Here is a 50084-nt window from a genome sequence, read left to right as displayed (position 1 = left end):
GGACGCGCCCCGGGATGGTCCCCGGCGGCCGCGACCGCGGTGCCGGCCCGACCGGCGCGAACCGCCGCAGCGGCGGCCGGCCGCGCAGCAGCGGCGCCGGGTCGACGTAGCCGAAGCGGTCGCCGGCCGGGCGCACGCCGAGCGCCACCACCGGACCGGTCGCGCGACCGAGCACCGTTCCGGCGACCGTCCGGCCGCTGCGGGCCCGGCCGTCCGCGCGGACGCCGCCGAGCGTCACCGTCCAGCCACCGCAGCGGAGCGCGACCGTCGGCCCGCGCGGGGTCCGGCCGGCGAAGCGGACGACGCCGGCGCAGGGCGCCCGCAGCGGCTGACCGCGACCGGCGGCCAGCCGCAGCACGCGCCGCTGGCCGGGGGCGAACGGAGTGCGCCGGCGGTAGCGGTACGGGATCGCGACGGGGCCGGGAACGGGGCGGACGAGGGCGGGCGGCGAGTCGAGCACGGGCGCGACGCTAGGCCGCCGCGAGGGCCCCGTGGCCGATGTCGCCGAATTGGCACGAAGTTGGTGCGAAGCCGGTGCGAGCGGGCGCCGATCGGGCACGCGATTCGCCCCGCCGGACCGGCGCGGACCCGCCACCGGATAGCGTCAGTCCGGACCCCGTTCCCCCGTCCCGGAGCCTCGCCCCCGTGCCGACCACCGCCGCTCAGCTGCTCGTCCGCTGCCTCGAACGCGAGGGGGTCGAGTACGTCTTCGGGATCCCCGGCGAGGAGAACATCCACTTCGTCGACGCGCTCCGCGACTCGCCGATCCGCTACGTGCTGGTCCGGCACGAGCAGGCGGCGTCGTTCATGGCGGAGATCTACGGCCGCCTGACGCAGCGGGCCGCGGTCTGCTCGGCGACGCTCGGACCGGGCGCGATCAACCTCCAGCTCGGGGTCGCCGACGCGACCACCAACAGCACGCCGCTGGTGGCGATCTCGGCCCAGGTCGGGCGCGACCGCTCGTACAAGGAGTCGCACCAGAGCGTCGACCTGGTGCCGATGTTCGCCCCGATCACCAAGTGGTCGGCGCTGGTCCCGACCCCGGAGTCGCTGCCGGAGATCGTCCGCAAGGCGTTCAAGACCGCCCAGACCGAGCGGCCGGGCGCGGTCTACCTGGCGATCCCCGAGGACATCGAGGGCGCCGAGGTGCCCGACGCGCTGGCGCCGCTGCCGATCGACCGCGTGCGGCCGAACGAGCCGACCGACGCCCAGGTCGAGCGCGCGATCGAGGTCCTGCGGACGGCCCGCAAGCCGATCCTGCTGGCCGGCCACGGCGCCGCCCGCGAGGGCGCCCAGGCCGAGCTGCTGCGCTTCGCCGAGCGGACGGGGATCCCGGTCGCGTCGACCTTCCACGGCAAGGGCGTCTTCCCCGACGACCACCCGCTGGGGCTCGGCGCGGTCGGCTTCATGCGCCACGACTACGTCAACTTCGGCTTCGACGAGGCCGACGTGATCCTGGCCGTCGGCTACGAGCTGCAGGAGTTCGACCCGGTCAAGATCAACCCCGACGGCGACGCGACGATCGTCCACGTCCACCGCTTCCCGGCCGAGGTCGACGTCCACTACCCGGTCACGGTCGGGCTGCACGGGTCGATCGCCCGCTCGCTGACGCTGCTGCTCGACGCGCTCGACGGCGAGCGCCCCGGCGACGGTGCCGGTCTCGCCGCCCCCGACGGCTGCCGCGCGTCGCAGATGCTGGCCGAGGAGCTGGAGCGCGGCCGCGCCGACGACCGCTTCCCGCTGGCCCCGCAGCGGGTCGTCGCCGACACCCGCGCGGCGCTCGACCGCGAGGACGTCGTGCTGGCCGACACCGGCGCGGTGAAGATGTGGATGGCGCGGCTCTACCCGACCTACGCGGCCAACACCTGCCTGCTCTCCAACGGCCTCTCGACGATGGGCTTCTCGCTGCCGGGGGCGATCGGGGCGAAGCTCGCGCGGCCGCAGGCGAAGGTCCTCGCCGCGACCGGCGACGGTGCCTTCCTGATGCACGCCCAGGAGCTGGAGACCGCGGTCCGCGAGCGGATCCCGCTCTGCGTGCTGGTCTGGGAGGACAACGGCTACGGCCTGATCGAGTGGAAGATGGAGCTGGAGCTGGGGCGCTCCTCCTCGGTCCGCTTCGGCAACCCGGACGTGGTCGCCTTCACCGAGAGCTTCGGCGGCCGCGGGATCCGGATCGGCGCCGCCGACGAGCTGCTGCCGGCGCTCCGCGAGGGGCTGGCCTCGGACGGCGTGACGGTGATCGCCTGCCCGGTCGACTACCGCGAGAACCTGCGGTTGACCGACCGGCTCGGCGAGCTGACCGACGCGCTCTAGCTCAGAAGTTGCAGTAGGTGTTGCGGTAGTTCAGGTTCGTGAACAGCACGGCGTTCCAGAAGGCGATCTCGGCCGGATCGGACTCCCGCTCCAGGTGTCGCTCGGCGTTGTTGATCGCGCGCTGGGCCTGCTGGCAGGCGACGCGGCCGGGACCGTCGGGGTAGGCGGACGCCGCGGCGGGCGCGATCGCGAGCAGGGCGACCGCGGCGAGCATCGAGCGCTTGAGGCGGAGGGTCATCGAAGGGGCCTTTCGGCGGAGAGCAGGGACCGGTCGATCGAACCCGATCGACCGACCGCCGACAATCCGGAGCCGCCCCCGAAGTTCCGCGGCCGACTCTAACGACCGCAGTCCCTGGAGCACGATCCGCAGCATCGGCTCGATCCGGGGATCGCTCTCGGGACCGCGGGCCCGCCGCTGGTCGGCCGCCCAGGCGATCCCGTAGACCACCCGCAGCACGTCGTCGGCGTCGACCTCCGGCCGCACGACGCCCTCGGCCCGGGCCCACTCCAGCAGCGTCCACCAGCCCTGCCGCGAGAGCGCGCAGACGGTCCCGAGCGGCGTGCTGGCGTCGTGCATCGTGGCCTTGATGCTGGCGGCGACGCCGCGGAAGGTGGCGGCGTCGGAGAGCACGTCGCGCAGGTAGGCCTCGACCGCGGCCCACGGGTCGCCGCCCTCGCGAAGGCTGGCGGCGTGGGCGATCGTGCGCTCGAACCGCTCGTGCAGCAGCGCCTCGATCAGGTCGTCGCGGGCCGGGAAGTGGCGGTAGAGCGTGCCGACGCCGACCCCGGCGCGGCGGGCGACCTCCTCCAGCGAGCCGTCGACGCCCTGCTCCGCGAAGGTGTCGCGGGCCGCCCGCAGCAGCCGCTCGCGGTTGCGGCGGGCGTCGGACCGCATCCGCCGCGTGGGCGGGGCGGAGGCGTCGGTGCGGGTCGCGGTCATGGCGTCACCGGCAGTGTCGCGCACGGTGCCGGTCGCTGTCGAACCTGCGGGTCAGCGGCGGAGGCGGACCGTCGTCGTCCGCGCCTGCGGCCGGCCGCCGCTCGCCGTGACCGTCGTCCGCAGGCTGGCGCGGAGGCTGCGGACGCGGGCCAGCCGCTTGGCGACCCGCGACGAGGGCCGCAGCCGGACCGTCACCGCGCGGCCGGCGCGGGCCGTCGCGCTGGCGCTGGCGAGGGTCGTGCGGCGCCCGAGCCCGAGCCGCCGGGCCACGCTGCGGGTGACCGTCAGCGTCAGCCGGGCGCGACCGGCGGTGGCGGCGGTCACGCGGACCCGCAGTCGCCCGCGGCGGAGGTCGCCCAGCCGCGGCCGGCCGACCAGCGCCACCTTCGGCGCGGTCGGCGTCGGCGTGGTCGGCGAGCCGGGGGTGCCCGGCCCGCCCGGCGTGCCCGGACCGCCAGGGGTCCCCGGACCGCCCGGACCGGGATCGGCGGGGCCGCCCGGCGTGGTCCGCGGGCCGCCCCAGAAGGGCGTCGAGCCGCTGGCCACGCGCCGCGGCGTCCCGCCGGCGACGTCGACGACCCAGATCCCGCCGTCCCGCTCGAAGGCGACCCGGCTGCCGTCGGCCGAGAAGACCGGATGGGTGTCGCCGGTCGCGCCCGGCGTCAGGTCCCGGATCCGCAGGTGGGTGACGGTCGAGTAGAGCGCGACCGTGCCCGCGACCGGGATCCCGTAGGCGGACGGTGCCGGACCGCGGATCGCCACGATCGTCTGGCCGTCGGGCGCGCCGTCCGGGAACGCGATCTGCGACGAGACGTCGGCCTCGGTCGCGATCGCCTGGGCGTCGGTGCAGGCGGCGCCGTTCGCCGCGGCATCGCAGATCTTCGACCGCGACCCGTCGTGGCCGCGGCGGACGACCAGCGGCTTCTCGCCCAGCCAGCCGTGGCTGGTCTGGTAGGTCGAGGAGCCGATCGACGGCGGGTAGCCGCTGGTCGGGCCGGAGTACTCGTAGGTGTACCACCCGTAGCCGCCGTACCACCACGACCAGAGCGCCTTGGTCCCGCTCGGCGAGATCGTCGGGTAGTCGTAGATCTCACCGGTGAAGAGCGGGCTCGGCGTCCCACCGGCGACCGGGGCCAGCACGATCGCCGACGGGCTCGGCGCGACCCAGGCGGCGCGGGTCCCGTCGCGGGTGATCCCGGCCACGCGCCCGGCGGCGGCCAGCTGCCGCGGCGCGGCGGTGGTGTCGGGGTCGACCGCGCAGACGCCGGCCCCGCACTGGTAGACGATCGTCGAGGCTGATGCGGCCGCGGCGGGCAGCGCGGCCAGGGCGAGCAGGATCGGGACGAGCAGGCGACGGACCACGGCGGGAGCCTCCGGGGGGACGGAACGACGACGCCCGCCGATCCTACCGCCGCGTCCGCCGTACGCGCCCCGGCGCTGGACGACCGTCGGGGGCGACGGCCGGGAAGCCCCGGCGCCGCCCCCGGAGCCCGCTCAGAAGTTGCAGTAGGTGTTGAACCAGTTCCGCTCGTTGCGGTAGGCCTGCAGCCAGTAGGCGCTATCGCTCTGCGAGGTCGCGCCGATGTAGCGGTCCAGGTAGTAGTCCTGGTACAGCTGGCTCGTCTCGCAGAGCTTGCCGTAGGGCGGGGTCGCCGACGCGGGGCTGGCGGGACCGGCCAGGCCGGCGGCGGCGACGCCAGCGGTGATCAGGAACGCGGTGAGCTTGCGACGAGCCATCGTGGGCACCTCGGGGATCGTGGTTCGGACTCCCCCACCCCACCGCCCGCCGCCCGGCCCGGCAATCGGGACCCGCCCCCGAACCTCCGAGGTCTACCCGTCGTCGCGCTCGTGCAGCGCCCGGTAGAGGTCGTTGGCGCCGGCGCCGGTCAGCTCGGCCACCACCCGCGCCGCGGTCCGCGGCCGGGCGCCGTCGGCGACCAGCCGGCGGGCGGCATCGATCGCCCGCTGTTCGTCGACCGCCGCCGCGACCCCGGCCACGACCAGCGTCACCTCGCCCTTGGTCCCGTCGGCGAAGCGCGCGGCGACCTCGGCGGCCGGCCCGCGGACGACCTCCTCGTGGAGCTTGGTCAGCTCGCGGCAGACGGCCACGACCCGCTGCGGATCCTCGTCGGCGATCGCCCGCAGGGTCGCCGCCAGCCGCCGCGGCGACTCAAAGGCGACCGTCGCGTCGGGATCGCGCAGCAGCTCCAGCGTCTCCCCCGTCCGCCGCGGCAGGAAGCCGACGAACCGCCAGCGCTCGGCGGCGATCCCGGCCGCCGCCACCGCCACCACCGGGGCGCTGGCCCCCGGCAGCACCTCGACCGGCAGCCCGGCGTCGCGGGCCGCGGCCACCAGCCGTCCGCCGGGATCGCTGACCACCGGCATCCCGGCGTCGCTGACCACGGCCACGACCTGACCCGCCCGGACGCGCTCCAGCAGCTCGGCGCCGCGGGCCGCCTCGTTGTGCTCGTGGAGGCTGACCGTCGCGGTCGCGATCGCGTGCCGCTGCAGCAGCACCCGCGTGTGGCGCGTGTCCTCGCAGGCCACCACCGCGGCGTCGCGGAGCGCGGCCAGCACCCGCGGGGTGACGTCCTCCAGGTTCCCGATCGGGGTCGCGCAGACCACCAGCCGCCCGCCCGCCGCGCTCACGCCAGCTCCTCGCGGGCGAGCACGGCGCCGCCGATCATCCCCGCCTCGGCCCCGAACCGGGCCGGCTCGACGCGGGCGCCGTTGGAGGGCGGCCGCGCCCGCCGCCGGGCCTCGTCGCGGGCCGGCGCCAGCAGCAGCTCGCCGGCGGCCGAGACCCCGCCGCCGATCAGCACCAGCTCGGGGTTGAAGATGTTCATCGCGTTGGCGATCCCGACCCCGAGCAGCGTCCCGACCCGCTGCAGCGCCTCGCGGGCGGCGCGGTCGCCGTCGCGGGCCGCCTCGGTCACGTGCTGGCCGGTGATCTGGGTGCCCTCGGCGGCCATCCGCGCCAGCAGCGAGCCCGGCCGCTGCCCGGCCAGCCGCTGGCCCTCGCGCCCGAGCGCGCTGCCCGAGGCCAGCGCCTCGAGGCAGCCGCGGTTGGTGCAGTTGCCCTGGCAGAGCGGACCGTCGAAGTCGACCACCATGTGGCCCAGCTCGGTCGCCGCCCCCGTCGCGCCGCGCAGCAGGTTGCCGGCGGCGACCACGCCGCTGCCGATCCCGGTCCCGATCGTCAGCAGGACCGCGTCGTCGCAGCCCTGGGCCGCGCCCGCCCGCCACTCGGCGAGCATCGCGCAGTTGCCGTCGTTGTCGAGCGCCACCGGCAGCTGCAGGCGATCCTGCAGCTCGTCGCGGACCGGCACCCCGTCGAGCGGCTGGTGGACGGTCGAGACCGCCACGCCGCGTCGCCGGTCGACCAGCGAGGGGATCCCGACCCCGACCGCGGTGACCGGCGCATCGGCCGTCTCCAGCAGCTCGCGGACCTCGTCGGCGACCAGCGCCAGCAGCTCCTCGGGATCGTCCGAGCGGGGCGCCAACCGGTAGGCCCGCCGCAGCACCCGCAGCCGCTCGTCGACCAGACCCGCGAGGAGCTTCGTCCCGCCCAGATCGACACCGATGACGCAGCCTGCCGGCACGCGCGGCACCATACCCCGTGATGCCGGACCCGGACGACGCCGACGAGCGGCGACCCAACGGCCCCCGCCGCCCGCGCCCGCCCCGTCCCGGCGGGTCCGGCGGCGAACCCGGCGACGGCGGCTCCGAGCGCCCGGCCTACACGGTCTACGGCACCCGCGGCCGCCGGCCGCGCGAGAGCGCCGGCCCCGATCCCGCCCGCGAGCCGGATGGCGGCGTCCCCTACACGGTCTACGAGGCGCGGCGCCGCTTCGGCCGCCAGCGCGGCGACGAGCACCAGCCGGACGAGCCGGGCGGGCCCCGCCGCCCGCGCCGCCGCGGCCGCCAGCGCTCGCTGCCGGTCCGGATCCTGCGCGGGGTCGCCTGCGCGGCGGTCGGCTGGGTGCTGCTGTCGATGGTGCTGTTCCTGATCTCGGCCCAGATCCACCAGGAGGGCGGCAACGTCGACGAGGTGCTCGGCGGCGGCGGGGCGCCGTTCACGCCCACCAACGTGCTGGTGATCGGCACCGACCAGCGGCCGAAGGGCTCGAAGGAGCCCGGCAGCGAGGGCGGGACGGCCCGCACCGACACGATCATGCTGATGCGGACCGGCGGCTTCGCCAACGCCAAGCTCTCGGTGCCGCGCGACACGATCGTGACCCTGCCCGGCCACGGCCAGGCGAAGATCAACGCCGCCTACGCCTTCGACGGCGCCCGCGGCACCGTCCGCGCGGTCGAGGGCCTGACGGGGATCGATGTCAACCACATCGCCGAGATGGACTTCCAGAACTTCCCGGGGCTGATCGACGCGATGGGCGGCATCAGCTTCTCGCCCAAGAGCTGCCTGACCGCGGTGGTCAGCGGCGGCAGCGGCAAGGACGGCCGCGCGGGCGTCACCTCGGGCACCGGCCGCTACTTCGGCGGCACCTCGTTCCGGCTCCGCAAGGGCCGCAGCTACCACCTGACCGGCCGCCAGGCGCTGGCCCTGGCCCGCGTCCGCAAGAACACCTGCGACGCCGGCCAGGACGACATCAACCGCGCCCAGCGCCAGCAGCAGATCCTCTCGGCGATGAAGAAGCGGGTGCTCTCGCCGGCCGGATTCCTGCGGCTGCCGATGATCGCCTGGAAGGCCCCGCAGGCGGTCAAGACCGACATGTCCGGCTTCTCGCTGCTGGGCGTGGCGATCGGCCAGTTCCTGCCCGGCGGCGGTTCGTCGGCGGTGCTCAAGCCGTCCGGCGTCCAGACGCTGCCGGACGGCGGTCAGGGGCTGATCGTCAACCAGTCCGACGTCGACCGGGCGCGCCGCAAGTTCGACAAGTAGCGGCGGGCTACGGCGCCTTCGGCTTCGGCTTCGGGGGCGCCTCGCCCCGCACCTTCGCCGCGGCCCGCGCGCGCGCCTGCTCGGCCTGCTTGCGCTCGCCGGCCGCCTTCGCCTTGTCGCGGTCGGCGCGCTGGGCCCGCATCTTCGCGTCGTGGGCGTCGGCGCCGGCCTCGGCCGCGCGCTCCAGCTCGCGGTTGCCCTTGACCGTCCCGACGTCGTTGCTGTAGAAGCCCGAGCCCTTGAAGTGGACGGCCGGGGCGTGCAGGACCCGCTGGACCGGCTCGCCCGTCTCCGGGTCGTGGGTCAGCGCGTCGTCGGAGAACTTCTGCAGGACCTCGAAGGTGGTCCCGTCGGGGCGGCGGTACTCGTAGATCGGCATCGCGCCCGCGCCGCCCGGCTAGTCGCTCGAGGAGCTGGAGCCCGACCCCGACGACCCCGAGGAGGAGGACGCCGCCGTGGTGCTGCCGCTCGACGAGGACGACGAGGAGCTGTCGCTCGACGAGGAGGAGCTGCCGCCGTCGCCGCTCGACGACGACGAGCCGCTGTCGGACGAGGAGGACGACGAGCCGCCACCGTCGGACGAGCCGCCACCCGCGTCGCCGACCGGGCGCTTCTTGGTCCCGTAGTCGGTGTTGTGGAAGCCCTTGCCCTTGAAGTGGATCGCCGGGGCGCTCAGCACCCGCTGGACCGGCTCGCCGCTCTCGGGATCGTGCGTCAGCGCGTCGTCCGTGAACTTCTGCAGGACCTCGAAGGTGGTCCCATCGGGGCGGCGGTACTCGTAGATGGGCATCGGACCACGGAGTATAGGACGCCCGCGAGCGTTTGGCACTCTTCCGGGGAGAGTGCCAAAACCGACGCTCGATCAGGCTTCCGCGGGGCGCGACCGGCCGGGCTGCACCTCGAGCAGGCCGCGTCCCAGCGCGGCCACCTCGATCGTCGCCTCGCGCGAGCGGCGACCGACGCCGAGCGTATTGGCGAAGCCGTGGATCAGGTCCGGCATCCGCCGCACCACGACCGGCGTCCCGGCCGCTCGCAGGGCCGCCGCGTAGGCCTCGCCCTCGTCCCGCAGCGGGTCGAAGCCGGCGGTCGCGATCACCGCCGGCGGCAGCCCCGAGAGGTCGTCGGCGCGCAGCGGCGAGAGCCGCGGATCGGTCAGGTCGACGCCCGTGCCGTCGCCGCCCAGGTAGTGGTGCTCACACCACTCCATCGACTCCCGCTCCAGGTAGAAGCCGGTCGCGAACCGCTCGCGCGAGCCGTACTCGCCGGCCCAGTCGACGGTCGGGTAGAAGAGCAGCTGGAGCGCCGGCGACGGCTCGCCCGCGCGGGTGCTCTGCTGGGCGACGATCGCCGACAGGTTGCCGCCGGCGCTGTCGCCGGCGACGCCGATCCGGTCCGGGTCCGCCCCCAGCTCGGCGGCGTGGGCGACCGCCCAGCGCCAGGCGGCGAGTGCGTCGTCGGGCGCGGCCGGCCACGGGTGCTCCGGCGCCAGCCGGTAGGCGACGGCCAGCACGACGGCGCCCATCCGCCGGCAGAGCAGCCGGCAGAGCGCGTCGTGCGAGTCGAGGTCGCCGAGCACGAAGCCGCCGCCGTGGAGGAAGACGATCAGCGGCGGCCGCTCGGCGACCGGCTGCCAGGTGCCGGCCGGGTTGCGGATCCCGCCGGGCCGGTAGAGCCGCGCGTCGAGCGGGCCGGCGGCGCCGTCGACCCTCAGCGCCTCGGCCGCGGCCACCCGCATCGGCCGGCCGGCGGCGACCAGCGCCTCGTGGCGGATCGTGTCGCGGGCGGCGGCGACGGTCTGCTCGTGCCAGGAGGGGTAGCGCATCCGCCGCCGCAGCTCGAGCATTGCCTGGGTGGCCGGGTCGAGCACCTGGTCGTCGACCCGCACCGGGCGGCCGATCCGGACCCGGCCGGGACCGCCGGTCGCGCGCAGGGCGCCGAGCGCGCGGCGCTCGAAGCGGCCGCGGGGGTCGAGCGCCGGCGGGGGCGCGGGATCGGCGGAGCGGCGTCCGGGCATGGCCATACCCTACCGACCAGTAGGGCGGTTCCGGAAACGATCGCGCCCGACGGCCCGGCCGCCGCGGCCCGGCCGGCCGTCCGCGCGGGACGAGGTCGAGGCGCGCCAGGCACTACGCTCCCGCCCATGGCCTCCGACGTCGTGACCATGGACAAGATCGTCGCCCTCTGCAAGCGGCGCGGCTTCGTGTTCCCCGCCTCGGAGATCTACGGCGGGATCGCCAACACCTACGACTACGGTCACTACGGCGTCCTGCTGAAGAACAACGTCAAGGCCGAGTGGTGGCGGGCGATGCTGCAGGATCGCGACGACATCGTCGCGCTCGACTCGGCGATCATCCAGCACCCGCGGGTCTGGCAGTCGTCGGGCCACCTGGCCGGGTTCAGCGACCCGCTGGTCCAGTGCCTGGGCAAGTGCAAGAAGCGCTACCGGCTGGACCACCTGCAGGAGGCGGCCGTCGAGGCCGGCGAGGACCCGGCCCTGGTCCGCTGCCCGACCTGCGGCGGCGAGCTGTCGGAGCCGCGCGAGTTCAACCTGATGTTCAAGACCCAGATCGGGACGGTCGAGGACACCGCGTCGACGGTCTACCTGCGTCCGGAGACGGCCCAGGGGATCTTCGTCGACTTCAAGCAGGTGCTGGCGATCAGCCGCAAGAAGCCGCCGTTCGGGATCGCCCAGATCGGCAAGTCGTTCCGCAACGAGATCACGCCCGGCAACTTCATCTTCCGGACCCTCGAGTTCGAGCAGATGGAGATGGAGTTCTTCGTCCCGCCGGCCGATTCGACCGAGTGGTACGAGCACTGGAAGCAGGCCCGCTTCGACTGGTACACCGAGCTGGGCGTGCGGCCCTCGCACCTGCGGCTGCGGCCGCACGAGGACGATGAGCTCAGCCACTACAGCTCGCGCACGGCCGACGTCGAGTACCTGTTCCCGATCGGCTGGTCGGAGCTGGAGGGCGTCGCCGACCGCGGCGACTACGACCTCAGCGCCCACGCCGCCGGGGCGAAGACGAAGATCGAGGTCTTCGACGAGACCTCGGGCGAGCGCTACGTCCCGCACGTGATCGAGCCGGCCGCCGGCTGCGACCGCGCGACGCTGGCCTTCCTCGTCGACGCCTACGACGAGGAGACGCTCGAGGGCGGCGACGTGCGGACCGTCCTGCGCCTGCACCCGCGGCTGGCGCCGGTCAAGGTCGCCGTCTTCCCGCTGGTCAAGAAGGACGGCCAGCCGGAGCTGGCCCAGCAGATCCGCGACAGCCTCCGCCGGGTCGGCCAGACCGACTACGACGAGGCAGGCGCGATCGGCAAGCGCTACCGCCGCCAGGACGAGATCGGCACCCCGTGGTGCGTGACCGTCGACCACCAGTCGCTCGAGGACCGGACGGTGACCGTTCGCGACCGCGACTCGCTGGAGCAGGTGCGGGTGGCGATCGACGACCTGCCGTCGCTGTTCGCCGGCCGGCTGGCCGAGCGCTGGGTCTCGCCGAAGGGCGAGTGAGGGCCGGCGGGGCTCACTCGCAGCCGATCCCGTCGCCGTCGCGGTCGAGCCCGAACGGGTCGTCGCCGGCGACGGTGACGGTGCCGGTGTACTCCGGCCCGTCGCCCGAGCCGCCCGCGCAGTCGTAGTCGTAGGCGCCGGGGTCGAGGCAGGCGCCCTCGTAGTTCGGGTCGCAGCCGTCGCCGCCCTCCCCCAGCCCCGCCTCGTCGAGCGGCGGCTCCGGCTCCTCCGCGACCAGGCCCTCGCAGCCGCTGCCCGGGCCGGCGGGGCCGGTCGCGTGACTGGCGCAGTAGGCGGCCGCTTGCTCGCCGTCGTAGACGTCGAGCGCCGCGACCGGGAAGCGGACGCCGACGCGGCCGGCCCCGCGGCAGGAGACGGTCGTCGTCGCCTCGCGACAGGTCAGCCACGAGGAGCGGCCGGTGACCGGGCTGTAGACCTCGATCTCGTCCCGGTCGTCGCCGCCGTCGCGGGCCCGCCAGTAGGCGAAGAAGGCGTTCTGGGCGAAGCCGCACGAGGTCGTCCGCCGCCGGACGCGGATGTTCGCGTCGCAGGCGACGTAGCGGACGCGCGGACGCGGCCGGGCGCGCCGTGGACGCCCGCGCTCGACCGCCGCTGGCTCGTCCGCCGTGGCCCCGTCCGCCGCCGTCGTCGACCGCGACGGCGACTGCTCGGCGCAGCCGCCCACCGCCAGCGCCAGCAGCGTCGCGGCGACCAGCGCCGCGACCCTCGATCCCCCCGTTCCCCCCACGATTCCCCCTCGCTCTCGTGGGAGAGTTGTAGCGGATCGCGCACATCGCTGTCTCTCGGAAGGTCTACTGGGTGCGCCCGCAGGCGTCGAGCCCGTAGGCGTGGGCCTTGGCGCTGGAACCGGCGAAGGGGTTGCCGGCGACGGCCAGCGCCGGATCGGCGCGGACCTTGGCGATCTCGCCGTCGAGCGCGTCGTAGATCTCCGCCACCGCGTCGGCGTCGTCCTTCGGCCGGTCGAGCGCGCGCAGGTCACGCAGCTGCCCCTCGATGCTCGGCAGCGCGACCTCGCGGACCAGCGCGACCAGCTGTTCGCGGGTCGGCGAGCCGCCGAGCCGGGCGATCCGCTCGCGCGCGGTCCGCTGCGACGCGGCGTCGGCCCTCTTGCAGATCGCGTTCGCCTCGCGCACGTACTCGGCCTTCGTCGGCCCGTCGTCCCCGCCGCAGCCCGCCAGCACCAGGCCCACGGCGACCGCCGGCCCGCCCCACGTCCTCGCCCGCATCGCGCGCCCCTCGAGTCGACCCCGGCCGGCCCCCGCCGGCTCCGCGCGCAGCCTAGCCGCCCGCCGGGCGACCGCCGAGGGCCGCGCACCGGCGGGCGCTGGTTCTCGGGGCGCCCGTCCCATCCCCCGCCGGTTCGCCCGCCGCTACGGTTCGACGATGCCGACCGTCGAGCACCCGCTGTTCTCGCGCCTCTGGTCGTGGGCGATGCGCCACGAGCCGCGCGACGTCGCCCGCGCCCGCGGCGAGTTGCTGGAGGGCCTGACGGGCCGGGTGCTCGAGGTCGGGGCCGGGACCGGGTCGAACTTCCCCCACTATCCCGAGACCGTCAGCGAAGTCGTCGCGGTCGAGCCCGACCGGCTGCTGCGCGAGGAGGCCGCGGTCGCCGCCGCCGCGCGCGAGACCGAGCGGCCCGGCACCCGCATCCGGGTCCTCGACGGGACCTTCGAGGCGCTGCCGGCCGAGGCCGCCGGTCCCTACGACGCGGTCGTCTGCACGCTCGTGCTCTGCTCGGTCGACGACGTGCCCGGCTCGCTGGCCGCGGCCTACTCGGCGCTGCGGCCCGGCGGCGAGCTGCGCTACTACGAGCACGTGGCCACCGATGGCTGGCTCGGCGGGCTCCAGAAGGCGGTCGACGCGACCTTCTGGCCGCGCGCCTTCGGCGGCTGCCACACCCACCGCGACACCGTCTCGGCGATCGCCCGCGCCGGCTTCGAGCGGGTCGAGCACCGCGACATCCAGGGCGCGCCCGGCTGGGCGCCGGTGCCGATCTCGCCGCTGGCGCTCGGCGTCGCCCGCCGCCCGGCCTGAGCGGGCGCGGGGGTCAACGTCACACGCCGCGCCGCCATCCCGGACCATGTGACGTCGGCCACCGCCACCGTGGGTCTTCGTCACACGCCCCGGCGGCGGAGCCGGGGCATGTGACGTTCGCCCCCGCCGCTAGGCGTTGGGCCCGTTGCGGACCAGCGCCCCGACGGCACGCTTGGCGGCCTCGACCACCGGCTCCATGTCGGCCTCGGGGTTGGAGAGGAAGCGCAGCGCCAGCCCGTGGCCGAAACCGATCACGATGTCGGCGGCGACCTCGGGCTCGGCCCGCAGCGCGATCCGGCCGTCGTCGGCCATCGTCCGCAGCCGCTCGGCGAAGGCGTCGGTCATCGCCTGCGTCATCGACGACAGCTCCTCGGCGATCTCCGGCATCCGCTGGGCCAGCGTGTAGAGCTCCAGCAGCAGCGAGACGAACGCCGGCTCGTGGCGGACGGTGGCGTAGAGCGACCGCACCCACAGCAGGCCCAGGTCCTCGGCGCTGGTGGCCCGCGCCAGCTCCTCGGACAGCGCCTGCAGCCGGACCTCGGAGTCGCGCTTGGCGACCTCGACGAGCAGCCGCTCCTTCGAGCCGAAGTAGTAGTGGAGGAGCCCGCGCGAGACCCCGGCCTCGCGGGCGACGTGGTCGAACGTCGAGCCGGCGACGCCGCGGCGCGAGACGCTGCTGCGCATCGCGTCGACGATCCGCATCGCCTTGTCGGTGGCCAGCGCCTTGGTCGCGTCCTCTGACACGCCTTCAGGATAGCTGGCTGGCTGGCCAACCGGGGTTTCGTCCAGCGGACCGGGCGCGCGTGGCGCCCGGTCCGCCGACGATCAGCTGTTGGTCGTGGCGGTGGTGGCCGCCGCGCCGGTCCCGTTCTGGGACGCGGCCGCCGGAGCCGTGGCGCCGACCGAGTAGTCCAGCTCCTCCTCGGGACCGAAGACGACGTCGAGCGCCTTCGACCGCAGCGAGGGCACGGCGACGATCGCCGCGGCCGCGCCGCCGGCGCCGAGCAGCAGCAGGCCGAGGAACCCGCCGCGCTTCTTCTTCGCCTTGGTCGGCTTGCCCTTGAGGGCCGCCTTCGCGTCCAGCAGCGCGCCAGAGGCATTGCGCAGCTCGCTGTGGACCTTCTTGTCCTGCAACAGCGCCTGCGGGTTGCCGGCGACGCGGGCGTAGGCGTTCTTCGCCGCCTCCGCCAGCTGACGCAGGTCCTCGTGCAGGTCCTGGTTCTCCAGCAGGTTGCGGACGGCCTCCTCGCGGGCGGCCACCTGCTTGCCGGCCTTCCGCGCCTGCTTGCTGGCCTTCTTCGCCTGCTTCTTCAGCTGCTTCTTGTTGCGCGCCATGGTCCTCCGTCTCGGAGTCGTCGGAATCGGCCCGCGGGCCGCGGGCCAGGTCCGTTCGCCGTACTCGACGAGCCTATCGCGCGCCCCGCGACCCCGAGCCTCGTCGGCGGGGGGCGGGGGCGAGCGCGGTCGTCAGCACCTCTTCCACGCGATCGACCCACGTAAACGCGATCCGCGAACGCAATGCCTCGGGCACGTCCTCGGCGTCGCGCTCGTTCTCGCGCGGGGCGATCACCCGCGCGACCCCGTTGCGCTGGGCGGCGAGCGCCTTCTCCTTCAGCCCGCCGATCGGCAGCACCTCGCCGGTGAGGGTGATCTCGCCGGTCATCGCCACGTCGGCCCGGACCTCGCGCCCGGAGAGCAGCGAGCTGAGCGCGGTCGCGATCGTGATCCCGGCCGACGGCCCGTCCTTCGGCGTCGCCCCGGCCGGCACGTGGACGTGCAGGTCGTGCTCGGCGAACCAGTCCTCGGGCAGGTCGGGCGCCACCAGGTCGAGGTGCCCGCGGACCCAGGTGAGGGCGGCGCGGACCGACTCGGTCATCACGTCGCCGAGCTGGCCGGTGGTGGTCAGCCGGCCCTTGCCGGGCATCGCCGCCGCCTCGACGAAGAGCACGTCGCCGCCGACCGGCGTCCAGGCCAGGCCGGTCGCGACCCCCGGGCGGCTGGTGCGCTTGCGCAGCTCCTGGTGGAAGGGCGGCCGGCCGAGCAGCTCCTCGACCCGCGCCCGTGAGACGGTCGTCCGCCGCTGGACCGGGGCCTTCGCCTTCGCCTTGCCCTTCTTGGCCTTCGGCTTCGTGCCCTCGCCCTCGCCGGCCTCGACGATCTCGCGCGCGATCTTGCGGACCACGCGGCCGATCTCGCGCTCCAGGTTGCGGACGCCGGCCTCGCGCGTGTAGTCGTCGATCAGGGTCCGCAGCGCCGGGTCGCCGAAGCTGACCCAGCTGCGCCGCAGGCCGTGGCGGTCGAGCTGCCGCGGGACCAGGTAGCGCTTGGCGATCTCCAGCTTCTCCTGGGCCGTGTAACCGGCGAGCTGGATCACCTCCATCCGGTCGCGCAGCGGGCCCGGGACGGTGTCGAGCGTGTTCGCGGTGGTGATGAACATCACCCGCGAGAGGTCGAACGGGACGTCCAGGTAGTGGTCGCGGAAGGTCGCGTTCTGCTCCGGGTCGAGCACCTCGAGCATCGCGCTCGACGGGTCCCCGCGGTAGTCGGAGCCCATCTTGTCGATCTCGTCGATCATCAGCAGCGGGTTGCTCGACCCGGCGTCGCGCAGCGCGCGGATGATCGTGCCCGGCATCGCGCCGATGTAGGTCCGGCGGTGACCGCGGATCTCGGCCTCGTCGCGGACGCCGCCGGCCGAGATCCGCTCGAAGTTGCGGCCCATCGCGCGGGCGATCGACTTGCCGAGCGAGGTCTTGCCGACGCCGGGCGGCCCGACGAAGCAGAGGATCGACCCGCGCGCGTCCGGCTTCAACTGGCGGACGGCCAGGAACTCGAGGATCCGCTCCTTGACCTTGTCGAGCCCGAAGTGGTCCTCGTCGAGCACCGAGCGCGCGTGCGGCAGGTCGAGGTCGTCGATCGTGCGGTCGTTCCAGGGCAGCGAGACGATCCACTCCAGGTAGGTGCGGATCACCCCGTGCTCGGCCGACGCCTGCGGGATCGACTCCAGCCGCCGCAGCTCGCGGTCGGCCTGGACCGCGACCGGCTCGGGCAGGTCGAGCGCGTCGAGCTGCTCGCGCAGGTCGGCGACCTCGGCCTCCTGCGGGTCGCTCTCCCCCAGCTCCTCCTGGATCGCCTTCAGCTGCTGGCGGAGGACGTACTCGCGCTGGCCCTTCTCCAGCTCCGACTGGACCTGGGACTGGATCTGCGAGCCGATCGAGATCACCTCGAGCTCGCGGGCCAGGATCTCGACCAGGTGCCGCAGGCGGGTGCCGAGGTCGGTCTCCTCCAGCAGCTGCTGCTTCTCGCTCGACGCCAGCCGCAGCGAGCCGGCGATCAGGTGGCTGAGCGCGATCGGGTCGTCGATGTTGGCGACCGCCAGCTGCAGCTCCTCGGGCAGGTAGGGGACCGCCTCGACGATCCGCGAGAAGGTCTCCTGGACGTTGCGCTGGAGCGCGGTCAGCTCGGCCGTCGGCGGGTCGGAGACGCCCTCGTCGGGGGCGTCCTCGGTGTGCGCGACCAGGTACGGCTCGGTCTGCTCGTAGTCGTGGATCCGGACCCGCTGGGCGCCCTGGACGAGCAGCCGCAGCGTGCCGTCGGGGACCTTCAGCATCCGCGCCACCTGGCCGACCACGCCGACCGCGTAGAGCTGGTCGGGGCCGGGGGTGTCGACGTCGGGATCGCGCGAGGCGACGAGCACCAGCCGGCGGTCGCCCGCGAGCACGTCGTCGACCAGCTTGATCGAGCGCTCCTGGCCGATCGCCAGCGGGATCATCGTGTCGGGGACCGGCACGGTGTCGCGCAGCGGCAGCACCGGCAGCGCGCCGGTCACCGGCGTCGCCCCCGGACCGCCGACCTCGACCTCCTGGGCCGGGGCGGAGTCGGCCACGATCTCGATCACGCCGCGCCCTCGTCGTCGACCTCGATCGGCACGCTGCGACGGGCCTCGCGCGGGCGCATCAGCGGCAGCTCGACCCGCAGGATCCCGTCGCGGTAGGTGGCCCGGGCCTCGTCGGCGACGACGTCGGCGCCGAGCTGGATCACCCGCCGGAAGGGCCCGGTGCCGATCTCGACCTGCTGGTAGGCCCGGCCCTCGGCCTCGACCGGGGCGCGGGCCCCGGCCAGCACCAGCTCGCGGCCGCGGATCTCGAGCCCGACGTGGTCGATGTCGACCCCCGCCAGGTCGGCGTGGACGACCGCGCGCGGCTCGCCGGCGCGATCGCCCTCGGTCGGCGTCTCGTAGAAGACGTCGACGGCCGGCTCGAAGCCGACGCGGCGCACGCGCCCGAGCAGCCCGCGGTCCAGCACCCCGCCGAACAGCTCGTCCATCTCGCGACGCATCCGCTCGAAGTTGGCGAACAGGTCGCCCTCCCGGGAACGCATGCCGCGGAATCTACCGCCGGGCGGCGGCTACAGCTCGTAGAGGGCGTCGGCGTGCGCCATGTCGACCGCCACGCCGCCCGCCGCCTCGGTCGCGCGCTGGAGCGCGACGTCGCGGTTCTCCTCGTCGGAGATGTGGATCAGCACCGCCCGCTTGACCGCCGCCCGACGGGCGTGGTCGCCGGCCTCCTCGGCGGTCAGGTGGCCGCGTGGTCCCGAGCGCTCGGGCCGCGGCAGCGTCGCCTCGACGAAGAACAGGTCGGCGCCGTGGGCGAACTCGACCAGCTCGTCGTTCGGCGCGCAGTCGGAGCCGTAGACGAAGCGGCCGCCGGTGACGGTCGAGGTGATCTCGATCGCGTAGGCGGGGAGGAAGTGCGGGACCTCGCCGAAGCGGAGCCGGAACGGGCCCAGCTCGAGCACCCCGTCGGGGTCGTACTCGCTGGTCGCGAAGGCCCGCTCGACCAGGTCGGGCATCCCCCAGGCCGTCATCACCGTCCGCATCACCTTGGTGCCGCCGGGGGGCAGGTGCAGCGCCGGCCGCGCCGGGTGGTCGGTGCCGGGCCAGGGCGGCACGGGCACCGGCTGCTGGCGCGGGGCGAAGACCAGCGCGTAGCTGTAGGGCACCAGGTCGAGGGTGTGGTCGGCGTGGCAGTGCGAGACCACGCACGCGTCGAGCGACGTGTAGTCGATGTGCGCGCGCAGCTTGCCGAAGACCCCGTTGCCGCACTCGAGCAGCAGCCGGAAGTCGCCCTCCTCGACGAGGTAGCCGCTGCAGGCGCCGTCGACGTCCTGCCAGGCGGGCGACTTGCCCAGGATCCTCACGCGCACGCCGTCTCCCTCCGCACGATCGGCACAGTCTAGGGCGAGCCGCGCCGAGGGGCGCACGGCGTCGACCAACGACGCACGCGCGCGCCCACGCGGCGGCCCCGGAACGACCGCGGGCCCGGCTCCCGGACCGCGCCGATCGCGCCGTCCGGGAGCCGGGCCCGCCTGCCGTTCGCGGCCGGGCGCTAGGCGGCGGCCAGCGCCTTGTCGCTGTAGGTCTCGCCCGCCTCGGCCTTGGCGACCAGCGAGGCCGGCGGCTCGAACCGCTCGCCGTACTTGGCGGCCAGCTCACGGGCGCGGGCGACGAAGCCGGCGGGGCCGGTCGTCTCGTCCGCGCCACCGGACGCGCTCGGCGGCTGGTAGCCGTTGATGTACTGCAGGACGCCACCGGTCCAGGCCGGGAACCCGATCCCGAAGATCGAGCCGATGTTGGCGTCGGAGACCGTCTCCAGCACGCCCTCGTCGAGGCACTTGACCGTCTCGATCGCCTCGGCGAACAGCATCCGCTCGACCAGGTCGTCGAGCGGCACCGTCGCCGGGTCGGTCTCCGGCGCGGGCGCCTGCGAGCCGAAGGTCGCGGCCAGGTCCTTCCAGAGCCCGACCCGCTTGCCGTCGGCGTACTCGTAGAAGCCGGCGCCGCGCAGGCGGCCGGGGCGACCGGCCTCGATCATCTTGTCGATCACGCCGAAGGCGGCGATCTCCGGGACGGCCTTGCCCTCGGCCTGGAGGGCCTCGGCGGTCGCCTTGCGGATCTTCACCATCAGCTCCATGTTCAGCTCGTCGGTGAGCTGGAGCACGGGAGCCGGGTAGCCGGCCTTCGAGGAGGCGTGCTCGATCGTGGAGGCCGGGATCCCCTCGGCCAGCATGCCGATGCCCTCGTTGACGAAGGTGCCGATCACGCGGCTGGTGAAGAACCCGCGGCTGTCGTTGACGACGATCGGGGTCTTGCCGATCTGCTTCGCCAGGTCGAGCGACTTCGAGAGCACCTCGTCGCCGGTCTTCTCGCCCTTGATGATCTCCAGCAGCGGCATCTTGTCGACCGGGCTGAAGAAGTGCAGGCCGATGAAGTCCTCCGGCCGGCTGACGCCCTCGGCGAGGCCGGTGATCGGCAGCGTCGAGGTGTTCGAGCCGAGCACGGCGTCCGGCTTCAGGAACGGCTCGATCTCGGCGAAGACCTGGGCCTTGACCTTCGGATCCTCGAAGACGGCCTCGATCACGAGGTCGGCGTCCTGGGCGTCCTCGGGCTTGTCGGTCGGGTGGATCCGGGCCAGCAGCGCGTCGCCCTTCTCCTGGGTGACCTTGCCGCGCGAGACGCCCTTCTCGACCAGCTTCTGGGAGTAGCCCTTGCCGCGATCGGCCGCCTCCTGCGAGACGTCCTTCAGCACGACCTCGATCCCGGCCTTGGCGCAGACGTAGGCGATCGCGGCGCCCATCATGCCCGCGCCGAGCACCACGGCCTTCTGCGACTTCCACGGCTCGCGGTCCTTGGCGCGCCCGCGCGAGCCGTTGACCACCTGGAGGTCGAAGAAGAAGGCCTGCGTCATGTTCTTCGACACCTGGCCGGTGACGAGGTCGACGAAGTAGCGGCCCTCGATCTTCGAGGCGTTGTCGAAGTCGACCTGCGAGCCCTCGACCGCGGCCGACATGATCGCCTTCGGCGCCGGCATGTTGGCGCCCTTGAGCTGCTTGCGCAGGTTGGCCGGGAAGGCGGGCAGGTTCATCGCGAACTTCGGCACCGCCGGGGTGCCGCCCGGGATCTTGTAGCCCTTGACGTCCCAGGGCTGGACCGCCTCCGGGTTCTCGGCGATGAACTTCTTCGCCGCCGGCAGCAGGTCGTCGGGACTGGCGACCAGCTCGCTGACGATCCCCAGCTCGAGCGCCTTGCCGGGGCGGTGGCGCTGGCCCTGGAGGAGGACGTTCATCAGGCCGCTGGCGATGCCCAGCATGCGCGTGATGCGGGTGACGCCGCCGCCGCCCGGGAGCAGGCCGAGGCTGACCTCGGGAAGCCCGATCTGGATCTTCGGATCGTCGACGACGACCCGGTGGTGGGTCGCGAGGGCGATCTCCAGGCCACCGCCGAGGGCGGCGCCGTTGATCGCGGCGACGACCGGCTTGCCGAGCGTCTCGAGGGCACGCAGGTCGCCCTTGATCTGCTCCAGGTTCTCGGCGATCGCCGGCGCGTCGGCCGGGGTCGCCTGGATCAGGTCGTTGAGGTCGCCACCGGCGAAGAAGGTCTTCTTCGCCGAGGTGATGATCACGCCGGTGATCTGGTCCTTCTCGGCCACGAGCCGCTCGACGGCCGCGTGCATCGACGCCGCGTAGTCGGCGTTCATGGTGTTGGCCGACTGGTTGGGGTCGTCCAGCACCAGGTTGACGATGCCGCCGTCCAGCTGCTCCCAGCGGATGGTGTTCGTGAAGCTCATCCGGTTCCTCTCGGTTCGTGCGCGTTCCGAGCGGGGCTCAGATCGCCTCGACGACGGTCGCGATGCCCATGCCGCCGCCGACGCAGAGCGTGGCGAGGCCGTACTTCTTGCCGCGGCGGTGGAGCTCGTCGATCAGGGTGCCGAGGATCATGCCGCCGGTCGCGCCGAGCGGGTGGCCCATGGCGATCGCGCCGCCGTTGACGTTGGTGATCTCGGGATCGATGTCGAGGTCCTTGATCAGCCGCATGGCGACGGCGGCGAAGGCCTCGTTGATCTCGACCAGGTCGAGGTCGGAGGCCTTGAGGCCGGCCTTGGCCAGCGCCTTCTTCGAGGCCGGGCCGGGGGCGGTCAGCATGATCGTCGGGTCGGCGCCGGAGACGGCGGTGGCGAGGATCCGGGCGCGCGGCTTCAGCCCGTTGCGCTCGCCGGCCTCGGGGTTGCCGATCGCCAGCAGCGAGGCGCCGTCGACGATGCCCGAGCTGTTGCCGGCGTGGTGGACGTGGTCGATCTTCTCGACCCAGTGGTACTTCTGGAGGGCGACGTCGTCGAAGCCGCCCATCTCGCCCATCGCCGCGAACGACGGCTTCAGCTTGCCGAGGCCCTCGACGGTGGTGCCGCGGCGGATGAACTCGTCCTTGTCGAGCACGACCTGGTCGTTGAGGTCCTTGACCGCGACGACCGAGTCGGCGAAGTAGCCGGCCTCCTCGGCGGCGGCGGCGCGCTCCTGCGAGCGGACGGCGAAGGCATCGACGTCCTCGCGCGTGAAGCCCTCGAGGGTGGCGATCAGGTCGGCGCCGATCCCCTGGGGGATGAAGTACGTGTCGTAGTTCGTCTCCGGGTCCATCGCCCAGGCGCCGCCGTCGGAGCCCATCGGCACGCGCGACATCGACTCGACGCCGCCGGCGAGGATCAGGTCGTCGCCGAGGCCGGAGGCGACCTTCTGGGCGGCGGTGTTGACGGCCTCGAGGCCGGAGGCGCAGAAGCGGTTGAGCTGGACGCCGGCGACGGTGTTCGGCAGGCCGGCCTTGAGGGCGGCGGTCTTGGCGATGTCGGCGCCCTGGTCGCCGACCGGCGAGACGCAGCCGAGGACGACGTCGTCGATCGCGTTGGGATCGAGCTGCGGGTTGCGGCCGAGCGTCTCGTGCATCAGGCCGACCACGAGGTCGACCGGCTTCGTCGCGTGGAGCGAGCCGTTGCTCTTGCCCTTGCCGCGCGGGGTGCGGATCGCGTCGAAGACCAGCGCTTCAGTGCTGCCCATGGTGGACTCCTGTGATGGGGATGCTCGTGGGACGGGTCCCGGCGCCCGAGACCGCGATAGACGACGTGGCCGACCACGGGGTCGACGACGGCCCGGCGAATGGTAGCTGGTTTCGCACGATGGTTGGCTGGCCAGCCAAGACGCGGTGCGGGGGCCGCGCCGCGACGCCCAGCGCGCGCCGTTCGTTGCGCCAGAGGTGCCAAGCGGCGCGCGCTCGGACGGGGCGGCCGCCGGGCTCAGGCGGCGTAGCGCCGAGCCTGCTCCTCGGCGCTCGGGAAGGCGAAGGGGGTGCCGGTGGCCCGCTCGGGCCGGAACATCATCCGCATCTGGCGCGGGGGCTCCAGGCCCTCGGCGCGGTCGGGGCGGAAGGTGGCGCACGGATCGTCGCGGTCCAGCGCGCAAAGCATGTGCCGCCGGAAGAAGCAGTCCCCGCAACTGGGAGGAGCGATGCGGGAGGAGCGGGCGCGAGGACGATCGGCGGCTGGGGTCACGTGGTGGGGTGCGGGGGTCGGCTGTTCGGGGGCAGGGGCCGTCGCCGGCCCCGGGGAAACGGGGTCGGACGGGTCGAGGCGTGCGAGGATCGAGCGCCTCGGGGCGGCGCTCGGAGGTCCTCGTCGAGGGGGCTGCCGCAACCCGTGGTCGCGACGTGAGCGGCATCGAACCACACCGGCGCGGGCTCTGCACCCCTTGTTCCCGGTAATTGGTCACTTTTCGTGAACGAGCCGAGCAGGAACTCCGCAAATCGCAGAGAACGGTGCAGGTTCGGCGACGGCGGCCGCGGGTGGACGGCGTCCGCTTGCCCCCCCCCACCCCGCTCGCGTGGCGGATCGGCCCCGAGGGGTGGGGACGATCCGTCACGCGAGCGGGGTGGGCGGGGCGCCGGTCAGCCATCATCCCCGGCGATGCAGATCCTCGTGACCGGCACCTCGGGGTTCGTCGGGTCGGCGCTCGTGCCGCCGCTGCTGGCCGCCGGCCACGACGTCCGCGGCTTCGCGCGCGATCCCGCCCGGGTCCGGGTCCCGGTGCCCGTGACGACCGGCGACGTGCTGACCGGCGCCGGGCTCGACGAGGCGCTGGAGGGGGTCGACGTCGCCTACTACCTGGTCCACTCGATGGAGGCCCCGGGCGAGGACAACGCCGACTTCCAGGCCCGCGAGCGGCAGGGGGCCGAGCGGTTCGCGGCGGCGGTCCAGCGGTCCGGGGTCCGGCGGGTCGTCTACCTGGGCGTGATGGTCGACGAGACCCGGCCGCCGACGCCGCACCTGCGCAGCCGGCTGATGGTCGAACGGACGCTGCTCGACGCCGCCCCCGAGGCGCTGGCGCTGCGGGCCTCGATCGCGGTCGGCGCCCGCTCGCGGTCGTTCCGGTTCCTGGTCCGGCTGGTCGAGCGGATGCCGGTGCTGGCGCTGCCGCCGTGGCGCGTCCACCGCACCCAGCCGATCGACGAGCGGGACGTGATCGCCGCCCTCTCGCGCTCGGCGACCGTCGAGCTGGGCCCCCACCCCCGCCAGTCGCTCGACATCGCCGGACCCGACGTCCTCTCCTACGGCGAGATGATCGAGCGGATCCGCGACCTGATGATCGTCGGCCGCCCGACGATCGGCTTCCCGTGGTCGCTGACCGGGATCGCCGGCCGGGTCGCCGCGGTGATCGCCGGCGAGGACCCCGATCTGATCCTGCCGCTGATGAGCGGCCTGACCGGCGACCTGCTGGCCCGCGACGACCGCTGGACCACCCTGCTCGGCGTCCGCGCCCACGGCTTCGACCGCGCCGTCGAGCACGCGCTCGGGGAGTGGGAGCGCGACGAGCCCCTCCGCGCCCGCTGATGGTGGTGGGCGGGCGGCCACTCCCCGCCCGCGGATAGGGTCCGCCCATGAGCGCCGTCGTCGTGACCGCCGAGCTGCCCGCCCCGCCGGAGCGCGTGTGGTCGGTGGTGATGGACCCCACGCAGTTCGAGCGGTGGGTGACCATCCACAAGGAACTCGTCTCGGCCGACAGCGGTCCCCCGCGGGTGGGCTTCCGGATGGCGCAGCGCTACGTGATCCGGGGGGCGCCGGTGAAGGTGAAGTGGGTCCTGGAGGAGCTCACACCTCCACGCCACGCCCACTGGGAGGGCAAGGGCCCGGCCGGCGCCAAGGCCCACATCGAGTACCACCTGGAGCCCAACGGCGACGGGACGACCTTCCACTACCGCAACGAGTTCATCCCCCCGATGGGCCCCCTCGGAGCGGTGGCCTCGAAGGCCCTGATGGGTGGGGTTCCGGAGCGTGAGGCACACGCCTCGCTGGATCGCCTGAAGGCCCTCCTCGCCGCCGAGAACCACCGCTGAGGCGGTAGCCCCCGAGGGCCACACCTTCGGCCCCCGAAATTCCCCAAACGGCACCCACATTCCTGTTAGGGTTCCTCCCGCCCTGCGGTGGCGAGACGCAGGCCGTCCCATCCATACCCTCACCGGAGCCCCACCGTGTCCGACTTCCTCGAAGAGAAGCGCCGCGAGATCAAGGTCCGCCTGGAAGAGCTGGCCCCGGCCGTCGCCGAGCACGAGCGGCTGCAGCGGGCCCTCGACGCACTCGACGGCCTCGACCGTCCCGCCGGCGCCGCGCGCGCCCCGCGGGCGGCCGCCGGAGGGGGCGGCGGTGGCGGGGCCCGCCGGGCCGGCCGGCCGCGCGGCAGCGGCGAGCGCTCGCGGCAGGCGCTCGACCTGATCCGCCAGGAGCCGGGCCTCGGCGCGACCGAGATCGCGCGCCGGATCGGCGTCCACCCGAACTACGCGTACCGGATCCTCCCGGGCCTGGAGGAGCAAGGCCTGGTCGAGAAGCGCGACCGGACCTGGTACCCGAAGGACGCGGCGTAGGGCGCAGCCGCCCCACGCCACCGTCCTGCGGGCGGCTTCCTAGATCAGGCCGAGGCCCTTGACCGCGTCGCGCTCCTCGACGAGCTCGGCGACCGACGCGTCGATCCGCTCGCGCGAGAAGTCGTCGATCTCCAGGCCCTGGACGATCTCGTACTTGCCGTCCTTGGTGGTGACGGGGAACGAGGAGATGATCCCCTCCGGCACGCCGTAGCTGCCGTCGGACGGGATCCCCATCGAGGTCCAGTCGCCCTCGGCGGTCCCGTTCACCCACGTGTGGATGTGGTCGATCGCGGCGTTGGCGGCCGAGGCGGCCGAGCTGGCGCCGCGGGCCTCGATGATCGCCGCGCCGCGCTTGGCGACCGTCGGGATGAAGGTGTCGCGCAGCCAGACGTCGTCGTCAACGGCGCCGGCGGCGATCTCGCCGTTGACCTCGGCGTGGAACAGGTCCGGGTACTGGGTGGCCGAGTGGTTGCCCCAGATCGTCATCTTCTTGATCGCCGTCACCGGCACCTGCAGCTTGCTGGCCAGCTGCGAGATCGCGCGGTTGTGGTCCAGCCGCGTCATCGCCGTGAAGCGCTCGGCGGGGACGTCGGGCGCGTGGGCCTGGGCGATCAGGGCGTTCGTGTTCGCCGGGTTGCCGACCACGAGCACCTTGATGTCGTCGGCCGCGCCGGCGTTGATCGCCTCGCCCTGGGGCTTGAAGATGCCGCCGTTGGCCTCGAGCAGGTCGCCGCGCTCCATGCCCTTCGTGCGCGGGCGGGCGCCGACCAGCAGGCCGACGTTGGCGCCGTCGAAGGCCACCTTCGGGTCGTCGCTGATGTCGATCCCGCGCAGCAGCGGGAAGGCGCAGTCGTCGAGCTCCATCGCGGTGCCCTCGGCGGCCTTGATCGCCTGCGGGATCTCCAGCAGCCGCAGCTTCACCGGCGTGTCGGGACCGAGCAGATGGCCGCTGGCGATGCGGAACAGCAGTGCGTAGCCGATCTGGCCGGCGGCGCCGGTGACGGTGACGTTGACGGGCGACTGGGTCATGTGGTGCTCCTGCGTTCGAACGGAGGTGCAGCGGCGAGGCCGGCGCGGGCAGGCGACCGGGGTCGGCGGTGCGAGGCCGATGCTATCCCCCGCCCGGCCCGGCCCGCCGCGCGCCGCCGCGACGGGGACCTGCGACGATGGGGCCCAGCATGCCCACGCGCTCGGTGAAGCTCGCGCAGCTGTTCGGAATCCGGATCGGTGCCGATCCGAGCTGGTTCCTGGCGCTGTTCCTGATCGTGGTGCTGCTCGGCCAGCAGTTCGACGACGTCCTGCCCGACCTCTCGCAGGCCGCCGCCTACGGGCTCGCGGTCGGCGCCGCGGTGCTCTTCTTCGGCTCGCTGGTGATCCACGAGCTCGGCCACGCGCTGGTCGGCCGCCGGTTCGGGATCCACACCGTCTCGATCGATCTCTGGCTGCTCGGCGGCGTGGCGCGGCTCGACCGCGACGCCCGCACGCCGAAGGAGGAGTTCGTGGTCGCCGCCGCCGGGCCGCTCGGCACGCTGCTGGCCGGCGCGCTCTGCGTCGGCGCCGGGATCGCGCTCAGCGACTCCAGCACCCTGCTCGATGCGGCGCTGCTGCGCGAGCAGACGACCGACGCCGGGGTCGCGCTGTTCGGCTGGGGCGCCGCGGTCAACGGCGTCCTCTTCTGCTTCAACCTGATCCCGGCCTTCCCGCTCGACGGCGGCCGGATCGCGCGCGCGATCGCGTGGAAGCTGACCGGCAGCCGCCGCAAGGCGACCGTCGCCGCCGGCCAGCTCGGCCGCGGCTTCGCGCTGGTGCTGGCCGCGGTCGGCCTCTGGCAGCTGGCCGACGGCTCGGTCTACAACGGCGTCTGGTTCCTGCTGATCGCCTGGTTCATCGGCGCCGCCGCCCGCGCCGCCGTCGTCACCAGCGAGATCAGCGAGCAGCTGCACACCGTCACCGCCGGCGAGCTGATGGAGGAGCGCCCGGTCTGGGTGCCGGCCGACGCGACCGTGCTCCAGGCCGAGCACGAGACCTTCGGCCCCTTCCCCGCCGACTGGGCCGCGGTGCTCGACGGCGAGGGCCACTTCCTGGGGATCGTGACCGCCGAGCGGGTGACGGCCGAGCTGGCCGCCGGCCGTCCCGAGGTCCCCGTCCGGGAGCTGCTGGCGACCGGCGACGACGCCCCCCGCGTACCGCCCGACGCGACCCTCGAGGGGCTGCTGTCGAACGAGCCGCTGCGGCGGCTCGGCGCGCTGCCGGTGGTCGACGCGACCGGCGTGATGCGCGGCCTGGTGACCTTCGGCAGCGTCCGCGACGCGCTCGCCGCCGCGCTCCCCGGCAGCGGTCCCGACGGCTCCGCCGCCCCCCGCCGCTGAGCCTCCCGCCGGGCGCCTGGCGCGCTACCGCCGGTCGCGTCCGCGGCCGGTCGCCCGCGCGCGCCCATGCCCGCCGGTTGGGAACCGCAAACCGCCCGCTGGGACGGCAGATTCCGACCATTTTGGTTGGGTTGGACGGCACCGCGAACGGGGTGTATGGAGGTATACGATCAGCCGCGGTTCCCCTGTCCTAGGTTGTGAAAGAGGCTCATGCCTGCACATGACGTCCTGATCATCGGGGCCGGGTTGGCCGGCCAGCGCGCCGCGCTGGCCGCGGCCGACGCCGGCGCAACAGTCGCGATCATGAGCAAGGTCCACCCGGTCCGCTCGCACTCGGTCGCCGCAGCCGGCGGCATCAACGCCGCCGTCAACCCGGCCGACGACTGGCGCTCGCACGCCTTCGACACGGTCAAGGGCTCGGACTACCTGGGCGACCAGGACGCGATCGAGGTCATGACCTCGGAGGCGCCGGGCGAGATCATGTACCTGGAGCACATCGGGGTCACGTTCCACCGCAACGAGACCGGCCACCTGGACCTGCGGGCCTTCGGCGGCGCCTCGATGAAGCGGACCGCCTACGTCGCCGACATCACCGGCCAGGCGATCCTGCACGTGCTCTACGAGCAGCTGATGAAGTACAGCGATCGGGTCGATCGCTACGAGGAGTGGTTCAACACCTCGCTGATCCGGGGCGAGAACGGCCGCTGTCAGGGCGTCGTCGCGCGCAACATCCGCACCGGCGAGATGCAGACCTTCGTCGCCAAGACGGTGATCCTCGCCACCGGCGGCGTCGGCCAGGCCTTCAAGCCGACCACCAACGGCCTGATCTGCACCGGAGACGGCATGTCCCTCGCCTACCGCGCCGGCGCGCGGCTGATGGACATGGAGATGATCCAGTACCACCCGACGACGATGACGGCCAACGGCTTCCTCATCACGGAGGGCGCCCGCGGCGAGGGCGCGCACCTGCGCAACGCCGACGGCGAGCGGTTCATGGTCCACTCGGCCCCGAACAAGATGGAGCTGGCGTCGCGCGACGTCGTCTCCCGCGCCGAGCAGAAGGAGATCAACGAGGGCCGCGGGACCGGGCCGCTCAAGGACTCCGTGCTGCTCGACGTGACGGTCGTCCCCAAGAACCGCGTGCTCGAGGCCCTGCGCGAGATCGTCAACCTCGGCCGCGACTTCGCCGGGATCGACATCACCAAGGAGCCGATCCCGGTCCGCCCGGGTCAGCACTACACGATGGGCGGCGTCAAGACCGACGTCGACGGCGAGACCGACATCCCCGGCCTCTACGCCGCCGGCGAGGTCGCCTGCGTCTCCGTCCACGGCGGCAACCGCCTGGGCGCCAACTCGCTGCTCGACACGCTGATCTTCGGCCGCCGCTCGGGCGAGCACGCCGCCAAGGTCGCGGCCTCGATGCCGATGCCGACCGTCTCCGACGCGCAGCTCCGCGACGACGCCAAGGAGATCGCCGCGATCATCGACCGGCCGAAGACCGGCCGCCGGGTCTCCGAGATCAAGGAGGAGCTGGGCGAGTCGATGAACCAGTACTGCGCCGTCTTCCGCGACGAGGAGGGCATGACCAAGGGCGCCGAGATCGTCAACCGCCTCCAGGAGGAGGCCAAGACGGCCTACATCGACGACAAGGGCACGGTCTTCAACCAGGACGTGCTCGGGGCCCTGGAGCTGGGCTTCATGCTCGACTGCTCCGAGGCGATCGTGAAGAGCGCGCTCGAGCGCAAGGAGTCGCGCGGCGCCCACTCGCGCACCGACTACACGGAGCGCAACGACGAGGACTGGCTCTTCCACCTGACGGTGGAGAGGGACGGCGACGGCCAGGGCAAGCTCGGCCAGGCGCCGGTGACGATCACGCAGTGGCAGCCGATGGAGCGGACGTACTGATGTCGACGATCGAGAACACCGAGGCCAAGCCGGAGGGCATCCAGGAGTTCACCCTCCGCCTGCGCCGCTACGACCCGGAGTCCGGCCGCGCGCCGTACTACGAGGAGTTCCAGATCGAGCTCGAGCCCCACCGCTCGGTGCTCGACGGCATCCTCCAGGCGAAGGCCAAGGAGGACGGCTCGATCGGCGTCCGCTGCTCCTGTCGGGCCGCGATCTGCGGCTCCTGCGGGACCCGGATCAACGACAAGCCGGGCCTGGCCTGCCACACGCACCTCGACGAGGCGCTGAAGCGGTCGAAGGACGGCAAGATCACGATCGAGCCGCTCGGCAACATGCCGGTGATCAAGGACCTGATCGTCGACATGGACGCGGTCCACTGGAAGAAGCAGGCGCGGGTGACCCCGTGGCTGCTGCCCAAGGAGCCGCTGCCCGAGCGCGAGCACATCGTCCCGCGCGAGTCGATGGTCGACGTCACCCAGACGATGGCCTGCATCCAGTGCGGCGCCTGCGTCTCGGACTGCCTGTCGATGGAGATCGACCCGCTGTTCGTCGGTCCGGCCGCGCTGGCCAAGGCCTACCGCTTCGTCGGCGACCCGCGCGACAGCCGCCACCAGGAGCGGCTGAGCAACCTGGCCGAGGATCCGCACGGCATCTACGCCTGCACCCACTGCTTCAAGTGCATCGACGCCTGCCCGAAGGGCGTGGCGCCGATGAGCCAGATCATGCGCCTGCGCCGGATCGCCTCGCAGGACCACCACATCAACGACCGCAACAACGGCGAGCGCCACGAGATGGCGATCGTCAACAGCGTCAAGAAGTACGGGACGCTGAACGAGGCGAAGATGGTGCCGGACTCCTACGGCGGTCCGCTGGCCCCGGCCGCGGCCAAGGAGCTGGTCGCCTCGCTGCCGGTCATCACCAAGGCGCTGCTGCGCCGCAAGGTGACGCCGAAGTCCGCGCTCTTCCACCACAAGAACCCGGACCAGGCGCAGATCAAGCGGATCTACCAGGAGGTCCAGGGTCGCGATCAGCGGCTGGAGCTGAACCTCTACATCACCCAGCCCGACGAGGACCCGGAGGAGGCGGCCGCCCACGCGGCGCACGTCGCCGAGGCCGCGGCCCGCGACGCGGCCGAGAAGAGTGCCACCAACGACACGGAGGCGGGCGCATGAAGGTCGCGTACTGGCCCGGCTGCGTGAGCCGGGGCTTCACTCCCGAGCTGCACGGCTCGATGGCCAAGGTCGCTCCGCTGCTCGACATCGAGCTGGTCGAGCTGAACCGCGCCAACTGCTGCGGCGCCGGCGTGATCGCCGAGCACAGTCAGGAGCTGGCCGACACGCTCAACGCCCGCACCTTCGCGCTCGCGCAGAAGGAGATCGAGCGCGGCGCCGACCTGATGATGAACATCTGCTCGACCTGCCAGGGCGCGCAGGGCGAGTGCCAGGAGCGGCTGGACGCCAGCGCGGCCTACCGCGAGGAGGTCAACAAGCACCTGACCCCCGAGGGCCTCGAGTACGCCAAGGGGCTGGTCAACAAGAACTTCCTCTGGGTGCTGGTCGAGGAGCTGGGGCTGGACGAGCTGGCCAAGCGGGTCAAGCGGCCGCTGACCGACCTCAAGGTCGGGCCGTTCTACGGCTGCTACATCGTTCGCCCGGTCGACCGGCTGGGGATCGACGACGCGAACCCCCGCGACACCTACCTGGAGCAGGTCATCGAGACGCTCGGCGGCACCGTCGTCGAGTACACGGGCGCCCAGAAGTGCTGCGGCTTCCCGATCTCCCTGATGCAGAAGGAGACCTCGATGCGGATGGCCGGCCGCAACCTCGGCGAGGCCAAGGACCAGGGCGCCGACTGCCTGGTGACCCCCTGCCCGCTCTGCCACCTGAACCTGGACATGCAGCAGCCGGTGGTCAGCAAGACGATCGGCCGCGAGCTGCAGATGCCGGTCCTGCACCTGCCGCAGATGGTCGGCCTGGCGCTCGGGATGGACCCGAAGGAGCTGGGTCTCGGCAAGCACGTCGTGAAGCCGACCTCGGTGATCGACTGGACCACCTCGGTGGTCGGCTCGGTCGGGGCGCTCTCCGCCGCCTAGCGCCGGACTCCCCCACCGCTTCGTTTCGCGAGGGCGCCCGCCGGGCGCCCTCGCCGCGTTCCGGGGCGCAACCGCGGTTGCCCCGGCGGCCGGGGCGGGGCGCGCGCCGGTAGGCTCCCGGCCGTCGTGACGGTCCCCCGCCCAGACGATCCGGCCGCCGCCGAGCCGGCCGAGCGCGCCGCCGCGCCCGCCCGCCCCGCCGGTGGGTCGAGCGGCCGCACCGTCAGCGACGGGATCGTCCCCGGACCGCCGCGGACGATGGTGCCCGACGCGCTGCGGGCCGACCGCGGCGGCGGCGCGGTGGTCGACCTGCCCGCCGATCTGGAAGCCCGGCTGGACCGGGCGCGGACCCGGCTGGTGACCCGCCGCGCGCGCGAGCTGGCCGTGCCGGCGGTCGAGGACGCCGCGACCGGCGACGACGGCGACGGCGCGCCCGCGACCGCGCCCCGCGGCGACGGGCCCGATCCGGCAGAGCTGGCCGCGCGGCTCGACGCCGCCCGCCAGCGTCTCGACGCCCCGCGCCGGCGGCGCGGCGGGCTCGGCCGCGACTGACGGCGGCCGGCGGCCGTGCCCTTCACCCCGTTCCACCGCGGCGGCGACGGCTCGCCGCTGGTCTGCCTCCACGGCTTCACCGACACCTGGCGGACCTGGGAGCCGATCCTGCCCGCCCTGGAGCGCCACCACGCGGTCCTGGCCCCGACCCTGGCCGGCCACGCGGGCGGCCCGCCGCTGCCGACCCCGCTGCACGGCGCGGCGCTGGTCGACGCGGTCGAGCGGGCGATGGACGAGGCCGGGCTCGAGGACGCCCACGTGGTCGGCAACTCTCTCGGCGGCTACGTCGCGCTGCAGCTGGCCGCGCGCGGCCGGGCGCGATCGGTGGTGGCCCTCGCCCCCGCCGGCGGCTGGGAGCCGGGCGACCCGGCGCTGGCCCGGACGCTGGGCCACTTCACCGTGATGCAGGAGCAGGTCCGGAGCGCGGTCGCGCACGCCGACGCGATCATGGCCAGCGACCACGGCCGGCGGGCCGCGACCCGCTTCACCACCGTCGCCTACGAGCACCTGCCGGCCGAGCTGCTGGCCCACCAGATGCGCGGCGTGGCCGCCTGCGACGGGGCCGCGGCGCTGATCGAGCTGGCGCTGGCCGAGGGCTACCAGCTGGACGCGGCCGGGATCGCCTGCCCGGTGCGGGTGGTCTGGGGGCGCGAGGACCGGCTGCTGGAGTGGCCGTCGAGCGCGATCCGCTACCGCCGCGACTGGCTGCCCCACGCCGACTGGGTCGAGCTGGACGGCGTCGGCCACTGCCCGCAGCTGGACGTGCCGCTGGAGACCGCGCAGCTGATCCTCGGGGTCACCGCGGCCTGACGCCGGCCCGGGACCGGGCGCGCGGCTAGGGCGCCTGGCCGGCGGCGGTCAGCGCGTCCAGCTCGACGGCGAGCGGGGCGTAGAGGTCGAGCGGGACCGAGGTCAGCGCCGTCACGTGCTGGATCCCGGCGCGCTCGGCCAGCGGGCCGATCGAGGTGCCGGTCAGGCCGCGGGTGGCGGCGACCACCAGCCGCCGGACCTTCGAGCGGACGCCGGGCCGGATCGCCAGCACGTCGGCCAGCACCGGCTCCGAGGCCCACAGCTGGCGCAGCCCGCGGTCGGCGCCGGCGGCCAGCGGCAGCCGGGTGACCGCGGCGTCGACGTCGCCCGCGCGCAGCGCCCGCAGCGCGTCGGCGTCGCGCGGGATCCGGACCGGATCGACGTCGCGGCCCGGCGTCAGGCCGGCGCCGAGCAGCGCCCGCCGCGGCAGCAGGTCGCCGCCGGCGGTCAGCGGGGCGCCGATCGCCACCCGCCGTCCGCGGAGGTCGGCGAGGCTCCCGATCCCCCCGCCGCGCCGGACCCACAGCCGCGCCGGCTGCTGGCGGGCGGGCAGCTCCTGGCCGGTGGCGAAGGCCCCGACCACGTCGATGGCGCCGACCCGGTCGGCGACGATCGCCGCCTCGGGGTCGAGCTGGGCGAGGTCGAGCTGGTGCAGGGCCAGCGACAGCAGCAGCTGCTTCTGGCTGTCGCGCAGCAGCACGTCGACCGGGCAGGCGAGCTGGTCGCTGAGGTCGCGGGCGAAGCGGTCGGCGGCGGCCCGGCCGGCGCGGTCGGAACGATCGAGCGCGAAGCCGATCCGGATCGCGGTCGTGGTGCAGCTGCCGTCGGCGAACCGCTCGGCCGGCGGTGCCTCGCCGTCGGCGGCGCGGGCCCCGGGACCGGCGGCGAGGACGGCGGCGAGCGTGGCGGCGGCCGCCACCAGCAGCAGCGCCAGCAGGCGGACGGCGGGACGGCGGAGGGCGGCGCGACGGGGCATGAGCGGTTCCCGCGCGGCGGGCTTCGGCGCGCGCGGCACCGGGGAGGATGCCGGGTCGGCCGGCCGCCGTGCGTCGCGGCGGCCGCCGGCCGTCACTCCTCGCCCGAGGCCCGCAGCAGCGCCAGCACGGCCAGCACCCGCCGGTGGTCGCCCGACGAGGCCGGCAGGTCGAGCTTGCCGAGGATGCTCGTGACGTGCTTCTCGACCGCGCCGTCGGTGATCACCAGCTGCTCGGCGATCCCGCGGTTCGAGCGGCCCTCGGCCATCAGCGCCAGCACCTCGTGCTCGCGCGGGGTCAGCGAGGCGAGGCCGGCGTCGCTGCGGCGGCCGCGCGCGACCAGCTGGGCGACGACCTCCGGGTCGAGCGCGGTGCCGCCGGCCGCGACCCGCTCGCAGGCGCGGACGAACTCGGCCGGCTCGGCCACCCGGTCCTTCAGCAGGTAGCCGATCCCGCCGCGGCCGTCGGCCAGCAGCTCGCTGGCGTAGGTCCGCTCGACGTACTGCGAGAGCACCAGCACCGCCTGCTCCGGCACCTGGGCCCGCAGCTCGAGCGCGGCGCGGATCCCCTCGTCGGTGAAGGTCGGCGGCAGCCGCACGTCGCAGAGGGCCAGGTCTGGTCGCAGCGCGGACCCCCGACGGACGATGTCGTCGGGGGTCTCGACCGCGGCCACCACCTCGTGGCCGTGGTCGCGCAGCAGACGGGTCAAGCCGTCGCGCAGCAGGGCGTGGTCTTCGGCGATCAGGACGCGCACGGGATGGTGGCTCGGACGACGGTCGGCCCGCCGGTCGGGCTCTCCATCTCCAGCATGCCATCCAGGGCGGCGACACGGTCGCGCAGCCCGGCCAGGCCACCGCCGGGCAGGATCTGGGCGCCGCCGCTGCCGTCGTCGCTGATCTCGACCCGCAGCAGCCGGCTGGTGCCGCGGACGGTGACCGTGCAGCTGCTGGCGGCGGCGTGCTTGGCGACGTTGACCAGCGACTCGCTGACCACGAAGTAGGCGGCGGTCTCGGCGCTCGACGGCGGCCGCCGCTCCAGCTCGACGTCGAGCATCACCGGCACCGGCGAGCGCGCCACGAGCGAGCTGAGGGCGGCGTCGAGGCCGCGGTCGGCCAGCACCGAGGGGGCGATCCCGCGGACCAGGTCGCGCATCTCGGCCAGCGCCCGGCGGGCCTCGGCGCGGGCGCCCTGGATCAGCTCGCGGGCGGCCTCGGGATCGCGGTCGACCCGCTCCTCGGCCATCCCCAGGTCCATCGCGACCGCCACCATCCGCGCCTGGGCGCCGTCGTGGAGGTCGCGCTCGATCCGCTTCAGCTCCGAGGCGGCGGCGTCGACGGCCCCGGCGCGGGTCTCCTCCAGGTGCGAGACGCGCTGCTGGAGCGCCGCCCGCTCGTCGCCGAGCAGCGAGCGGGTCAGCCCGACCGAGACGATCGTGGCGCCGCGGTTCAGCCAGTAGACGACCGGGATCAGGGCCAGGCCGAACGGCACGCAGGCGAGCGCGCCCCAGATCGTGTCGACGTGCAGCTGCGAGATCCCGAAGATGTCGACGCCGTCGTCGATCGCCCAGTACCAGAGCGGGATCGTCAGGTAGCCGAGCGGGATCGCCCAGAAGGCCGCGACGCAGAAGCCGGCGATCGTGACCGGGAACTGGACGATCCCGTAGCCGATGTCCTTCCAGCGGCGGGAGTCGCCGACCATCGTCTGGGCGCCGCCGAGCAGGCCGCGGCCGCGCGGGCGGTAGAAGCCGTCGACCGGCTGCGGGTCGACCAGCAGCGTCCGCCGCCGCTCCAGGTCCGAGCACCAGCGGATGATCTCGCTGGAGACCATCGCCACCGGCACGCCGACGATCAGCACCAGCAGGCCGGCGGAGAGCGAGACGAGGGTGACGACGATCGAGAAGATCGCCGTCCCGATCACGCCGCCGAGCACGAGGTAGGCGAAGTCGCGCCAGACGTGCTCGCCGTAGTCGCGCAGCCGTTGGCGGCGGGCGGTCCAGCGGTCGCGGCGGGCCTGGGCGACGGCGGGATCCTCGTCGCCGTAGTCGGGGTCGGCGACGAGCGTCGGCTCGTCCGCGGGCGCGGCGGCCGCGTCGGCGACCAGCGTCGGCTCGTCGTCGCGCGGCTCCTCGCCGGGCCGGCCGGGGGTGGGGTCGGAGTCGGGGGTGGAGCTCATGGGACGATCGTGCCGAGCTTCGCAGGTCCCGCCCATCGGGCCGGCCGGCGAGTGGCGGTGGGGTTCTCCCCACCCCGCCGCGGGCGGTCAGCCGGCGGGCGGCGGCGGAACGACCGGGGCCGCCGTCGGGGTCAGGGTGGTGACGTGGACGGCCGTCCGGAAGTCGGTCCAGTACTTCAGCGTCCCGCACAGGTAGAGGACCGCCGTGCGGTCGCCGTCGAGCGCGGCGGTCGTCGGCCGGAAGCAGTTGCGGCCACCGGGACTGATCCGCCGCTCGCGGGCCCAGGTCTTGCCGTGGTCGGGGCTGGTCCAGCGCTCGACCACCCCGCGGCCGTCGACGATCCGGGCCGGGTAGACGACGTCCGGGTCGCGCGGGTCGAGCGCGATCCCGCCGGTCTCGAAGGCGCCGGCCCGGAACCGCTGGCGGTTGTCGGAGTAGGCCGGGGTGATCCGGCTGACCCGCCAGCGATCGCCGATCCAGCGGGCGGTGAGGAAACGCTGCCAGTTGCGGTTGTAGCCGACCGAGAAGACCACCACCGGGTGGCCGGCGCCGTCGTCGGCGACGTCCATCACCCAGGCCCGCCCGAGTGCCTGGTCGAAGCGGTAGACCAGGTCGCCGGTCGCGGCCGGCAGCGGCAGCCGGTGGACGTCGCCGACCACCTGGCCGTCGGCGCGGCGGAAGGTTCCCTCGTGGAAGCTCAGGCAGTAGACGTTGGTCATCGCCTGGGCCGGGTGGGCCTGCGTGTAGCAGAGGTGGACGATCCCGCTGCCGGGCGGCCCGGGGGCGTACTTCGCGTACGGCCGCTGCCCGCGCGGCCCGCGGACGATCTCGCGCGCGGGGCTCCAGTGGCGGCCCTTGCGGATCGCGAAGGTCGGCCGCCAGCAGCCGCCGCGCCAGGCGACGAAGGTCCGCCCGCCGCCGATCGAGACCGGGTTCGGGTAGGTGTAGCCGAGCTCGCCGCGGGCGTTGACCGGCACCGTCCGGACCGGGCTCCAGCGGCGGATGTCGTGGCCGACGACCGTCTCGCGGTAGTACATGCGGCTGATCACGTGGAACGGCCGCTCGCGCCCCGAGTGGGGGCTGAAGAAGACCAGCAGCTTGCCGCCCGGCCGCACCACCAGCGCCGGGTTGTTGTGGTCGTCGCGGCCGGTCCGGCCGACGGTCACCACCCGCCGGTCGCCGGTCGTCGGGTTCAGCTTCGCCACCCGCACCGCCCCGCTGCGGCTGATCCAGCCGCTGTACAGGTTGGGCCCGATCGCGACCGCCCGCGGATCGCCGAAGTAGCTCCAGGCGCCCTCCCCCAGCCGGGTCGTGGTCGTCTGCAGGGTCGGGGCCAGCGGCGTCGGGCCCGGGGCGGGCACCGCCGCCTGCCGTGAGCGGCCCTTGCGCTCCTCGGGCGTGATCGGGATCGTCCGCCGGCAGTCCTTCGGCACGCTCGCCTTGCGGCCCGCGGCCGACGCCGGGGCCGGGGCGCCGAGCGGGCCGCTGGCCGCCAGCGCACCCGCGGCCGCCAGCCCCAGCGCCGCGGCGGTGCGGTGCAGGCGGCGGGCGGCACGGGCGGCGGGCATCGGGGCATCATCGACCAGCCGGCCCCAGGCGTGCGGCACCGCGCGCGGTCAGGCGATCAGGCGCCGCTCCATGAAGCGGACGGCCAGCCGCCAGGCGATCAGCGCGAAGGCCAGCAGGAACGCCAGGTGGCCGACGTCGACCCAGCCCTCGAAGCCGAAGACGGCGTGGCGGACCAGCTCGACGCAGTGGTAGAGCGGGTTGACGTTGCCGGCGATCCGCGCCCACTGCGGCAGCTCGGTCAGCGGGAAGAAGGTGCCGGCGACGAGGAACAGCGGCGTCAGCAGCCCGCTCTGCCAGTAGGAGAAGCTCTCGATCGTCTTCGCCTTGGCCGCGATGAAGATCCCGAAGCTGGCCCAGCCGTAGCCGGCGAGGGCGGCGATCAGCGGCACCAGCAGCATCCCCCAGCTGGGATCGAGCCCGAAGACGACCGCCACCAGCATCGGCACGCAGCCGTAGGTGCCGGTGCGGGCGGCGATCCACAGCGCCTCGGCGGTGACCAGCTCCTCGGTGTCGACGGGGGCGGCCAGGATCGCGTCGTAGGTGTGCTGGAACTGGTACTTGACGAAGGTCGAGTACATCGCCGGGAAGGCGCCCGAGAAGAGCACCGTGGTGGCGACGATCCCGGTCCCGACGAAGTCGATGTAGTCGTAGCCGGCGACGGTCGAGACCAGCGAGCCGAAGCCGAAGCCGAAGGCCAGCAGGTAGATCGTCGGGTCGACGGTCGAGGAGAAGGTCGACGAGCGCCAGAAGGAGCTGAAGTTGACGATCTCGCGGACCATCACCCCGCGGACGGCGACCCGCTCCAGGCGCCCGAGCCGGCGGGCCGGAGCCGCGGCGGTCGTGGTCGTGGTGGCCATCAGGAGATCTCCTCGCCGGTCAGGAGCACGAAGACGTCCTCCAGGTTGGTGGTCCGCCGCTCGCCCTCGAGCACGCCGTCGGCCGCCGCACCGGCCCCGAGCACCGCCACCGAGGTCCCCGTGCGGCGGGTCCGCCAACCGCGGTCGCGGGCCAGCGCCTCGACCTCGCCCAGCCGCGCCGGCGAGCCGTAGACCTCGAGCGCGTCGGCGCCGGCGTGCTCGGCGATCAGCGCCTGCGGCGGGCCGACCGCGACCGCGCTGCCGTGCGACATGATCGTGACGCTGTCGCAGAGCCGCTCGGCCTCCTCGATGTAGTGGGTGCTCATCAGGATCGAGACGCCCTCGGAGCGCAGCCGGTCGATCAGCGCCCACAGCTCCTGGCGGACCTGCGGATCGAGCCCGACGGTCGGCTCGTCGAGCAGGATCAGCCGCGGCTCGTGCAGCAGCGCCCGCGCGATCAGCAGCCGCCGCCGCATCCCACCGCTCAGCTCGTCGACCTTCGCCGTCCGCCGCTCGGTCAGGTTGGCGATCGCCAGCGCGCGGTCGATCGCGCCGCCGCGGCGGGCCTTCGGCACCCGGTACAGGTGGGCGAAGACCAGCAGGTTCTGCTCGACGGTCAGCGAGACGTCGAGGTTGTCCAGCTGCGGGACCACGCCCATCTGGGCCCGCGCCTGCTTCGAGTCGCCGGGCAGCCGGAAGCCGAGCACCTCGAGCTCGCCCTCGTCGGCGATCGCCTGCGCGGTCAGCAGCTTCATCGTCGTCGACTTGCCGGCGCCGTTGGGGCCGAGCAGGCCGACGCAGGTGCCGGCCGGCAGCTCCAGGTCGAGCCCGGCGACCGCCGTCAGCGCCCCGAAGCGCTTGACCACCCCTCGCAACCGGATCGCCGGCGGCCCGGTCGAGACCGGGGTCGGGGTCGGGATCGGGTCCTCCGTCAACGTCTGTTCGTCCACCAGCGGCATCCTGCACCTCGCGCTCGTCGTCGTCGAGGGCAGAGACCGCCGCCGGCGGCCGAACTCATCGCCGCAGTCGCAACCGCAGCCGCAGCGGCAGGGTGCGACCGTCGACCGTGGTCGCCGTCGCCCGGACCGTGAAGCGCCCGCCGCGCCGGGCCGTCCGCCGTCCCGCCGCGGTCAGCCGCAGCCCGCCGGCGCGCGTCCGCAGCGAGAGCGTGCGGGTGACGCCGCCGCGCGCTCGCACCACCAGCGTGCGGCGGCCGACCCGCTTGCGGGCCGCCGACAGCGCACGGCCGTCGCCGCGGGCGATCAGCCGTCGCGAGCCGCCGTGCATCCGGACCCCGGCCGGCAGCCGCACCCGCAGGCTGCGCAGCGCCGAGGCGCCGTCGGCCGCGGTCACGGTCAGCGTCAGCGCGGGGCGGACGCCGCCGCCGGTCAGCCGCGCGCGGGCGGCCGGATCGGCGGGCGGCAGCGGCGGCTCGGGGTCGGGCGGGACCGGCGTCGGCACGAACGAGCGGCCGTCCAGGTTCCAGGCCGGGTCGACCGGCAGCCGCAGCTGGTGCAGCACCGTCGGGGCGATGTCGACGACCTTGATCGTGTCGGGCGTCTGGCGGCGCGGGACGCCGGGACCGGCGGCGATCACGAACGAGGTCCGCTCGACCTCGCTGTCGCCGCCGTGGATGAAGATCGAGCCCTGGTCCATCGGCTTCTGGCCGTGGTCGGTGACGACGATCACCGTCCACTGCTCGCGGGCGGCGGTCGGTCGCCCGTCGATCGCCCGCAGCAGCGTGCCGACGCGGCGGTCGGTCCGCAGCATCGCGTCGCGGTAGGCCGGGCCGAGGGTGCCCTCGGCGTGGCCGCTCTCGTCGATCACGCCCAGGTAGACGAAGCCGGCGTCGGGGTTGCCGCTGCGCAGGTAGGCGGCGGCGAGGTCGGTCGAGATCTGGTCCTCGGCGTCGTAGGCGGCGATCGTGTCGGCCGCGCTGGCCGCGTGCTTGACGTCGATCTGGTCGCCGAAGATCGGCCCGCCGTTCTGGTGCAGGCCGAGGTTGCCCCAGTCGCTGACCGAGAAGGTGCTCAGCGACGGCCGCGTCCGCTCGATCCGGGTCAGGAAGTCGACGTAGCCGTTCTTGCCGTCCTGCAGCGCGTCGTTGTTGAAGAGCCCGACGACGCCGTGCTTGGCCGGCCAGACCCCGCTGGCGATCGTCGTCCAGCCGACCGCGCTCATCGTGTAGGCCTGCGGCGGCGCGTACTGGAGCAGCGTGCTGGTGCCGAAGCCGCGGTCGACGAGCGACTTCAGGTTCGGCAGCCGGCCCTCCCCCATCAGCTTCGTCAGGTCCTCCCAGCGGGTGCCGTCGAGCCCGATCACCAGCACCTTGCTGCGGCTGGTCCCGGCCGGCCCCTTCAGCGGCCCGTCGACGACCGCCGCCGGGGCCGTCGCCGGCAGCGCCAGCGCCGCCGCCAGGGCCGCCGTCAGCGCTGACCGCCGCCCGCTCGTCCGTCCGCTCATCCCGTCCCTCTCCTCTCCCACCGTGAACGCGAGGTTAACGTCGCGCGACCGGGCGGACCCGGACGACGACCGTCGCCGACCGCCAGCCGGGCTTGGCCGCCCGCGCGGTCCGGCGGCCGGGACGGGCGACCCGGACCCGCAGCAGCGCGCGGCCGTGGCGGTCGCTGCGGGCGCGGGCCCCGGCCAGCCGCACCCGGGCGCCGGCGACGGGGGCGCCGGCGGCGTCGCGAACCCGGATCCGGACCGGCGCCGTGCGGCCAGCCACCAGCGTCCGCGGACGGACGCTCAGCCGCAGCGCCGGGGTCGGGGTCGGGGCCGGCGCGGCCGGCGGCGCGTCGCCCGGGCAGCTGGCCGTGACGTAGCAGGCCAGCGGCGGCTCGCTGGCGACGGCGCCGGTCGCCCCCGCCCCGCTCAGCAGCGTCGGCAGGTAGAGGATCAGGCCGAGCGGATCGGCGTTCGGAATCGGCGGCTGGTTGCAGCCGTGGGCGCCGACCCGCTCGCGTGAGGCGGGGCCGTCGTGCTCGAGCGCGTCGATCGCCAGCGCGTAGGCGGTGCCGTCGGTGGCGCTGGTCGTCAGGTGCTCGGAGAAGGCCGCCGGGCAGATCTCCTGGATCGCGACGTTGGCGATCCGCCCGCCGCCGCCGTGCAGCGACGAGCTGCCGTGGTCGTCGAGGTTCGGCTGGACCGTCTGGTCGCTGTGGGTGTAGACGTTCGTGTAGGAGATCCCGGGGAAGGTCTCCTGGCCGCTGTTGAGGGCGGTGATGAAGGCCGAGCGGTCGCGCTGCTGCCACTCGGCCGGCTTGCAGCCGCCGGCGGCGCACTCGTCGCGGAAGACGCTGGTGCCGTGGTTCGAGGGCGCCAGGCCGATCAGGTCGTCGACCATCGGCCGCACGTCGGGCCAGAAGCGCAGCGCCCAGCGCGGCAGCATCCCGCCCTGGCTGGCGCCGATGATGCTGATCCGGCGGCCGGCGCGGCGGTGGATCGTGCGGATCGCCCGCACCACGTACTCGCCGTTGCGCTGGATGTCGTTCGTCCCCCAGTCCGGCAGCTCGACCGCGCACCACGGCACCCCGCGGGCGCGCAGCGCGGGCTGGTAGGTGAACGACCAGTTGGCGGTCGCGTTGGCGTTGGTGCCGTGGACGAGCAGGACCGGCGCGCGGGTGGCGCGGTCGATGCCGCCGCTGCAGCTGAGCGCCGCGTCGAGGGTCGCCGCCGGCACCCGCAGCGGCGGCCCGGGACGGTCGACCGGCGCGTAGGCCGGGGCGGCGGTGGCCGCGGGCGCGGTCAGCGCCAGGCCGGTCAGGACCGCGGGCAGCAGCCGGGCGATCGGCCCGGTCATCGGTGGAACGCGCATGGGACCCTTCGTCGGTCTCGGCCCGGAGCCGATCCGGTGCCAGGCGGGAAGCGCCCTCCCCGGACGCCTCTCCGTCGACTAGGTTACAGCCCTGCAACACCGCCCGTCAGGGCCAACGACCCGTCCCGAGGAAGCGCGATGTCCACTCCGTCCCTGCCGTTCGGCATCTACCAGTTCGAGGTCTACGGCCGCGGCCTCGGCGGCGAGAAGCCGACCCTGCCGACGACCTTCGACGGGCTCCAGGAGCGGGCCCGCCAGGAGCTGTCCGACGCCGCCTACGGCTACGTGGCCGGGGGCGCCGGCGAGGAGCGCACGATGCGCGCCAACCGGGCCGCGTTCGACCGCCACCGGCTGCTGCCGCGGATGCTCGGCGAGGTCGGCCAGCGCGACCTGACCACGACGGTCTGCGACACCACCCTCAGCGCCCCGATCGTGCTCGGCCCGGTCGGCGTGCTCAGCATCGTCCACCCCGAGGGCGAGCTGGCCGTGGCCCGGGCGGCGAACGAGATCGGCGTCGCCACCTGCCTCAGCAACGCCGCCTCGTCGACGATCGAGGACGTCGCCGCCGCCCAGCCCGACGCCCCGCGCTGGTTCCAGCTCTACCCGCCGAACGACCCCGAGGTCCGCCGCAGCCTGGTCCAGCGGGCCGAGGCCGCGGGCAACGAGGCGATCGTCGTCACCCTCGACACGCTGACGATGCCCTGGCGCCCGCGCGACATCGCCCAGGCCTACCTGCCGTTCCTGCTCGGCGAGGGGATCGCCAACTACACCGCCGATCCGGTCTTCCGGTCGAAGCTGGCCGAGCCGCCGGAGGAGAACCCGCAGCTGGCGATCCAGCAGTGGGCCCAGACCTTCCCCAACCCGCAGATGAGCTGGGACGACCTGGCCGCGCTGCGCTCGGAGACCGGGCTGCCGCTGCTGGTCAAGGGAGTCCTGCACCCCGACGACGCGCGGCGCGCGGTCGAGCTGGGGATCGACGGGATCGTGGTCTCGAACCACGGCGGGCGCCAGGTCGACGGCTCGGCGGCGGCGCTCGACCAGCTGCCGGCGGTGGTCGACGCGGTCCCGGCCAGCGTGCCGGTGCTGATGGACAGCGGCGTGCGGACCGGATCGGACGTGCTGAAGGCGCTGGCGCTCGGCGCCCGCGCGGTCCTGATCGCGCGGCCCTACGTCTGGGGCCTGGCGCTCGGCGGTCAGGACGGCGTGCGCGAGGTCGTCCGCTCGCTGCTGGCCGACCTCGACCTGTCGCTGGCGATGTGCGGCTGCTCGTCGCTGGCCCAGGTCGACGGCGACCTGCTGGTGCCGGCGCCGCGGGCCTGAGCGGCGGCCGCGGCCTCGCGGGCGGCCAGCAGCTCGTCGCCGTGCTCGGCCGCCCAGCGGCCGAGCGCCGCCAGCGGGCCGTCGACCAGGCTGGCCCCGAGCGCGGTCAGCCCGTACTCGACCCGCGGCGGGGCCTCGGCGTAGGCCCGCCGCTCGACCAGCCCGGCGTCGCGCAGCCGCCGCAGCGTCTCGGTCAGGGCCTTGTCGCTGATCCCGCCGATCGCGTCGCGGAGGGCGGCGCGGCGGCAGGGGCCGGGCCGCAGGGCCGCGAGCGCCACCGGGTCCCAGCGGTGCGCGAGCAGGTCGGTGCCGGTCCGCACCCGGCAGTCGGCCACCAGCTCGTCGCAGTCGGGCATCGGGGTGATCGTCGCAGCTCCGTCGCGCACCGTTCGGTGCGCAACGGCCCGCCTACCGTCGTCGGCTCGAACCAGCGACACGAGGAGCGGGACGATGAGGATCGGGATCCTGGGGACGGGGACGATGGCGGCGGCGCTGGGCGCGGCCTGGGCCGCCCGCGGCCACGGCGTGACGATCGGCGGCCGCAGCGAGCAGCGGGCGCGGGCGCTGGCCGAGCGGCTGGGCGCCGGCGTCGGCGCGGCCACCCCGCGAGAGGCGGTTGCCGGCCGCGACGCGGTGCTGCTGGCGGTGCTCTGGGAGGGCGTCGAGGAGATCCTGCGCCAGGCCGGCGGACCGGAGGGCGCGCTGGCCGGGACGCCGCTGATCGACTGCACCAACGCGGTCGAGCACGGCGTCGGCGTGCTGCTGCCGGCGGCCGGGACGTCGGCCGCCGAGCGGGTGGCGGCGCTGGCGCCCGGGGCCCAGGTGGTGAAGGCGCTGCACCTGTTCCCGTCGAGCGCGTGGACGACGCCGCGGGCCGCCGACGAGCCGGGGCCGACGGTGGCGATCTGCGGCGACGAGCCGGCGGCGCTCGACGCGGTGGCGGCGCTGATCGGCGACCTCGGCGGACGGCCGGCGGTGCTCGGTCCGCTGGCTCGCGCCCGCCAGCTGGAGGAGGTCGCCGGCTTCGTGATCGGCCTCGCCTTCTCCGGGGTCGACCCGGCCAGCGCGGTGCCGGGGGTCGCGGGCTAGCGGGAAACGGCCGCGGCGGCCGCGGCGCGATGATGCGAGCCATGAGCGCGCCCGCCTCGCTGACCGTCCGCAGCCCCTACGACGGGGCGATCGTCGGCGAGGCGCCGCTGGCCGACCGCGCGGCGGTCCGGGCGGCGCTCGCCCGCGGGGCCGAGCGGGCCGCGGAGCCGCCGGCCAGCCGCCACCAGCGGTCGCGGTGGCTGCACGCGATCGCCGACGCCGTCGAGCGGCAGCGGGAATCGCTGGCCCGCGGGATCACCGCCGAGTCGGGGCTGGCGCTGAAGGACACGCGGACCGAGGCGGCGCGGACGGCGGCGGTCTTCCGCTTCGCCGCGGCCGAGGCGCTGGTCGACCGCGGCGAGAGCTTCGCCGGCGACATCACCGCCGACGGCCGCGACCGCCGGGCCCACACGCTCCAACAGCCGGCCGGGCTGGTGGCGGCGATCACGCCCTTCAACCTGCCGCTGAACCAGGTCGCGCACAAGCTGGCGCCGGCGATCGCGGCCGGGGCGCCGATCGTCGTCAAGCCCTCCGAGCGGACGCCGCTGAGCGGCCTGCGGCTGGGCGCGATCGTGGCCGAGGCCGGGGTCCCGGCCGCCGCCGCGACCGTCCTCGCCGCCGACCCGGAAGAGTTCCTCGAAGAGGCGCTGGCCGAGCCGCGGGTGGCGGTGCTGGCCTTCACCGGCAGCGTCGCGGTCGGCAAGGCGATCGCGGACCGGCTCGGCTACCGGCGGGCGATGCTGGAGCTGGGCGGCAACGACCCGCTGATCGTGCTGGCCGACGCCGACCTCGACGAGGCGGCGGCGCTGGCGGTGACGGGCGCCTTCCGCAGCGGCGGCCAGCGCTGCACCGCGGTCAAGCGGATCCTGGCCGCCGAGCCGATCGCCGACGCACTGGTCGAGCGGATCGTCGCCCGGACGCGGGCGCTGAGCGTCGGCGACCCGGCCGACGAGCGCACCGACGTCGGGCCGCTGATCAGCGCCGAGGCGGCGGCGGTGGTGGAGGAGCGGATCGCGGCCGCGACGGCGGCGGGCGCGCGGCGGCTGACCGGCGGCGAGCGCGACGGGGCGCTGCTGACGCCGGCCGTGCTCGACCAGGTGCCGCGCGACGCCGCGCTGGTGCGCGAGGAGACCTTCGGCCCGGTCGCTCCCGTGGTCCGGGTGGCCGATCTGGACGACGCGATCGCGGTCGCCAACGCCACGCCCTACGCGCTCTCCTCCGGCGTCTGCACCCGTGACCTGCAGGCGGCGATGCGCTGCGTCCGCGAGCTGCGGGCGGGCACGGTCAACGTCCGCGAGATGCCCGGGTACCGCACCGACCTGACGCCGTTCGGCGGCGTAGGCGACAGCGGCCTGGGTGTCAAGGAGGGCATCCGCGAGGCGGTCCGGGCGATGAGCGTGACCAAGCTCTACACCCTGCCCTGGGACTGAGGACGCGGCCCGACCCGAACCCTCGTGCGAGGGTCGAGGTGGTCGATATCCGGCAACGGGGCGGCCGCGCGGGCGGGGTCCGGTAGCGTCGGGCCATGGACGATCAGGGATTGCACGACCGCATCGAGACGCTGATCGAGGAGGAGCAGGCGCTGCTCCGCTCCCACGCCGGCGAGGGACTGAGCGACGAAGAGCACGCCCGCCGCGAGGCGCTCGAGGTCCAGCTCGACCGGCTCTGGGACCTGCTCCGCCAGCGACGTGCGCGGCGCGAGGCCGGCTTCGATCCCGACGAGGCCCGGATCCGCGACGCCGAGACGGTCGAGGACTACGAGCAGTGAGCGGTGGCCGGCGACGGCCCGCCGCGAGCGTGCGATAGCTTCCGGTACTGCCTGGTACCGGGCAGGCGCGCGTCGCGCCCAAGACCGAGAGGGAGCGCAGGATGAGGGCACAGCAGATCACCGAGCTCACCGGCCCGGACACGGCCCTGAAGCTGGTCGACCTGCCCGAGCCGGGGCCGGGCGACAACGTGCTCGGCGGCGAGGGCGTGGTGGTCGAGGTCGGCGCGGCGGGGGTCTCGTTCCCCGAGCTGCTGCAGACGCGCGGCATGTACCAGATGAAGCCGCCGCTGCCGTTCGTCCCGGGCAGCGAGGTCGGTGGCGTGGTCCGCAGCGCGCCGGCCGGCTCGGGCTTCGAGCCGGGCCAGCGGGTGGCGGCGTTCTGCATGCTCGGCGGCTGGTCCGAGGTGGCCGTGGCGGCGCCGGACCTGACCTTCGCGGTGCCCGACCGGCTCGACGACGCCCAGGCCGCCGCGCTGATCCTCAACTACCACACGGCCTGGTTCGCTCTGGTCACCCGCGGGCGGCTGCAGGCGGGCGAGTCGGTGCTGGTCCACGGGGCGGCCGGCGGAGTCGGGACGGCGACGCTGCAGGTGGCCAAGGGCCTCGGCGCGCGGACCTTCGCGGTCGTCTCGAGCGACGAGAAGGAGCGGATCGCGCGCGCGGCCGGCGCCGACGAGGTCGTTCGCTCCGACGGTCCCTGGAAGGACGAGGTCAAGGAGCTGTCCGGCGGCGGCGTCGACCTGATCATCGACCCGGTCGGCGGCGACCGCTTCACCGACAGCCTCCGCTCGCTGCGACCGGCCGGCCGCCTGGCCGTGGTCGGCTTCACCGGCGGCGAGATCCCGACCGTCCGCGTCAACCGGCTGCTGCTGGGCAACACCGAGGTGCTCGGCGCGGCCTGGGGCGAGTGGCTCTTCCGCGACCGCACCCTCGGCCCGACCATCGGCGCCGAGATCGCCAAGCTGATCGACGCCGGCGCCATCGATCCCCCGATCGGTGCCCGCTTCCCGCTCGAGCAGGCCGTCGACGCCCTGAAGACGCTCGACGAGCGGCGGGCGGTCGGCAAGGTGGTGCTGGAGGTCTAGGGGGTTCTCGGGCCGGCCCGCTTTGACGTTCCGGTCGCTGAGCGACCGGAAGGTGGGAGTGGGCGGCGGGAGAGGCCCCCGTGTGGCGTTCGCCCCCCACGCGCCCGATGTGACGTTTCGGACGCTGGACGACCGGAACGTGGGAGTAGGCGGGGCCGCGCTGGCCGACCACGGGCTTCCCGGGGCTGCGGCCGTGCTCGGGCTGGCACTGAGGAGGGACGGGTGGACGTGGACGTTCGAGCCGGATCGGGTGGCCGGCCGCGCGGCCGGCCGATGTGACCTTTCGGTCGCTGCGCGACCGGAAGGTGGGAGTGGGCGGCGGGAGGAGGCCCCGGTGTGGCGTTCCCCCCCCCGCGCCCAATGTGACGTTTCGGACGCCGAACGACCGGAACGTCGTATCGGGTGGCGGAGGAGACCGGCCACCCACTCCGGCCCGAGCAGCCGCGGCCGTCCGCCCCTCCCGTCAGTGCCAGTCCAAGCACGGCGACCGCCAGGCGCGGCGAGCCCGCCAGCCACCGCGGCCGCGCGGGACCCAGCTCCCGCACCCCACGCCCAAGACGCGCGCCCCACCGACCGGCCGCGCGGCGCGGCCAATGTGACCTTCCGGACGCCGAACGACCGGAACGTCGCATCGGGCCGGGGCGGGCGGGCGACCGGGTGGCTGGCCCCGGCTCCTACCCCACCCGCTCGACCGCCACCCTCCCCCGCGGGACGCGGAAGCTCGCCAGGGTCCGGACGCTCGCCGTCGGGCGGAGGATGGTGTCGACGGCGCGCAGGGCCACCCGCAGCTCGTCGCGGCGGGCCTCGACGACGGCGTAGCCGTGGGTCGCCGCGTCGGAGAAGACCAGGTGCGGGTTGGCGGCCAGGCCGAGTCCGCCGGCCAACGGCCCGGTCAGCGGGGAGAGCAGCTCGAGGGCCGAGGTGGCCAGGTTCGAGGCCGCCATCGTCCCGGCCACGACCTCGGTGGCGAAGGGAATGCCACGGCTGCCGCCCTCGGTGGTCGCCGTGCCCGCGTAGAAGGCGTGGGCGTCGCCGGCGATCGAGACGACGTCCTGGACGCCGCGCGCCCGCAGCGTCTCCCCGACCAGGCGCCGCTCGCCGGGATGGGCCTGCCAGGAGTGCTTGGGCGCCCCGATCACCGCCCCGTCGATCGTGTTCGCCATGTCCATCAGCATCACCGGGTTGCCGAGCAGCTTCCAGGCCGCGCGGCTGCCGGTCAGGCCTTCGAGCAGCCAGCGCCGCTGCTGCTCGCCCAGCAGCGTCCCGCCCGGCCGCGCGTACTGACGGGTGTCGAGCAGGAAGAGGTCGAGCAGGCGGCCGATCCGCAGCCGCCGGTGGACGCGCGGCGCCGCCCCCGGCCGCTGCTCGACCGGCATGTGCTCGAACCAGGCCCGGTAGGCCGCCGCCCGCCGGGCCGCGAACGCCGGACCGCCCTCGCCGTCGACGCCCTCGCCGTCGTAGTCGTTCGCCACTTCGTGGTCGTCCCAGACCGGCACGAAGGCGTGCCGGGCGTGCATCCGTCGCAGGTCGGCGTCGCTGCGGTAGACCGCGTACTTGGCCCGGTACTCGGGCAGCGTCCGCGCCGACCCCGCACCGCCCGCCGGCCGCGGCTCGCGCCGGGTCAGGTCCAGGTAGGTGTCGTAGACGTAGTCGCCCAGGCAGACCACCAGGTCCAGGTCCTCCTCGGCCAGCGCCGCCTGGCCGGTGAAGAAGCCCATGAAGTACATCTGGCACGACCAGAAGCCGATCCGGACCGGCGTCGCCGAGTCGGCCGGCGGCAGGGTCCGGAAGCGCCCCACCGGCGAGCTGCCGTCGGCGGTCGCGAACCGGTACCAGTACTGCTCGTGGGGACGCAGCATCGGGCCCTCGACCCGCGCGCTCGCCGTCCCCGCCGCGTTCGCCCGCACCGGCACCCGCGCCCGCTGCACGACCCGTGAGAAGCCCGGGTCGCGCGCCACCTCCAGCTCCAGCGCGCCCGGCAGCTCCGGCCGCTCCAGCTGGGTCCAGAGCGTGATCCCGCGGACGTCCGGCTGCCCCGACATCACCCCCTGGGCGAACCGCCCGCCGCGGGCCAGCGGCCGCCGCGGACGCCAGGCCGTCGGATCGGGCAGCAGGCGACCGGCGACCGTCGCCGGGGCCAGCAGCGCCCCGCCGCCCGCCACCGCCCCGGCCAGCAGCGCCCGCCGGGTGCCGCCCTCGCCGCTCACCGTGCGGCGGCCCGCCGGGTCGTCCGCCTGCGCGCCCGCCGCGC

At 74.5% G+C, this 50084-nt stretch carries 46 protein-coding genes and 2 pseudogenes; 18 read left to right on the top strand and 30 right to left on the bottom strand.

The features are described 5' to 3' along the window. Positions 1 to 460: pseudogene (locus tag SH587_RS22585) on the bottom strand (hypothetical protein); the annotation flags it as partial. Positions 461 to 498: 38 nt separating this feature from the next. Between SH587_RS22585 and SH587_RS22580 the strand changes: the two are divergent. After that, positions 499 to 2313, top strand: a complete 1815-nt coding sequence (locus SH587_RS22580) for an acetolactate synthase large subunit (protein ID WP_375341805.1) — start codon at positions 499 to 501, stop codon at positions 2311 to 2313. A 1-nt stretch (position 2314) separates the two neighbouring features. Here SH587_RS22580 and SH587_RS22575 read toward each other — a convergent pair whose 3' ends face one another. The 5 genes from SH587_RS22575 to SH587_RS22555 form a co-directional block, all read right to left on the bottom strand. Continuing rightward, positions 2315 to 3253, bottom strand: a complete 939-nt coding sequence (locus SH587_RS22575) for a TetR/AcrR family transcriptional regulator (protein WP_320672919.1) — start codon at positions 3251 to 3253, stop codon at positions 2315 to 2317. Between the two features lie 51 nt (positions 3254 to 3304). After that, a complete protein-coding gene (locus SH587_RS22570) occupies positions 3305 to 4615 on the bottom strand; it encodes a TolB family protein (RefSeq protein ID WP_320672918.1) in 1311 nt (436 codons plus the stop codon). A gap of 132 nt (positions 4616 to 4747) precedes the next feature. Further along, entirely contained in the window at positions 4748 to 4990 is a 243-nt protein-coding gene (locus SH587_RS22565) for a hypothetical protein (RefSeq protein ID WP_320672917.1), read from the bottom strand. A 93-nt stretch (positions 4991 to 5083) separates the two neighbouring features. Then, a complete protein-coding gene (rsmI, locus tag SH587_RS22560; RefSeq protein ID WP_320672916.1) occupies positions 5084 to 5902 on the bottom strand; it encodes a 16S rRNA (cytidine(1402)-2'-O)-methyltransferase in 819 nt (272 codons plus the stop codon). Next, complete coding sequence (locus tag SH587_RS22555; RefSeq protein WP_320672915.1) at positions 5899 to 6855, bottom strand: ROK family protein; 957 nt, start codon at positions 6853 to 6855, stop codon at positions 5899 to 5901. Before SH587_RS22555 ends, rsmI begins: the two co-directional genes overlap by 4 nt. Positions 6856 to 6875: 20 nt before the next feature. Here SH587_RS22555 and SH587_RS22550 point away from each other — a divergent pair, with 20 nt between their 5' ends. After that, positions 6876 to 8153 (top strand): LCP family protein, encoded by a 1278-nt coding sequence (locus SH587_RS22550; RefSeq protein ID WP_320672914.1) that lies wholly within the window; start codon positions 6876 to 6878, stop codon positions 8151 to 8153. Between the two features lie 7 nt (positions 8154 to 8160). Here SH587_RS22550 and SH587_RS22545 read toward each other — a convergent pair whose 3' ends face one another. The 3 genes from SH587_RS22545 to SH587_RS22535 all read right to left on the bottom strand — a co-directional run bounded on the left by SH587_RS22545 (position 8161) and on the right by SH587_RS22535 (position 10167). Then, on the bottom strand, positions 8161 to 8532 hold the full coding sequence (locus tag SH587_RS22545) for an FmdB family zinc ribbon protein (protein WP_320672913.1): 372 nt from the start codon (positions 8530 to 8532) through the stop codon (positions 8161 to 8163). 18 nt (positions 8533 to 8550) lie between these two features. Then, positions 8551 to 8943 (bottom strand): FmdB family zinc ribbon protein, encoded by a 393-nt coding sequence (locus tag SH587_RS22540; protein ID WP_320672912.1) that lies wholly within the window; start codon positions 8941 to 8943, stop codon positions 8551 to 8553. 72 nt (positions 8944 to 9015) lie between these two features. Further along, positions 9016 to 10167, bottom strand: a complete 1152-nt coding sequence (locus SH587_RS22535) for an alpha/beta hydrolase (RefSeq protein WP_320672911.1) — start codon at positions 10165 to 10167, stop codon at positions 9016 to 9018. Positions 10168 to 10293: 126 nt separating this feature from the next. Between SH587_RS22535 and SH587_RS22530 the strand changes: the two genes are divergently transcribed. After that, entirely contained in the window at positions 10294 to 11664 is a 1371-nt protein-coding gene (locus SH587_RS22530) for a glycine--tRNA ligase (protein WP_320672910.1), read from the top strand. 13 nt (positions 11665 to 11677) lie between these two features. On the opposite strand, the gene SH587_RS22525 is transcribed toward SH587_RS22530, so the two are convergent. Both SH587_RS22525 and SH587_RS22520 read right to left on the bottom strand, forming a co-directional pair. Then, positions 11678 to 12412, bottom strand: coding sequence for a hypothetical protein (locus SH587_RS22525; protein WP_320672909.1), 735 nt, complete (start codon positions 12410 to 12412; stop codon positions 11678 to 11680). Between the two features lie 64 nt (positions 12413 to 12476). Continuing rightward, on the bottom strand, positions 12477 to 12911 hold the full coding sequence (locus tag SH587_RS22520) for a hypothetical protein (protein ID WP_320672908.1): 435 nt from the start codon (positions 12909 to 12911) through the stop codon (positions 12477 to 12479). A 157-nt stretch (positions 12912 to 13068) separates the two neighbouring features. On the opposite strand from SH587_RS22520, the gene SH587_RS22515 reads away from it, so the two are divergent. Then, on the top strand, positions 13069 to 13719 hold the full coding sequence (locus tag SH587_RS22515; protein WP_320672907.1) for a class I SAM-dependent methyltransferase: 651 nt from the start codon (positions 13069 to 13071) through the stop codon (positions 13717 to 13719). Between the two features lie 129 nt (positions 13720 to 13848). Here the strand turns inward: SH587_RS22515 and SH587_RS22510 are convergent, their stop codons facing one another. From SH587_RS22510 to SH587_RS22475, 8 genes are all read right to left on the bottom strand, one after another. Then, positions 13849 to 14463 (bottom strand): TetR/AcrR family transcriptional regulator, encoded by a 615-nt coding sequence (locus tag SH587_RS22510; protein ID WP_320672906.1) that lies wholly within the window; start codon positions 14461 to 14463, stop codon positions 13849 to 13851. 81 nt (positions 14464 to 14544) lie between these two features. After that, complete coding sequence (locus SH587_RS22505) at positions 14545 to 15054, bottom strand: hypothetical protein (protein WP_320672905.1); 510 nt, start codon at positions 15052 to 15054, stop codon at positions 14545 to 14547. Between the two features lie 73 nt (positions 15055 to 15127). Next, entirely contained in the window at positions 15128 to 17614 is a 2487-nt protein-coding gene (gene lon, locus SH587_RS22500) for an endopeptidase La (protein ID WP_320672904.1), read from the bottom strand. Continuing rightward, on the bottom strand, positions 17611 to 18096 hold the full coding sequence (locus SH587_RS22495) for an Hsp20/alpha crystallin family protein (RefSeq protein WP_320672903.1): 486 nt from the start codon (positions 18094 to 18096) through the stop codon (positions 17611 to 17613). Before SH587_RS22495 ends, lon begins: the two co-directional genes overlap by 4 nt. Positions 18097 to 18123: 27 nt before the next feature. After that, on the bottom strand, positions 18124 to 18921 hold the full coding sequence (locus SH587_RS22490; protein ID WP_320672902.1) for an MBL fold metallo-hydrolase: 798 nt from the start codon (positions 18919 to 18921) through the stop codon (positions 18124 to 18126). Between the two features lie 182 nt (positions 18922 to 19103). Then, positions 19104 to 21341, bottom strand: a complete 2238-nt coding sequence (locus tag SH587_RS22485; protein WP_320672901.1) for a 3-hydroxyacyl-CoA dehydrogenase NAD-binding domain-containing protein — start codon at positions 21339 to 21341, stop codon at positions 19104 to 19106. A 37-nt stretch (positions 21342 to 21378) separates the two neighbouring features. Beyond that, the gene (locus SH587_RS22480) at positions 21379 to 22599 is read right to left on the bottom strand and encodes an acetyl-CoA C-acetyltransferase (protein WP_320672900.1); all 1221 of its coding nucleotides are present in this window, start codon (positions 22597 to 22599) and stop codon (positions 21379 to 21381) included. A 236-nt stretch (positions 22600 to 22835) separates the two neighbouring features. Continuing rightward, positions 22836 to 23006, bottom strand: a complete 171-nt coding sequence (locus SH587_RS22475; protein ID WP_320672899.1) for a hypothetical protein — start codon at positions 23004 to 23006, stop codon at positions 22836 to 22838. A gap of 495 nt (positions 23007 to 23501) precedes the next feature. Here SH587_RS22475 and SH587_RS22470 point away from each other — a divergent pair, with 495 nt between their 5' ends. The 3 genes from SH587_RS22470 to SH587_RS22460 all read left to right on the top strand — a co-directional run bounded on the left by SH587_RS22470 (position 23502) and on the right by SH587_RS22460 (position 25453). Continuing rightward, positions 23502 to 24425 carry an NAD-dependent epimerase/dehydratase family protein gene (locus SH587_RS22470; protein ID WP_320672898.1) on the top strand — a complete coding sequence of 308 codons (924 nt, stop codon included), beginning with the start codon at positions 23502 to 23504 and terminating at the stop codon, positions 24423 to 24425. A gap of 47 nt (positions 24426 to 24472) precedes the next feature. Further along, positions 24473 to 24928, top strand: coding sequence for an SRPBCC family protein (locus tag SH587_RS22465; RefSeq protein ID WP_320672897.1), 456 nt, complete (start codon positions 24473 to 24475; stop codon positions 24926 to 24928). Between the two features lie 135 nt (positions 24929 to 25063). Beyond that, positions 25064 to 25453 carry a helix-turn-helix domain-containing protein gene (locus SH587_RS22460; RefSeq protein WP_320672896.1) on the top strand — a complete coding sequence of 130 codons (390 nt, stop codon included), beginning with the start codon at positions 25064 to 25066 and terminating at the stop codon, positions 25451 to 25453. Between the two features lie 39 nt (positions 25454 to 25492). Here SH587_RS22460 and SH587_RS22455 read toward each other — a convergent pair whose 3' ends face one another. Then, a complete protein-coding gene (locus SH587_RS22455; RefSeq protein ID WP_320672895.1) occupies positions 25493 to 26482 on the bottom strand; it encodes a malate dehydrogenase in 990 nt (329 codons plus the stop codon). A gap of 149 nt (positions 26483 to 26631) precedes the next feature. Between SH587_RS22455 and SH587_RS22450 the strand changes: the two genes are divergently transcribed. The 6 genes from SH587_RS22450 (at position 26632) to SH587_RS22425 (ending at position 33181) form a co-directional block, all read left to right on the top strand. Further along, the gene (locus SH587_RS22450) at positions 26632 to 27822 is read left to right on the top strand and encodes a site-2 protease family protein (protein WP_320672894.1); all 1191 of its coding nucleotides are present in this window, start codon (positions 26632 to 26634) and stop codon (positions 27820 to 27822) included. Positions 27823 to 28032: 210 nt separating this feature from the next. Next, complete coding sequence (locus SH587_RS22445) at positions 28033 to 29727, top strand: FAD-binding protein (RefSeq protein WP_320672893.1); 1695 nt, start codon at positions 28033 to 28035, stop codon at positions 29725 to 29727. Continuing rightward, positions 29727 to 30899: a succinate dehydrogenase/fumarate reductase iron-sulfur subunit gene (locus SH587_RS22440; protein WP_320672892.1), complete on the top strand. Its 1173-nt coding sequence runs from the start codon at positions 29727 to 29729 to the stop codon at positions 30897 to 30899. Before SH587_RS22445 ends, SH587_RS22440 begins: the two co-directional genes overlap by 1 nt. Further along, positions 30896 to 31819: a CoB--CoM heterodisulfide reductase iron-sulfur subunit B family protein gene (locus SH587_RS22435; RefSeq protein ID WP_320672891.1), complete on the top strand. Its 924-nt coding sequence runs from the start codon at positions 30896 to 30898 to the stop codon at positions 31817 to 31819. Before SH587_RS22440 ends, SH587_RS22435 begins: the two co-directional genes overlap by 4 nt. Before the next feature lie 126 nt (positions 31820 to 31945). After that, positions 31946 to 32371, top strand: coding sequence for a hypothetical protein (locus SH587_RS22430; RefSeq protein WP_320672890.1), 426 nt, complete (start codon positions 31946 to 31948; stop codon positions 32369 to 32371). A gap of 15 nt (positions 32372 to 32386) precedes the next feature. Beyond that, on the top strand, positions 32387 to 33181 hold the full coding sequence (locus SH587_RS22425) for an alpha/beta fold hydrolase (RefSeq protein ID WP_320672889.1): 795 nt from the start codon (positions 32387 to 32389) through the stop codon (positions 33179 to 33181). Positions 33182 to 33206: 25 nt separating this feature from the next. Here SH587_RS22425 and SH587_RS22420 read toward each other — a convergent pair whose 3' ends face one another. The 8 genes from SH587_RS22420 to SH587_RS22385 form a co-directional block, all read right to left on the bottom strand. Then, entirely contained in the window at positions 33207 to 34157 is a 951-nt protein-coding gene (locus SH587_RS22420; protein ID WP_320672888.1) for a phosphate/phosphite/phosphonate ABC transporter substrate-binding protein, read from the bottom strand. Positions 34158 to 34249: 92 nt separating this feature from the next. Continuing rightward, the gene (locus SH587_RS22415) at positions 34250 to 34909 is read right to left on the bottom strand and encodes a response regulator (RefSeq protein WP_320672887.1); all 660 of its coding nucleotides are present in this window, start codon (positions 34907 to 34909) and stop codon (positions 34250 to 34252) included. Further along, entirely contained in the window at positions 34897 to 36327 is a 1431-nt protein-coding gene (locus tag SH587_RS22410) for a sensor histidine kinase (RefSeq protein ID WP_320672886.1), read from the bottom strand. The genes SH587_RS22415 and SH587_RS22410 overlap by 13 nt, the downstream gene beginning before the upstream one ends. Positions 36328 to 36414: 87 nt before the next feature. Continuing rightward, on the bottom strand, positions 36415 to 37896 hold the full coding sequence (locus SH587_RS22405) for a BNR-4 repeat-containing protein (protein WP_320672885.1): 1482 nt from the start codon (positions 37894 to 37896) through the stop codon (positions 36415 to 36417). Between the two features lie 48 nt (positions 37897 to 37944). Then, complete coding sequence (locus SH587_RS22400) at positions 37945 to 38754, bottom strand: ABC transporter permease (RefSeq protein WP_320672884.1); 810 nt, start codon at positions 38752 to 38754, stop codon at positions 37945 to 37947. After that, complete coding sequence (locus SH587_RS22395) at positions 38754 to 39713, bottom strand: ABC transporter ATP-binding protein (protein WP_320672883.1); 960 nt, start codon at positions 39711 to 39713, stop codon at positions 38754 to 38756. Before SH587_RS22395 ends, SH587_RS22400 begins: the two co-directional genes overlap by 1 nt. A 55-nt stretch (positions 39714 to 39768) precedes the next feature. Continuing rightward, a complete protein-coding gene (locus SH587_RS22390; protein WP_320672882.1) occupies positions 39769 to 41217 on the bottom strand; it encodes an alkaline phosphatase family protein in 1449 nt (482 codons plus the stop codon). A gap of 34 nt (positions 41218 to 41251) precedes the next feature. Beyond that, on the bottom strand, positions 41252 to 42571 hold the full coding sequence (locus SH587_RS22385; protein WP_320672881.1) for a hypothetical protein: 1320 nt from the start codon (positions 42569 to 42571) through the stop codon (positions 41252 to 41254). 138 nt (positions 42572 to 42709) lie between these two features. On the opposite strand from SH587_RS22385, the gene SH587_RS22380 reads away from it, so the two are divergent. Continuing rightward, positions 42710 to 43891 (top strand): alpha-hydroxy-acid oxidizing protein, encoded by a 1182-nt coding sequence (locus SH587_RS22380; protein ID WP_320672880.1) that lies wholly within the window; start codon positions 42710 to 42712, stop codon positions 43889 to 43891. Positions 43892 to 43896: 5 nt separating this feature from the next. Here SH587_RS22380 and SH587_RS22375 read toward each other — a convergent pair. After that, positions 43897 to 44247, bottom strand: a pseudogene (locus tag SH587_RS22375) (winged helix-turn-helix transcriptional regulator); the annotation flags it as partial. Positions 44248 to 44341: 94 nt separating this feature from the next. Here SH587_RS22375 and SH587_RS22370 point away from each other — a divergent pair. The 4 genes from SH587_RS22370 to SH587_RS22355 all read left to right on the top strand — a co-directional run bounded on the left by SH587_RS22370 (position 44342) and on the right by SH587_RS22355 (position 47833). After that, complete coding sequence (locus tag SH587_RS22370; RefSeq protein ID WP_375341804.1) at positions 44342 to 44980, top strand: NADPH-dependent F420 reductase; 639 nt, start codon at positions 44342 to 44344, stop codon at positions 44978 to 44980. Positions 44981 to 45021: 41 nt separating this feature from the next. Beyond that, the gene (locus tag SH587_RS22365; RefSeq protein ID WP_320672878.1) at positions 45022 to 46410 is read left to right on the top strand and encodes an aldehyde dehydrogenase family protein; all 1389 of its coding nucleotides are present in this window, start codon (positions 45022 to 45024) and stop codon (positions 46408 to 46410) included. 95 nt (positions 46411 to 46505) lie between these two features. Next, positions 46506 to 46748, top strand: coding sequence for a DUF2630 family protein (locus SH587_RS22360; protein WP_320672877.1), 243 nt, complete (start codon positions 46506 to 46508; stop codon positions 46746 to 46748). Positions 46749 to 46849: 101 nt separating this feature from the next. Next, the gene (locus SH587_RS22355) at positions 46850 to 47833 is read left to right on the top strand and encodes an NADPH:quinone oxidoreductase family protein (protein WP_320672876.1); all 984 of its coding nucleotides are present in this window, start codon (positions 46850 to 46852) and stop codon (positions 47831 to 47833) included. Positions 47834 to 48507: 674 nt separating this feature from the next. Here SH587_RS22355 and SH587_RS22350 read toward each other — a convergent pair. Then, positions 48508 to 50084 (bottom strand): alkaline phosphatase D family protein (locus tag SH587_RS22350; protein ID WP_320672875.1); only part of this gene is annotated, 1577 nt, incomplete at its 5' end.

The organism is Patulibacter defluvii, from assembly GCF_034096925.1.
GTDB lineage: Bacteria > Actinomycetota > Thermoleophilia > Solirubrobacterales > Solirubrobacteraceae > Patulibacter > Patulibacter defluvii.
Note: the sequence above shows the minus strand (reverse complement) of the source record. Positions and strands in the feature narration are given on the sequence as shown.

Excerpts from the sequence above, each read along its gene's own strand:
- SH587_RS22580 (WP_375341805.1), top strand. The coding sequence starts at position 499 with ATGTCGCCGAATTGGCACGAAGTTGGTGCGAAGCCGGTGCGAGCGGGC.
- SH587_RS22575 (WP_320672919.1), bottom strand. The coding sequence starts at position 3,253 with ATGACCGCGACCCGCACCGACGCCTCCGCCCCGCCCACGCGGCGGATG.
- SH587_RS22565 (WP_320672917.1), bottom strand. The coding sequence starts at position 4,990 with ATGGCTCGTCGCAAGCTCACCGCGTTCCTGATCACCGCTGGCGTCGCC.
- SH587_RS22550 (WP_320672914.1), top strand. The coding sequence starts at position 6,876 with ATGCCGGACCCGGACGACGCCGACGAGCGGCGACCCAACGGCCCCCGC.
- SH587_RS22545 (WP_320672913.1), bottom strand. The coding sequence starts at position 8,532 with ATGCCGATCTACGAGTACCGCCGCCCCGACGGGACCACCTTCGAGGTC.
- SH587_RS22540 (WP_320672912.1), bottom strand. The coding sequence starts at position 8,943 with ATGCCCATCTACGAGTACCGCCGCCCCGATGGGACCACCTTCGAGGTC.
- SH587_RS22535 (WP_320672911.1), bottom strand. The coding sequence starts at position 10,167 with ATGCCCGGACGCCGCTCCGCCGATCCCGCGCCCCCGCCGGCGCTCGAC.
- SH587_RS22530 (WP_320672910.1), top strand. The coding sequence starts at position 10,294 with ATGGCCTCCGACGTCGTGACCATGGACAAGATCGTCGCCCTCTGCAAG.
- SH587_RS22520 (WP_320672908.1), bottom strand. The coding sequence starts at position 12,911 with ATGCGGGCGAGGACGTGGGGCGGGCCGGCGGTCGCCGTGGGCCTGGTG.
- SH587_RS22515 (WP_320672907.1), top strand. The coding sequence starts at position 13,069 with ATGCCGACCGTCGAGCACCCGCTGTTCTCGCGCCTCTGGTCGTGGGCG.
- SH587_RS22505 (WP_320672905.1), bottom strand. The coding sequence starts at position 15,054 with ATGGCGCGCAACAAGAAGCAGCTGAAGAAGCAGGCGAAGAAGGCCAGC.
- SH587_RS22495 (WP_320672903.1), bottom strand. The coding sequence starts at position 18,096 with ATGCGTTCCCGGGAGGGCGACCTGTTCGCCAACTTCGAGCGGATGCGT.
- SH587_RS22485 (WP_320672901.1), bottom strand. The coding sequence starts at position 21,341 with ATGAGCTTCACGAACACCATCCGCTGGGAGCAGCTGGACGGCGGCATC.
- SH587_RS22480 (WP_320672900.1), bottom strand. The coding sequence starts at position 22,599 with ATGGGCAGCACTGAAGCGCTGGTCTTCGACGCGATCCGCACCCCGCGC.
- SH587_RS22475 (WP_320672899.1), bottom strand. The coding sequence starts at position 23,006 with ATGCTTTGCGCGCTGGACCGCGACGATCCGTGCGCCACCTTCCGCCCC.
- SH587_RS22470 (WP_320672898.1), top strand. The coding sequence starts at position 23,502 with ATGCAGATCCTCGTGACCGGCACCTCGGGGTTCGTCGGGTCGGCGCTC.
- SH587_RS22465 (WP_320672897.1), top strand. The coding sequence starts at position 24,473 with ATGAGCGCCGTCGTCGTGACCGCCGAGCTGCCCGCCCCGCCGGAGCGC.
- SH587_RS22455 (WP_320672895.1), bottom strand. The coding sequence starts at position 26,482 with ATGACCCAGTCGCCCGTCAACGTCACCGTCACCGGCGCCGCCGGCCAG.
- SH587_RS22450 (WP_320672894.1), top strand. The coding sequence starts at position 26,632 with ATGCCCACGCGCTCGGTGAAGCTCGCGCAGCTGTTCGGAATCCGGATC.
- SH587_RS22445 (WP_320672893.1), top strand. The coding sequence starts at position 28,033 with ATGCCTGCACATGACGTCCTGATCATCGGGGCCGGGTTGGCCGGCCAG.
- SH587_RS22440 (WP_320672892.1), top strand. The coding sequence starts at position 29,727 with ATGTCGACGATCGAGAACACCGAGGCCAAGCCGGAGGGCATCCAGGAG.
- SH587_RS22435 (WP_320672891.1), top strand. The coding sequence starts at position 30,896 with ATGAAGGTCGCGTACTGGCCCGGCTGCGTGAGCCGGGGCTTCACTCCC.
- SH587_RS22420 (WP_320672888.1), bottom strand. The coding sequence starts at position 34,157 with ATGCCCCGTCGCGCCGCCCTCCGCCGTCCCGCCGTCCGCCTGCTGGCG.
- SH587_RS22410 (WP_320672886.1), bottom strand. The coding sequence starts at position 36,327 with ATGAGCTCCACCCCCGACTCCGACCCCACCCCCGGCCGGCCCGGCGAG.
- SH587_RS22405 (WP_320672885.1), bottom strand. The coding sequence starts at position 37,896 with ATGCCCGCCGCCCGTGCCGCCCGCCGCCTGCACCGCACCGCCGCGGCG.
- SH587_RS22400 (WP_320672884.1), bottom strand. The coding sequence starts at position 38,754 with ATGGCCACCACGACCACGACCGCCGCGGCTCCGGCCCGCCGGCTCGGG.
- SH587_RS22395 (WP_320672883.1), bottom strand. The coding sequence starts at position 39,713 with ATGCCGCTGGTGGACGAACAGACGTTGACGGAGGACCCGATCCCGACC.
- SH587_RS22390 (WP_320672882.1), bottom strand. The coding sequence starts at position 41,217 with ATGAGCGGACGGACGAGCGGGCGGCGGTCAGCGCTGACGGCGGCCCTG.
- SH587_RS22385 (WP_320672881.1), bottom strand. The coding sequence starts at position 42,571 with ATGCGCGTTCCACCGATGACCGGGCCGATCGCCCGGCTGCTGCCCGCG.
- SH587_RS22380 (WP_320672880.1), top strand. The coding sequence starts at position 42,710 with ATGTCCACTCCGTCCCTGCCGTTCGGCATCTACCAGTTCGAGGTCTAC.
- SH587_RS22370 (WP_375341804.1), top strand. The coding sequence starts at position 44,342 with ATGAGGATCGGGATCCTGGGGACGGGGACGATGGCGGCGGCGCTGGGC.
- SH587_RS22365 (WP_320672878.1), top strand. The coding sequence starts at position 45,022 with ATGAGCGCGCCCGCCTCGCTGACCGTCCGCAGCCCCTACGACGGGGCG.
- SH587_RS22360 (WP_320672877.1), top strand. The coding sequence starts at position 46,506 with ATGGACGATCAGGGATTGCACGACCGCATCGAGACGCTGATCGAGGAG.
- SH587_RS22355 (WP_320672876.1), top strand. The coding sequence starts at position 46,850 with ATGAGGGCACAGCAGATCACCGAGCTCACCGGCCCGGACACGGCCCTG.